This is a genomic window from Mangrovicoccus sp. HB161399 (assembly GCF_013184745.1).
GTDB lineage: Bacteria > Pseudomonadota > Alphaproteobacteria > Rhodobacterales > Rhodobacteraceae > Mangrovicoccus.
Window position 1 is genome coordinate 153,859 of record NZ_JAATVU010000002.1, and the last position, 49,435, is coordinate 203,293.

Here is a 49,435-nt window from a genome sequence, read left to right on the forward strand (position 1 = left end):
GCTGGACGAGGGCAGCCTCTGGGACCTGCGCCCGCTGCCGCCGCGCGCCGAGGCCGACCGCCACGGCTTTGCCTGGCTCGACGATCTGGCCGCCTTCGGCACGAAGCGCGCGCGCGAACAGGCCCGGCACTGGCTGGCCGAGTGGCTCTCCCGCTACGAGACCGGGCGCGGTCCCGGCTGGCGCCCCGACATCGCGGCGCGGCGGCTGGTGCGCTGGATCAACCATGCCGGGCTGCTGTCCGAACACGCGGATCCGGCCCTGTCGCGGCAGTTCCGCCGCGCGATCGCCCGCCACGCGGTGTACCTGTCGCAGACCTGGCGCGGCGCGCCGCCCGGCCTGCCCACCTTCGAGGCGGTCTGCGGGCTGATCCAGGCCGGGCTTGCGCTGAAGGACATGGAATCGCGGGTCCGCCCGGCAGTGAAGGTGCTGGAAAACCTCTGCCGCGGGGAAATCGGCGCCGGGGGCGGCCTTCCCGGGCGCAATCCCGAGGAGCTGCTCGACCTCTTCGCCCTGCTGGTCTGGTGCGAGAGCGCGCTGGAAGATGCCGGGCTGATGGCGCAGCCGCAGCATCAGGGGGCCATCGCGCGGATCGCGCCGGTGCTGCGCGCGCTGCGCCATGCCGATGGCGGGCTCGCCCGCTTCCATGGCGGCGGCCGCGGCGTGGAAGGGCGGCTCGACGCCGCGCTGTCCGCCTCGCGGGTGCGCACCCCGCCCCAGCCCGGCCTCGCCATGGGCTTCGCCCGGCTCGCCCGCGGCCGCGCCACGGTGATCCTCGATGCCGACCGCCCGCCACAGGGACCCGAGGCCGCCGCAACCGGCCATGCCTCCACCCTGGCCTTCGAATTTACCGTCGGGCGGCGGCCGCTGGTGGTCAATTGCGGCTCGGGGCTGAGCTTCGGCCGCGACTGGGAAAAGGCGGCCCGCGCGACGCCCGCGCATTCGGCGCTGACCCCGGACGGCGAGGGATCGGCGGTTCTCCGCCAGCTGCGCGGCGGCCGGGTCATGCTCGCCGAGGGACCGCAGCGGGTGGAATGCGCCCCCGCCCCGGAGCGCGGCCCGGCCGCGCTCTCGGCCTGGCATGACGGCTTTGCCGCGCGGGACGGGCTGATCCACCACCGCAGGCTGGATCTGGGCGAGGACGGCCTGTCCCTGCATGGCGAGGACATTCTCGTGCCGCTGGACGCCAGCGGCGGCGGGCTGCGCGCACTGCAGGGGCTGGGCTTCACCATCCGCTTCCACCTGCACCCGGATGTCTCCATCCAGCCGGGCGAAGACGGGCTTTCCGCGGCGCTCCTGCTCAAGTCCGGCGAGATCTGGCAGTTCCGCCATGCCAGCCCGGCGCGGATGAGCCTTGACCCCAGCGTCTATCTGGAGAAAACCCGGCCCCAACCGACACCGACCCGCCAGATCGTGCTGGATGCCAGCGCGTCGGGCTCCGCGACCACCATCCGCTGGAGCCTGTCGCGCGTCACCCAAGGCGCCGCCGGCACGCGCGACCTGTACCGGGACGACATGTCGATTACCTGACCTGCCAGCAGGCCCGAGAGCCGAAGGAGCCACTATGACCGCCGCCCAGCCGATCCGCACCGCCCTGATCTCGGTGTCCGACAAATCCGGCCTGACCGACCTGGCCGCGGGCCTTGCCCGCCACGGCGTCCGCTTCCTGTCCACCGGCGGCACCGCCAAGGCGCTGCGCGAGGCGGGCTACGAGGTGACCGACGTCTCCGACGTGACCGGTTTCCCGGAGATGATGGACGGCCGCGTGAAGACGCTGCACCCGAAGGTCCATGGCGGCCTGCTGGCGCTGCGCGACAATGCCGACCACCGGGCGGCGATGGAGACCCACGGCATCGGCGCGATCGACCTGCTGGTGGTGAACCTCTACCCGTTCGAGGCGACCGTCGCCAAGAACGCGCCCTATGACGAATGCGTCGAGAACATCGACATCGGCGGCCCGGCGATGATCCGCGCAGCCGCCAAGAACCATGCCGGCGTGGCCGTCGTGGTCGATACCGAGGATTACGCGCCGCTGCTGGCCGAGATGGACGCGAATGCCGGAGCAACCTCCTTCGGCTTCCGCAAGCGCCTGGCGCTGACCGCCTATGGCCGCACCGCCGCCTATGACGCCGCCGTGTCGAACTGGTTCGCCCAGGCACTGGAAGAGCCCGCGCCGCGCCGCCGCGCCGTGGCCGGCTACCTCGCGCAGACCCTGCGCTACGGCGAGAACCCGCACCAGGAGGCCGCCTTCTACGTCGACGGCACCAACCGCCCGGGCGTCGCGACGGCATACCAGCTTCAGGGCAAGGCGCTGAGCTACAACAACATCAACGACACCGACGCCGCCTTCGAGCTGGTCTCGGAATTCTCCCCCGAGGCGGGGCCGGCCTGCGCGATCATCAAGCACGCCAACCCCTGCGGCGTCGCCACCGGCGCGACCCTGGCCGAGGCCTACGAGCGGGCCTTCGACTGCGACCGCACCTCGGCCTTCGGCGGCATCATCGCGCTGAACCAGGCGCTGGACGGCGCAACCGCCGCCAAGATCGCCGAGATCTTCACCGAGGTGGTCATCGCGCCGGAGGCCGATGAAGAAGCCCGCGCCGTCTTCGCCGCCAAGAAGAACCTGCGCCTGCTGGTCACCGGCGGCCTGCCCGACCCGAAAGCGGCCTCGATGACCGTCCGGCAGGTGTCGAGCGGCCTGCTGTTCCAGGGCAAGGACAACGGCCATGTCGCGCTGGGGGACCTCAAGGTCGTCACCAAGCGCGCGCCGACCGAGGAAGAGCTGCGCGACATGCTCTTCGCCTGGCGCGTCGCCAAGCACGTGAAGTCCAACGCGGTCATCTACGCCAAGGACAGCGCGACGGTCGGCGTCGGCGCCGGCCAGATGAGCCGCGTCGACAGCACCCGCATTGCCGCGCGCAAGTCGATGGACATGGCCGAGGCGCTGGGGCTGTCCGAGCCGACCACCAAGGGCTCGGTCGTCGCCTCCGATGCGTTCTTCCCCTTTGCCGACGGGCTGATCACCGCGGCCGAGGCCGGCGCCACCGCGATCATCCAGCCGGGCGGCTCGATCCGCGACGACGAGGTGATCGCCGCCGCCGACGAGCGCGGCCTGGCCATGGTCCTGACCGGCATGCGCCACTTCCGGCACTGAGCCCGCTCCCGGCCCCCTCTACAGCCCCGCCCGCGCGGCGGGGCCAACCATTTTCCGGATACCGCCCGCAATGCGCCTTCTCGCACTCACCGCGATCCTGACGCTCGCCATCGACCAGGCCAGCAAATATGCCGTTGTCTGGGGCATGGGCCTGATCGAGACCGGCACCATCCCGGTGCTGCCGCCCTACCTGGTCTTCCACATGGGCTGGAACACCGGCATCAATTTCGGCCTCGGCTCCTCGGCGGATGCGCGCTGGATCCTGATCGGGCTGGCGCTGGCGATCTGCGCCTGGGCGGTGACCTGGGCGCGGCGCGACCCGCGGCCGCTGGTGATGGTCTCCACCGGACTTCTGATCGGCGGCGCGCTCGGCAACGTCATCGACCGGGTCATCCATGGCGCAGTGGCCGATTTCCTCAACATGTCCTGCTGCGGCATCGTCAATCCCTACACGTTCAACCTCGCCGATGTGGGCGTCTTCCTCGGTGCGGTCGGGCTGGTTCTGTCGCCGCCCAACCAGAAGAAGCGCGGCGCCTGACACGCGTGGCACGGAACGGAAAAAGGCGCCGGGGGACATCCCGGCGCCTTTTCCATGTCCGCGTTCCGCGGCGCGGCTCAGCTTTCGCGGAAAGCCTTGTTGAAGTAGTCCGTGAAGGGCTTCAGCAGGTAGGCCAGCGGCGTGCGGTCGTTGGTGCGCATGTAGGTTTCCACCGGCATCCCCGGCAGCAGGGCGACATGGCCCGGCAGGCGCTCCGCCTCGCCCTCCTCCAAAACGACCTCGGCGCGGTAGTAGCTGGCGCCGCTCTTCTCGTCCTGGAAGGCATCGGCCGAAACCACGGTGATCTCGCCCCTCAGCTCGGGCGTGGTGCGCGAGGCGAAGGCCGGGAAGCGGACCATGACCTCCTGGCCGGGATAGACCTCGTCGATATGGATGGTCTCGACCTTGGTCGCGATCACCAGCGGCCGGTCCTGCGGCACGATGTAGAGCACCGGATCGGCGGCGCGGATCACCGAGCGTTCCGCATAGACCGTCAGCCCGTAGACGATGCCCGAGACCGGCGCCTTGATGTCGAGCCGCGACAGCTGCTCGTGCAGCGACTGGCGCTGCTCGAACAGCTCCAGCTCGCGGTAGCGCAGGTCGCGCAAGGTGGTGGTGGCCTCCTCGCGGCGGGTGGTGTCGAGCTTCATGATCTCGATGTCGATCTCGGTGATGCGCCCTTCGCTCTCCGCCTCGGAGGCGACCAGCTCGCCGAGCTGGCCCGAAAGCGACGCCTCCTCGCGCTGCAGCGCCAGCACGCGGGTGCGCTGCGCCAGGCCCTTGTTCAGCAGGTCGGTCTGGTCGGACAGCTCGTCGCGGATCAGCCCCAGCTGGGTGCCGAGCGCCTCCTGCTGGGCGACGATCCCGTCGATCTGGTTGGCGATCTGCGACCGCCGCTTGCCCAGTTGCTCGGCTTCCTGGTCCTGCGAGGTGTTGCGCGCCGCAAAGAGCCGGTTCTGGCCGTCGACCAGTTCGGCGATCTCCGGGTTGCCCTCTGCCGCGGCCAGCAGGTCGGGATCGTAGGTGATCTCGTGCAGGCCTTCCTCTTCGGCCTCGAGACGGCCGCGGCGGGCGAGGATCTCGAAATACTGGTTCTCGACGATGTTCAGCTGCGACTGCAGCAGCGTGCCGTCGAGGCGGATCAGCACCTGGTCGGCCTTCACCGTGTCGCCCTCGTCGACCAGGATCTCGGACACGACGCCGCCGTCGGGATGCTGCACGACCTGGCGGTTTCGGTCGACCTCGATCTGGCCGGAGGCGACGATCGCCCCGGCAATGTCGGTGAAGACCGCCCAGCCGCCCAGTCCGCCGATCAGCAGCACCAGCACCAGCACGCCGACGGTGATGTAGGGGCGCGCCGAGAAATTCCCCGGCGCCTCGGGCGCGGTGGAGGCGATCGGCCCTTGCGCCGCGGACGGGCCGGGCTTCGGTCCGGCCGGACGCTGCGGCGCGCCGGGGAGGGCCTTGCCGCCCGCTTGCGCGGCGGGCGGGGCGGAGGCCGTTCCCGGCGCCGGCACGCCGACGGGCTTCCGCGGTTGCGGCGGGTTGCTCTCTTCGGTCATGCCACGCCTCCCGGGGTCTGGGCCGCCCTGATTTCGTTCGCGTTCTTGACCATCTTGCCCAGCACCTCGTCGCGCGGGCCGAAGGCCTTGACGCTGCCGCCGTCGAGCACCAGCAGCATGTCGCATTCCTGGATCGCCGCCGGGCGGTGGGCCATGATCAGCACCGACTTGCCCTCTTCCTTCATCGAGCGGATCGCCTGGTTCAGCGCCTGGCTGCCCTCGTTGTCGAGGTTGGAGTTGGGCTCGTCCAGAACCAGGATCACCGGGTCGCCGTAGAGCGCGCGCGCCAGGCCCACCCGCTGGATCTGGCCGCCGGAGAGCTGTGCCCCGGCCGCGCTGACGCGGGTGTTGTAGCCGTCGGGCAGCCGCAGGATCATGTCATGCGCGGCCGCCCTCTTGGCCGCCTTGATGATGTCCTCGTCCTTGGCGCCGGGCTCCAGCCGGGCGATGTTCTCGGCCAGCGTGCCGTCGAACAGCGTCACCTGCTGCGGCAGGTAGCCGACGTAATGGCCGAGCGCGTCGGCCTCGTACTGGTCGATCGTCGCCCCGTCGAGCCGGATCTTGCCGCCCGCGGCGCGCCAGACCCCGGTCAGGGCGCGGGCCAGCGTGGATTTCCCCGCCCCCGAGGGGCCGATCACGCCGAGCGCCTTGCCCGGCTCCAGCCGGAAGGTGACGAGGCGCAGCGCCGCCTGCTGCTGGCCCGGCGGGATCACCGTGGCCTGCTGCACGTCGAGCAGCGCGCGCGGCCGCGGCAGCTGGGTGCGCGGCTGCGGCGGCGGCACCCGGCCGAGCAGGTCCGACAGGTTGTCCCAGCTCTTCATCGCCGACTGCACCAGCGCCCATTGGCCGACCGCCATCTCGATCGGCGCCAGCGCCCGGCCCAGCAGGATCGAACCCGCGATCATCGCGCCGGCCGTCATTTCCATCTGCAGCACCAGATAGGCGCCGAGCCCCAGCATCGCCGACTGCAGGAACAGACGGAAGGTCTTGGTCGCGGCGGTGAAGCTGCCCGCGGCATCGGCGGCGCGCAGCGACAGGCCCAGCGACTTGCCGCGGATCTGCTGCCAGCGGGTGAAGGCCGCCCCGCGCATCCCCAGCGCCTGGACCATGCCGGCATCGCTTTTCAGCCTTTCCGACATCATGTCGGCGGTCGCGGCGGCCTGGCTTGCGGCCAGCTGCGGCGCCTTGGTGGTGCGCTGGTTGAGGAAGGTCAGGAAGACCAGCACCGCCCCGCCGCCGAGCGCCATCATGCCCAGCCAGGGGTGGAAGAAGAAGATGCCGGCCAGGAACACCGGCGTGAAGGGAAGGTCGAAGAGCGAGCCGAGGATCGGCGAGGCGAGGAAGCGCTGCACGGTCTCGAGGTCGCGCACCCCGGCCGCGGCGGCGCCGCGGTCCCTGGTCGACGCATCCTCCAGCGCCGCGGAGAACACCCGGCGGTCGAGCTTGGCCTGGAACCGCGCGCCGATCCGTGCCAGCACCCGGCCGCGCACATAGTCGAGGATCCCCATCATCAGGTAGAGGAAGGCCACCAGCGCGGCCAGCGCGACCAGCGTCGCCTCGGAACGGCTGCCCAGCACGCGGTCATAGACCTGCAGCATGAAGAGCGGCCCGGTCAGCATCAGGAGGTTCACGAAGACGCTGAATATGCCGACGAAGGCGAATAGCCCGCTGCTTTCGGCCCGGGCAGCGCGAAGCTCCTTCAGGCCCTCCTCCTTGCTTCGTTCCATTGCGTTTCCTCGTAATCCCTGCGCAAGCCGCGAAATCCGGACCGGGCCAGGCCATGTTTGTCGTTCGGCGCGATGGCTTTCATGCCGGTCCTATACTATGTGTTCCGAAGTGCGAAGAACAGATTGAGGTGCAACGTGCAGCCCAGCCACGATGGAGCCATCCGGCCTTCGATTGCGCGGAAATTTACGAGTATGCTTCCGGTCACCGCCCTCGCGGCACTGGGAATTGCAGGCTGCACGACCGGCCAGCCGGCCGGCCCGGGGGAGTTCAACGACCCCTACGAGCAGACCAACCGCCGCGTCCACGAGTTCAACAAGGCCGTGGACCGCGCCATCTACAGGCCGGTTTCGACGGCCTATGGCACGGTCCTGCCGCAGCCGGTGCGCCGCGGGGTCGACAATTTCTCGGAATTCACCGACCTGCCGCGGCGCATCGTCAACGACGTGCTGCAGGGCAAGGTCGAGGACGCGCTGCACAACAGCTTCCGCTTCGCGACCAACGCGACCTTCGGGCTGCTTGGCATTCTCGATCCTGCGACCTCTCTGGGCATCGAGGAGCGCGACGCCGATTTCGGCCAGACGCTGCATGTCTGGGGCGTCGGCGAGGGCGCGTACCTGTCGGTGCCGTTCTTCGGCCCCTCGACCCAGCGGGATCTTGCCGGCGACATCGTGGATCTGGTCACGAATCCGCTCGGATACGTGCTCGGCCCACCGGAAAGTTACTACGCGCCGGGCTCGACGGTGGGTGAATATACGAATTACCGATATACATACCGGGAAACGCTGAACGACGTGCTGGACAACAGCGCCGACAGCTATGCCACCTCGCGGGTCGTCTATCTCGACGCCCGGCGGTTCGAACTAGGAATGTCCCCGGACGGGGGCGCAGAGGATGGGGGCGTAATCGACCCCTACGAGGAGCTTTACGGTGAATGATCTTTCCCGCCGCGCGGTCCTGGCAGGCCTGGCCGGAACGGCTGCAATGGCCGCCCTCCCGGCACTGTCCCTGACCCAGGACCAGGCCGTCGCCTTCGTGCAGGGCATGGCTGCGGATATCGAGAAGACCATCAACTCGGGCAAGTCCGACGCCCAGATGTACCAGGCGTTCGAGCAGCTGATGAACAAGTATGCCGACATGGACGTCATCGCGCGCTTCGCGCTCGGTCCGGCGGCACGCACTGCCTCGTCGAGCGAGATGTCGGGCTACACGGCCGCCTTCCGCACCTACCTGTCGAAGAAATACGGCGCCCGCTTCCGCGAGTTCATCGGCGGCGACATCCAGGTCCAGGGCTCCCGCACCGACAAGCGCGCGGTGATCGTCTCGGCCAAGGCCAAGCCCAAGGGCCAGGCCGCGGTGGCCGTCGACTTCCACGTCTCGGACCGTTCCGGCAAGGTGTTCAACGTCATCCTCGAGGGCGTCAACCTGCTGACCACGGAGCGCACCGAGATCACCTCCCTGCTCGACCAGCAGGGCGGCAGCATCCCCAAGCTGACGGCAGAGCTGAAGAAGCGCAGCTGACGCGGGCGGCCCGGGGACACGCCCGGGCCGCCATCGCCGGGAACGGGTTGTTAACCAGTTTCCGGCGAAATCCGTCCAACGGGACGGAGCAACATCCATCATGGCACGGGCGGGACTGGCGGGACTGGCACTTCTGGGCCTTGCGGCCTGTTCGCCGCATTCGCTGCCGCTGCATGGCGGCAAGTCCGCGAGGGTGGAGGTCGGCGGCTCGGTCTTCCTGGTCAGCTACACCGGCACCCGCGCCGAGGCGACGCGCATTTCCACGGAAACCCGGCCGGAACGCATGGTCATGCTCTACCGGGCACTGCAGGCGATCGAGGCAGCCTCGGGCTGCGCGGTGCTGCCCGGCACGCTCTACGGCGACTGGTCGCTGGCCGAGGCCTATCTCGACTGTCCCGGCACGCCGCCGCAGACCATCCAGCCGGTTCTGACCCACCGTCCGCGGGTCGCGGCGCGCCCGCGATAGCGCGCCGGGGCGGCCCGGTCAGGCCGCCGCGCCGAAGCGGCGCGACATGAACAGGCTGTGCGACAGCACCGGATAGCCGCCGAAGGGCTGGCAGTCGGCATAGCCGGACCGGCGGTAGAACCGCTCCGCCGCCTTCAGGTCGGTGCTGCTTTCCAGCCGGACCTCGCCCAGCCCGATATCGGCGGCGTAGGATTCCAGTTCCGCCATCAGCGCCTCGGCTATGCCGTGGCCGCGCGCGCCGGGCCGCACGAAGAGCCGCTTGATCTCGCCGTAGCTGCCCATGTCGACCAGCGCGACGCAGCCCGCCGCCATGCCGTTCAGCCGCGCCACGAAGAAGGCGATATTCGGCGCCGCCAGTTCCTCGGGATCGAGCGAGAAGATTTCGTCCTCCGCCGAATGCTCGAGAAGCGCCGCCTGGCTTTCGTGCACCAGCGCTAGGCCGTCGGCCGATAGCGGGGAGTCCACGCGGATCGCCAGCCCGGTGGTTGCCGGGCCATGGGCCATTTCCACGCCGCGCGGCGCGGACGGAGAAGTCGTTTCGGTCGCAGTCATATCCATCAACCTCGATACATGCCCCGCGGCGCGCCTCCTCCGTTCCGCGCCCGGGCTTCCTTGCCGCACAGGGCTAGATCCAAATTTGCACAAAATCAAGGCAGATTGAAAACATGCCCGACCAAGGTCGAAATCCCTGTCAAGATGTCGACTTCAGCGCCATATCTGGTAAGAGATCCTTCCGGACAGCCAACATATTCGCAGAACCGTTGACTTGCGGGGGCGAAGTCCCGATCATTTCGGGACGGAATCTTGGAAAGGGACCAGGGTGCAGTTCACGCGACTCCGACTCAACGGGTTCAAGAGCTTCGTGGATCCGACGGATCTGGTGATCGCGCCCGGCCTGACCGGCGTGGTCGGTCCCAATGGCTGCGGCAAGTCCAACCTGCTGGAAGCGCTGCGCTGGGTGATGGGCGAGACCCGGCCCTCGGCGGTGCGCGGCGGCGGCATGGAGGACGTGATCTTCGCCGGCGCAGCCACGCGGAATGCCCGCAACTTCGCCGAAGTCACGCTGCATATCGACAACTCGGACCGGCTGGCGCCGCCCTCGCTGAACGACCGCGACCTGGTGGAGGTTGTCCGCCGGATCACCCGCGACGCCGGCTCGGCCTACAAGGCCAACGGCAAGGAAGTCCGCGCCCGCGACGTGCAGATGCTGTTTGCCGATGCCTCGACCGGGGCGACCTCGCCCGCGCTGGTGCGGCAGGGCCAGATCAGCGAGCTGATCAACGCCAAGCCGAAGAACCGCCGCCGGGTGCTTGAGGAAGCCGCCGGGATTTCCGGCCTCTACCAGCGGCGCCACGAGGCAGAGCTGAAGCTGAAATCGACCGAAGCGAACCTGGAGCGCGTCGATGACGTGATCGACCAGCTCGCCTCGCAGTTGGGCCAGCTCAACCGCCAGGCCAAGCAGGCAGCGCGCTACCGCGAGATCGGCGAACAGCTGCGCGCGGCCGAGGGGCTGCTGCTGTTCCGCCGCTGGCAGGATGCCGACCGCGCGCTGATGGCCGCGCGCCAGGCGCTGACCGACCGGGTGACCACCGCGTCCCGCGCCGAGGCCCAGGCACGCGCCGCCGAGGCCGCCCGCAGCGAGGCCGAAGAGATGCTGCCGGCCCTGCGCGAGGAAGAGGCGATCGCCGCCGCCGTGCTGCAGCGCGCGCTGGTCGAGCGGGATTCCCTGGCCGAGCGCCGCCGCGCCGCCGAGGCCGAGATCGCGCGGCTGGATGCCCGCCTGGCCGATTACGCCAGCGAGGCCGAGCGCGAGGCCGGGCTCTCCGAAGATGCCGAGGCGATGCAGGCGCGGCTGGCCGGAGAGGCCGAGGCGCTGGACGAGGCCGCCGAGGGCCATGACGAGAAGCTGGAACTCGCCGCCGAGCAGGCCGAGGGCGCCGCCGAGGCACTGGCCGAGCGCGAAGAGGCGATGCAGACGCTGAACGAGGCAGTGGCGACGCTGGCCGCGCGCCATCAGGCGGTGGCGCGGCTGGTCTCCGACAGCCGAAAGGTGCTGGAGCGCGAAACCGCCGAGGCCGCCCGCGCCGAATCCGCCGTGGAAGAGGCCCGCGCCCGCGCCGAAGCCGGGGCGGAAGCCTGCGAAGCTGCCGCAGAAGCCGCCGATCTGGCGCAGGAGGCACTGGCGCTGGCCGAAGAGGACGCCCAGGCCGCCGAGGAACAGCGCAGCGAGGCGCAGGGCGCCGAGGCCGCCGCGCGCGGCGCGTCCTCCGAAGCGGTCGGCGAGGCCAAGGCGCTGCGCGCCGAAGTGAGCGGGCTGGAGCGTCTCGTGGCGCGCGACAGCGGCAAGGGCGGGCAGATACTCGACGAGCTGTCGGCCGCGCCGGGCTACGAACGCGCGCTCGGCGCCGCGCTCGCCGACGACCTGAAGGCGCCGCGGCTGGGCGGCGGACGCGCCTCCGGCTGGGCAGCGCTCGACGATTACGACAGCCCGCAGCCCCTGCCCGGCGGCGCCGCGCCGCTGGCGGCCCATGTCTCGGGCTGCGATCTGCTGGCCCGCCGGCTCGCGCAGGTCGGCGTGGTCGAGGCCGCCGATGGCGCGAAGCTGCAGCCCGCGCTGCTGCCCGGCCAGCGGCTGGTGTCGCGCGAGGGAGATCTCTGGCGCTGGGACGGGCTGGTGGCCGCCGCCGCCGATGCGCCCTCTGCCGCCGCGCTGCGGCTGGAGCAGCAGAACCGGCTGGCTGCGCTGTCGGAGGATCTGGAAGAGGCCGAGGCCCGCGCCGAGGAGGCCGGGGCCGGGCACGAGGCAACCCGCGAGGGGCTGCGCGCCGCAACCGCCCGCGAGGCAGAGGCCCGCGAGGCCCGCAAGCGCGCCGAAGCGCAGCTCAGCGAGGCGACCCGCGCGCTGACCCGTGCCGAGGCCGACCGCAATCTGGCCGGCTCCAAGGTCGAGGCGCTGGGACTGGCCGCCAGCCGCCACCGCGAGGCCGCCGCCGCCGCCGAGGCGGAGCTGGTCCGCGCCGAGGAACAGCTGGACTCGCTGGAAGATCTCGACGCCGCCCGCGCCCGCGCCGAGGCGCAGAAGACCGTGGTCGAGGCCGCGCGGCTGGCCATGCTTGCCCGCCGCACCGCTCATGACGAGATCCGCCGCGACGGCGAGGCCCGCCGCAAGCGCGCCGATCAGGTGGCCCGCGAACGGTCCGACTGGGAGGCCCGCGTCGCCTCCGCCGCCTCGCGCCGGGGCGACCTGGAACGCCGCCGCGCCGAGACGGCCGAGAAGCTGGAAGAGGCGATGGACGTGCCGGCCGCGCTGGAAGAGGAGCGCGAGCGCATCGCCGAAGCGCTGCAGGCTGCCGAGGCGCGCAAGGCGAAGGCCAGCGACGCGGTCGCCGCCGCCGAGACGGCGCTGCGTGCAGCCGCCGAGGCGGAGCGCGGCGCCGAGCGCGCCGCATCCGAGGCGCGCGAGACCCGTGCCCGTGCCGAAGCTGTGGTCGCCTCCGCCGGGGAAAGCCTGGCCGAGGCCGCCGCGCGGATCGACGAGGCGCTGGAGCTGACGCCCGAGAAGCTGCTGGAAGAGCTCGACATCGACCCGGCTCAGCTGCCCGATGCCGAGCAGGTCGAGGCGACGGTCATCCGCCTGCGCCGGTCGCGCGATGCGCTCGGCGCGGTGAACCTGCGCGCCGAGGAAGATGCCCGCGCGGTGCAGGAGGAGCATGACACGCTCAAGCGCGAGAAGATCGACCTGGAAGCGGCGATCTCCAAGCTGCGCTCGGGCATCCAGAGCCTCAACCGCGAGGGGCGCGAACGGCTGCTGACCGCCTTCGAGGAGGTCAATTCCAACTTCCGCACGCTTTTCACCCACCTGTTCCGCGGTGGCGAGGCCAACTTGGTGCTGGTCGAAAGCGACGATCCTCTGGAGGCCGGGCTGGAAATCATGTGCCAGCCGCCGGGGAAGAAGCTGTCGACCCTGTCGCTCCTGTCGGGGGGCGAGCAGACACTGACCGCGCTGGCGCTGATCTTCGCGGTCTTCCTGGCCAATCCGGCACCGATCTGCGTGCTCGACGAGGTCGATGCACCGCTCGACGACGCCAACGTCACCCGGTTCTGCGACATGATGGACGAGATGACCCGGCGCACGCAGACGCGGTTCCTCGTCATCACCCATCACGCGGTGACCATGGCGCGGATGGACCGGCTGTTCGGCGTGACCATGCAGGAACAGGGCGTGTCGCAGCTGGTCTCGGTCGATCTCAAGCGCGCCGCCGCGATGGTTGCCTGACCGCAAAGGGCGTCCGCCCCGGATGCGGCTCCGCGCGGCTGCGCCGTCCAGCCGCATGCCGCCCGCAATAGCTAAAATTCGGCGAAAATGCGAGGGTTTCCCTTTGCGATTGGCCAAGGTTTCTCGGGTAGAAGCCGCGGCCGGGGGCTCCGTCAGAGGGGTAATATCATGATCAAGGCATTGTTCGCAGCACTGGCAACCATCGCCGGCCTGTCAGCGGCGCAGGCAGGAGATCCGTTCTTCCCTGGGATGAAATCCTGGGATTCCTACTATACCGAGGACGGCCTCAAGCTGAGGATCGTCAACCACAAGGTGATGTATCCGGACGGGACGCAGGCGACCTACCGGCGCGACGGCACCTACCTGTTCCAGACCTCGGATGCCGATCCCGGCGTGACCGGGCGCTACACGATCCGGCCCTACGGCATGATCTGCGTGAAATTCGACAAGGGCGGCGCGCGCTGCGACACCTATGTGCGCGCCATGCAGGACACCGTGTTCCTTACCGGCGGCGGCGAGAGAATGAAGGTCAAGGCGCTGGTCGATCTCACCCAGAGCTCGAGCTGAGCATCAGCGCCCGGGCACGGTAGCCGGCGCGGCGCGGATCGCCGGCCGGACACCGGCTCCGCGCCCAGGCGGCAGAGGCCTGCGCCCGCAGCATGACGAAGAGCGGCAGCTGGGCCAGCGCGGCGTCCGAGGCCGGGCCGCCGCCCGCGCGGTAGCCGTCAAGCAGCGCCTCCGCGGCCGCATCGTAGCCGTCCTGCCCGGCCAGCCCGATCAGTGCCGTGGCCAAGTCGTAGACCCGGAACCCGGGGCCGCAATCGTCGAAGTCGATCAGCACCAGCCCGGTCTCGGCCAGCAGCATGTTGTCGGCCAGCGGATCGCCGTGGATCACGCCCAGATCGCCGCCGTCCAGCAGGGCCAGCCGCTCCGCCGCCGCGCTGCGCGCCGCGGCGAGGCAGGCGCGCTCCGCCGCGGACAGCTCCGGGTCCGCCAGCGGATCGCCCCAGATGCCGGTGCCGGTCAGCGCCTCCAGGCTCCAGTCCGGCCGTTCCGCCAGCTCGGGGCCCACCGCATCCGCGGTCAGGTGGAAATCCGCCAGAAGCTCGCCCACCGCCTGCCAGCGGTCGCGGGCCGGCATGTCCTCCTCCGGCACTGCCGCAAGCGGCACGCCCGCCACCCATTGCACCACGCTGGCGCATCCGCCGCCGGACAAGGGCTGGACGAAACCGCCCGCGTCCGTCCGCCAGGGCCAGGGGCAGGCAAAACCGGTATCGGCCAGCCGCTCGCAGAGCAGGAGCTCCGAGGCGATGGCCGCCGCGCTGTTGTAGCCGGCGCGGTGCAGGCGCAGCGCGACCTCCTGGCCGGCAGCCAGCCGGGCGCGGAACACCACGTTTTCGCGGGCCTGGATCAGCTCGGGCATGCCGTCGAGCCCGCCCCAGGCCTGCGCCGCCGCCAGAGCCTGCGCGGTCAGGTCATCCGTCATGGGGCAGCTCCGCCAGGACCTCGCCGAGAACGTTGGCCGCGATGTCGGCATGCTCGGCCGTGAAGGGCATGGGCGGACGCATCTTCAGGATGTTCATCTCCCGCCCGATCCGGTTCAGCAGGACCCCGCGGTGCCGCATCTGCTCGGCCACCGCCGCGGCGAACCGCGTCGCCGGCGCGCCGTCCGGCAGCACCAGCTCCAGCCCGAAGAACAGCCCGGTACCGCGCGCTTCTGCGATCAGCGGGTGGGAAATTTCCTCCAGCCGGTCCAGCGCATGCGCCCCGGCCGCCGCCGCATTGGCCATCAGGCCCTCCTCCTCGATCACGTCCAGCACCGCCATCCCGGCCGCGCAGGCGACCGGGTTGCCGCCGAAGGTGTTGAAATAGCCGAAGGCGCCGCGGAATGCCGCCATCACGTCCGGCCGCGCCGCGACCCCCGCCAGCGGGTAGCCGTTGCCCATAGGCTTGCCCAGCGTGACGACGTCGGGGGCGAAGCCCATCCGGTCATGGCCCCAGAAATGGCTGCCGAGTCGGCCGAAGCCCGGCTGCACCTCGTCGCACAGGATCACCCCGCCGGCCCTGCGTATCACCTCCGCCGCCGGGTCGAAGAAGCCGGAAGCCAGCGCGGGCAGCCCCTCGTTGGCGAAGGCCGGGCAGAGCATCATGCCGGAGAAGCCGGAGCCCTCGGCCTCCAGCTCGGCGATGGCCCGGGCGATCCCGTCGGCGAAGGCCTGCGGCTGCGCCTCGGCGGAGCCGCCCAGCGGATCGGTCGAGGACGGCGCGGGGACCAGCCGGACATGGCCGGGATAGCCGCCGATCGGCGGGCGGCGGGTCGAAAGCTGCGACGTGGCCAGCGTGTTGCCGTGATAGGTGTTGTCGGTGGCGATGATGCCCCGCTTGCCGGTCACCGCCTGCGCCATGCGCAGCGCGACGTCATTCGCCTCGGACCCGGTGCAGGTCAGGATCATCTGGCTGAGACCGTGGCCCATCGTGGCGGTCAGCCGCTCTATATAGTCGAGGATCAGCGTGTGGTGATACCGGGTATGGGTGTTCAGCCGCGCCGACTGCCTGCAGACCGCCTCCACCACCTTCGGATGGCAGTGCCCGACATGGGGAACGTTGTTGTAGCAGTCGAGATACCGGCGGCCGTGATTGTCCCAGAGCCAGACGCCTTCGCCGCGGACGATGTGGACGGGGTCGTCGTAGAAGGTGGGCACGTTCGGCCCCATCAGCCGCGCGCGACGCTCCGCCAGGGTTTCAGTCATCGTCGGCCACCTTTCCCCGAAGGCTCTTCACCTGGCCGCGCGCCGTCTTGGCATCCATCCGCCGCCGCTGGCTGCCCTTTGTGGGCTTGGTCGGGATCCGCCGCTTCGGCACATGCGTGGCCTTCTCGATCAGCTCGGCAAGCCGTTCCTTGGCGATCTCGCGGTTGCGCGCCTGGCTGCGGGTGTCCTCCACCCGGATGATCACCGCCCCGTCCAGCGTCCAGCGCCGGCCGGCGAGCCGCTTCAGCCGCGCTTTCACAGGCTGCGGCAGCGACGGGCTGCGCGCCGCCTCGAAGCGCAGCTCCACCGCGGTCGAGACCTTGTTGACGTTCTGCCCGCCAGGACCCGAGGAGCGGGTGAAGACCTCGGTCATCTCCCAGTCCTGGATCGCGATCTTGTCGGTCACATGCAGCATGCGGCGGTTCCTGCCCTTCTCGCCCCCCTTCCTAAAGCGTTTCGGGGCAAATCTGAAACAGCTTTCGCCGCCCGGAACCGGCGGATTCCAAAGAGGTAGCCGCCCGCCGGAGCCGCGGGCGGCAGGCGGAGCGCCGCCCGCCTCATTCGACCACGCGGAACTCCGCGATTTCGGTCTTCTGGAAGACGTTCTGGTTGTCGTCCGAAATCAGCGTCAGCCGGATCGCGCCCGAGGGTTCCTGCCAGACGGCGATGCCCTCCAGGTTGTCATGCTGGAACGGGAAGGAGGAATAGAGCGTCTCCTCCTTGGCCACCCGGTCGCCGTCGAGGCTCAGCCGGCGCACCCGGCTCTGGAAGGCGAAGCCGGTGAAATGGCGCTCAAGGATGTAGAGCTTGCCATCCGGTCCGAAATCCGCGCCGACCGGCAGGTAGGGCGGATCGCGGCGCAGGGCGAAGGGCACGCTCCAGGCGCCGTTTTCCAGCCGGTAGACTGGGAAGGGCCGGTCGAGCTCGCCCGAGCGCTCGGGGATCGCCACCAGGCGCCCCTGCGGATCGAGAGCCAGCGCCTCCAGCCCGGAATTCCGCTGCAGGTCGCGGAACGCCTGCGGACGCGGCCAGTTCTTCGCCGCAGCGTCGGGGCCGGAGAAGAACACCACGCGGTGGATCGCCTCGAAGGACACGCTGCAGGCGGCGCCCAGTTCGACCGCGCGGCAGGCGAGGCCCTCGGAATCCATGGCGTCGTCGGAAACCGGCTTGCCGTTGCGCTTCCGCAGCGGGGTTGCCGGACGCGCCTGCACCGCCACGATCCGTCCGTCTTCGCGGCGGAAGCGGCCGTCGATGCGGCTGCCCCGGTCGGAGATCGTGATGAAGGTGCCGCCGTCATCGGACACCTCGATCCCCGAGAGCCCGGTGGCCTCGGGGTGCTTCCAGACGAAGGATCCCATGGATTCGAGATGCGGCTCGGTGGCGGCAGGACCGCTCCCGAATGCCGTCGCGGCCGCCGCGAGGGCGGCCTTGAGAAACGATGTCATGGAGCGGAAAGCACGCCCCGGCACTGTGCCGGAAGTTCCGCCAGCACGTAGTCGCGGGCCCCGCGCTTCCGCGGCGCGGGCTTGGCCGGCTCGGCCGAAGGCTTCGGCGGCGCCAGCGCGTCGGTCACCCACCAGGTCAGCGAGTCGTCGCAGCCGTTGCCGCCATTCGACAGCTGCGCCACGGTCGGCGTCTGGGTGACGCAGCCGGGCGAACCGGCCGGGCATTTCAGCCGCACGTGGAAATGGTAGTCATGGCTCCAGTAGGGCCGGATCTTCTGCAGCCAGGCGGTGTCCGACGGCGTCGCGTTCTGGCACATGGCGATCTTGGCCGGGGCGGTGACGAAGATGCGGTCGACCCGCGGGTCGCGCGCGGCCGCCTCCAGGATCGCGGCATGCTGCGGCGTCCAGTTGCCGCTGACATGGCGCTGGTCCGCGCTCTTGACCGAGATCGAGCTGATCCCCTCCCGCTCGGAGCGGCTGAGGTTCAGACGTTTCGGCGGCAACATCCAGATATCGACATCCAGGCCCATCTGATGGCTGGCATGGCCGGATTTCATCGGGCCGCCGCGCGGCTGGCCGATATCCCCGACATAGAGCCCCGACCAGCCCGGCTGGCGCGCGGCCTGGACCGAGAGGTCCTCGATGAAGGACACGGTCTGCGGATGGCCCCAGTTGCGGTTGCGCGACAGGCGCATCGCCTGCCAGGTCGGGCCGGTTTCCGGCAGTTCGACCAGCCCGCCCGCACAGCCCTTGGCATAGCTGCCCCAGGACTGGGCCGTCCCGGCGCTCGGCCGGGGCTCGGCGCCGAACAGCGCCCAGGCCTTCGGACCGGACAGCTCCGCCGCGCTCAGCATGGTGACCGACACGCCCTCGTCCTCGGAAGAGGCGCTTCCGCTTCCCGAGGGGCTTCCGCCGCAGGCACCCAGCGCCATGGACATGAGAATCGCAACCGGCCAAAGCCGGGTCTTCGGGCTCTTCATGGCGGGCCTCCTGCTCAGATATCGCCGTCCCTTTTGACCCAAATTAGCAGAAAAAGGCCCAGAAGAAAAAGGAATATCAGGGGAGACACCCCCATTCTCTGGTCGCCGGTCGCCATCGTCGCCTGTCCGATCAGGAAAGGCGCGAGAAACGCGGTTGCCTTTCCGGTCAGCGCGTAGAGCCCGAAGGCCTCGGTCGGATGCTCGGGATCGGCGTGGCGGACCATCATCGAGCGCGAGGCCGATTGCAGCACGCCGCCCGCCGCGCCGATCAGCGCGCCGCAGATGTAGAAGATCACGTCGGGCAGCGCCGAGCCCGGCGCCAGGGACATGCCGAACAGGCTGTCACGCGTCAGCCCGACCAGGGTGCTGCTGACCAGGACCAGCACGGCGATGGCGAAGCCGATCACGACCTTGGGGCCGCCGCGCTTCTGCTCGCCGAGTCCGCCGGCCCAGCAGGCCAGCATCGCCATGGCCACGCCGAGAATGCCGAAGATGCCGATCTGCTTGACCGACCAGCCGAGCACGCCCTTGGCATAGAGCCCGCCGAAACCGTAGAGCCCGACCAGCGCGTCGCGGTAGAACATCGAGGAGAACAGGAAGGCGACGAGGCTCTTCCGCTTCAGCGCGCGCCGCCACATCTGGCGGATGTCGTGCACTGCGCGGCGCGCGGCCTCGGCGAAGCTCAGGTCCGGCGCGTCCCGCACCGGGTCGCGGACCCAGGCGAAGAACGGCACCATCGAGATCAGGAACCAGGCGGCACAGAACGGCCCGACGAAGCGCGTGCCCTCGAATTTCGCCGCGTCGAGCCCGAAGATCGGCGGAATGCCCAGCAGCGTCTTGCCGCCCGCGCCCTCGGCGAAGAACAGCAGCATCAGGATCAGCGCGATCAGCCCGCCGGCATAGCCGATGGCATAGCCGATGCCCGACAGCTTGCCGGTCTCCTCGCGGGTGGCGAGCGTGGGCAGGAAGGCATTGGTGACGACGATGGCCAGCTCGGTGGCGACGAGCCCGGCGCCGAAGGCGGAGAGCAGAGCCGGCACATGTTCGGAGCCCGGCACCGCGAACCACAGCGCCAGCGAGGCGGCGACATAGACCGCCGAGAGCCAGCCCACCCAGCGCACGAGATGCCCCGACTGGTCGCCGAGCGCGCCGATGATCGGCGCAAGCACAGCCGTGGCGATGCCCGTGACGGTCAGCGCATGGGCCCAGAGGGTCTGGGCCTCGACCGGGTCGCCCACGACATTCACGAAGTAGGGCCCGAATATGAAGGTGAGGATCAGGGTGTGGTACGGCTGGCTCGCCCAATCGAAGGCGTACCAGCCCCAGATCCTCTGGCGCGCGGTCGGCATGACGTCATTCCCCAACGTCCTGCGACCTATAAGCCCCCGGGATCCGGTGTCCATACGGAAACCTGAATTTCGGCCTCCCCATGGAAGGACCTGCGTCACCCGGCCGCGGGACGTTCCCGGGCCGGGTGCCGTCTCAGTTCAGCGCCTCCTTGGGCTGGCCGACCACGACGAAGCTCAGCTTGTCCGGGTCGAGCAGCTCGGCGGCCACGCGGTTCACGTCCTCCAGCGTCACCGCCTCCACCTTGTCGTTGCGGGTGGCGATGTAGTCCGGGCTCATTCCGTCCATCTGCATGCCCACGAGGATGTTGGCGATGGTGCCGTTGCCGTCGAAGCGCAGCGGATAGGCGCCGGTCAGGTAGGTCTTGGCGCGGTCGAGCTCGTCCTGGGTGACGCCGCTCTCCTTCATCTTCGCCCATTCCTGCCGGATCAGGTCGATGCTCTCGCCGACGGTCGCGTTCGCCGTCGCCATGCCCCCGGCCAGCAGATCCGCCTGGTCCTTCGAGGACAGGTAGGCCGCGACGCCGTAGGTCAGGCCGCGCTTCTCGCGGATCTCGTCCATCAGGCGCGACTCGAAGCTGCCCGCGCCCAGAACCTGGTTCATCACGTAGGCCGCGAAGAAGTCGGGATCGTCGCGGGCGATGCCCGGCTGGACGAAGCGGATCACCGCCTGAGGCGTCGGGTAGTCGATGACATGCACCCCGCCGCCGAACTGCAGGTCAGTCGGGCCGGGCAGCGGCGCGCCGGTCTCGGGCAGCCCGCCAAGCACCTTGTCCAGCAGGGTCTCCAGCTGCTCCGGCGTGATGTCGCCCACCGCCGAGACATAGACCCGGTCCTTGGCCATCGCGCCCTTCCAGGCGGCGACGATGTCCTCGCGGGTCAGCGCGGCCACGGTCTCCTCGGTGCCGTCGCCGGGACGGGCATAGGGGTGGTCGCCATAGAGTTCCTTCGCCATGTACTCGCCGGCGATGGACTGCGGATCCTCCCCGTCGGAGCGGATCGAGGCCAGCACCTGGGCGCGCACCCGCTCGATCGCCTCGCCGGAAAAGGACGGGTCGTTGATCACCGTGCGCAGCAGGTCGCCGGCCGGGTCGAGCGTGTCGGTCAGGAAGCGGGTGGAGACGCTGACCCCGTCGTCCCAGTTGTCGAAATTGACCGACATGGCCAGGTCGTCGCGCGCCTTGGCAAAGCCCTGCGCGTCCCAGCCGCCCGAACCTTCCTCGAGAAGGCCGGTCATCAAGTTGGTCGCGCCCTGCTTGTCGGCCGGATCGAGCGCGGTGCCGCCCTTGAAGGCGATCTCCAGCGCGACGAAGGGGATGGAGTGCTCCTCGACCAGCCAGGCATCGATCCCGCCGGGGCTGCGGAGCTGCTGCACGTCGACCTCGGCAAAGGCGGGAAAGGCCAGCGCGATGGCGGCGGCGGTGACGGCGGCGCGGATCATTGGGACACCTCGCTTGCGGCTTCTGGCTGGGACGGCGGACGCAGGTAGCCGGTCACGGAGGCCTTCGGGTCGAAGACCTTCTCCGCAGCGGCCTTGATGTCCGCGGCGGTCACGTCCTGGACGATCTGCGGCCATTCGGCGACATCCTCGACCGTCAGGCCGGAGGTCAGCGCCTGGCCGTATTCCCGCGCCACGGCATCGGCCGAGTCGCGCTTGTAGATTTCCGAGGCGCGGTACTGCCGCTTCAGCGTCGCCAGCTTGCCTTCGTCGATCGGCGCGGCGAGGAAATCGGCCAGCGCCGCGTCGAGCGCAGCCTCGGCGTCGGCCAGCGTCACGTCCGGGTTCGGCACCACGGTCAGGCCGAAGGTGGAGTCGTCCAGCGAGGTCGCATCGTAATACGCGGCAGTGTAGATCGCCACCTTGCGGTCGAATTGCAGCGCCCGTCCCAGCACCGAGCTGTTGGGATCGTCGCCGAGCAGATCCGCCAGCAGCACCAGCGCCGCGGCCTCCTTCTGGTCACCGGGATCGCGCTCGGGCGCGAGATAGGTGCGCACGACATAGGGCTGGGCGACGCGCGGATCCTCGTAGGTCAGCTGGCGCGCAGCCAGCTGCGGCGGCTCCTGCACGCGTTGGCGCTCCGCAATCTCCGGATTGGCCGGGATGGCACCGTAATTCTCCTCGGCAAGCTGGCGCACCTCGCCGGGCGTCACATCCCCGGCAACGACCAGGACCGCGTTGTTGGGCGCGTAGTGGTCGTGGTAGAACGACACCGCATCATCCAGCGTCAGCGTGCTCATTTCCCCGGGCCAGCCGATGATCGGGTTGCCGTAGGGATGGCGCAGGAACTGGGCGGCGCGGCGCTGTTCGCCGAAAAGGGCGCCGGGATTGCTGTCGGTGCGCTGGTTGCGCTCCTCTATGATCACCCCGAGCTCGGGCTTCACCACGTCCTCGGTCAGTTTCAGCCCGGTCATCCGGCTGGCTTCCATCTTCATCATCAGGCCGAGCCGGCTGGCGGCGACATGCTGGAAATAGGCGGTCTGGTCATAGGAGGTGAAGGCGTTGTCGTTGCCGCCATTCGCCGAGACCACGCGCGAGAACTCGCCCGGCTCCAGGATGTCGGTGCCCTTGAACATCAGGTGCTCGAGGTAGTGGGCGATGCCGTTCTTGCCCACCGGTTCGTCGGCCGACCCGACCTTGTACCACATCATGTGGGTGACGGCGGGCGCGCGGTGATCCTCAATCACCACCACGTCCAGCCCGTTGTCGAGGGTGAAGCTCGTGACGTCCTGCGCCGCGGCCGGCAGAGCGGCGGCCAGAACGAAGGTCAGGGGCCAGAAGGCCCGGAAGGGGGACAGCTGTGTCATGCGCCCAACCTACGGTGGTGGCGGGCGGGATCAAGCGGCGCCGCTTCCTCCCGCGAAAAAGTGACGGGAGGCGGGCGCCCTCATTCGGGCTTCAGCACCGCCGGCGGCGCGGACGGCACGATGACGCCGCGGGCGCGCAGCCGCTCCAGCTCGGCCTGCTGGTCGAGCTGCATCTGCCGGTAGGCATCGTAATAGCCGTTGGTGTTGGCGATCCGCTCCAGCGGGCGCATGTTGTTGCGGCGGCGCCAGGCGAGGTCTTCCTCGGCCAGCGTGTCGCGGATCCCCGGATCGGTGCCGTCGCGGCCGGCATAGGCCAGCAGGGCCGAATCCGAGGCCGGGATGCCGCTGCGGTTCAGCGCGGAGGGCGAGCCGCCGAGCGCCGCGACCGCATCCGCCACCGGCGTCTGGTCGGCGCGGTTCGACGATCCCGGCGTCGGCACCGGAAGAACCGCGGTATTGTCGGGCGTCTGCAGCGGCTTGGTCGGCACGACGACGAATTCGTCCGGCGCCGAGGTGTTGTTGCGGAACCGCATGAGATCCGGCGCCTCGTCCGAAGAGGAACAGGCCGCCAGCGCGGCAAGCGCCGCAAGCAGCGGCAGGGAAACGGAACGGAAGGCAGATCCACGGGTCATGTCCCGCTCTTAGCGCAAAGCATCCGGGAGGTCTAACGCAATCCCGCCGCAGCACCGCGCGCGCCTGTCGGGAATCCTCCCCGCCGGAGCGACATTGGCGGCCTTCCGCCAAGCGGCGGAAAGCTGCGGCGCGCGGCCCGCCGGCCGGGCCCATCCCGGCCGCGCCACCCTGGGCAATGGCTGGCAACACGGAGCTTCCGGCCCCGCCGAAACATGCTGGTGCTGACGGGCCGGCACGCGCCGGCCCGACCGGCCCCGGAGCTCCGCCACGCAGGCAGCCAGCCCGGCATTGCAAGCGCTCGCAGCGCTTCCGGCAGCACCGCGGCTGCCGTGCCGCCATGGTTTCGGCCGCACGCCGTCACGGCGCTGCCGGCACGGGAGGATGACCGGGAAGACTTGCGGGCTTTCAATGGGATGTCCTGCAGGACCGTCGGCCCGCGCCCCAAGGGAACCGGAGCGCGTCCAGGCCCGCTCCCGTCCGTTCCTCGGGGACCTTGTCCGTCCAGAAAAAAGCCCGGGCAAAAAGCCCGGGCAGTCCAACAGGGAGGTGCACCATAACCCCGGTGCGCGGGAACTTCCGTGGTGAACCCGCCAAGTCTGGCATGGTTCCCCGCTTGCGTCCAACTTTCTGCGGCGCGGCGTTCAGGCCACCAGACGGTAGCCGCCGCTTTCCGTCACCAGCAGCCGGGCGTTGGAGGGATCCGGCTCGATCTTCTGGCGCAGGCGGTAGATATGCGTCTCCAATGTATGCGTGGTGACGCCCGCATTGTAGCCCCATACCTCATGGAGAAGCACGTCGCGTGCCACCACGCCGTCCGCCGCGCGGTAGAGGAACTTCAGGATGTTGGTTTCCTTCTCGGTCAGCCGGATCTTGCGCTCCGCGTCGTCGACCAGCATCTTCATCGCCGGCTTGAACGTGTACGGGCCAAGCTGGAACACTGCGTCCTCGGACTGTTCGTGCTGGCGCAGCTGCGCGCGGATCCGCGCCAGCAGCACCGGCAGCTTGAACGGCTTGGTCACGTAGTCGTTGGCGCCGGCGTCGAGGCCAAGGATCGTGTCGCTGTCTGTGTCGTGGCCGGTCAGCATCAGGATCGGGCACTTGATGCCCTGCTTGCGCATCACGCGGCAGAGTTCGCGCCCGTCGGTATCGGGAAGGCCGACATCGAGGATCACCAGATCGTAGAGCCCCTCGCGCACCTTGGCGAGGCCCTCCTGGCCGGTGGCGGCCTCGAACACGTCGAACTCCTCGGTCATCACCAGCTGCTCGGACAGCGCCTCGCGCAGGTCGTCCTCGTCGTCCACCAGCAGAATCTTCTTGAGTGCGGCCATCATTCATCTCCGTCTTTCTTTCTGGCAGATGCGCGCGCTCACGGTCGATGCAAGTTTTGCTGCAATCTTCTCACGGAGGCGTGTCTCCGGGCACCTCCATGTTTCAATTTCCCGTGGCAGCGGCTATGTGCGTGAAACATTCCGCGGAGCCTGCCATGTCCCTGATCCTGACCCTCGACGAAGAGATCGCCCGCGCCCGGACCGATCTGCGCATGGGGGTCGGCATCGTGGTCACGCATGAGGGGCGCGCCTGGCTGGCCCTTGCCGCCGAGACGCTGTCGGCCGCGCGGCTTGCCTCGATGGCCGCGCTGGGGCGGCCGGTCGTGGCGCTGACCGCGCGCCGGGCGGAGACGCTGAAGGCCGTGCCCTACGATGCCGATCTGGCGCGCATCGTCCTGCCGCGCGATGCCGGCCCGTCCTGGGTCAAGGCCGTGGCCGATCCCGCCGACGACCTGCGCGTGCCGATGAAGGGCCCGCTGAAATCCGAGCGCGAGGGTCCGTCCCTGCCCCACCGCGCGGCGATCCACCTGTGCAAGGCCGCGCGCATCCTGCCCGCCGCGCTGCTGGTCGAGATTGCCGATGCGGATGTGCCGGCGATGCTGACCCGGCTCGACGCCACCGCCGCGCTCGCGCGGATCGCCCGCGCCCCGGTCTTCGGGCCGGTGATCTCCGCGCGGGTGCCGCTGGCGGTTTCGGAGGCCGGCCGCGTCCATGTCTTCCGTCCCGAAGACGGCGGCGAGGAGCATTACGCGGTGGAGATCGGCCGCCCGGACCGCAGCCAGCCGGTGCTGGCGCGCCTGCATTCGGCCTGCTTCACCGGCGACCTGCTGGGCTCGCTGAAATGCGATTGCGGCCCGCAGCTGCGCGGCGCGCTGGAACAGATGGGCAAGGAGGGCGAAGGCGTCCTGCTCTATCTCAACCAGGAGGGACGCGGCATCGGGCTGGCGAACAAGATGCGCGCCTACTCGCTGCAGGACCAGGGCTTCGACACGGTGGAGGCGAACCACCGGCTGGGCTTCGAGGATGACGAGCGCGACTTCCGGCTCGGCGCGCAGCTGCTGCGGACGCTGGGATTCTCCAAGGCGCGGCTGATGACCAACAACCCCAACAAGATGAAGATGCTGGCCTCGAACGGCATCGAGGTCACCGAAAGGGTGCCGCTGAAGGTCGGGCGCAACCCGCTGAACTCGGCCTATCTCGACACCAAGGCGGCGAAATCCGGGCACCTGCTGTGAGCGCGGCCGATATCGTCGTCACCCGCTGGGGCGTGCGCGCCTTCGGCCGCAGGCTTCCCGCGGCGATCGGCAGGGGCGGCATCACCGGCACCAAGCGGGAGGGCGACGGCGGCACGCCGCTGGGCATCCACAGGATCGAGGGCATGCTCTACCGCCCCGACCGGATCGCGCGCCCCGCACCCTGGGCCGAACCGATCCTGCTCGGCGACCTGTGGTCCGACGCATCGGGCCAGCCGGACTACAACCACGCGGTCCGCGCGCCCTATCCGTTCAGCCACGAGAAGCTGCGCCGCGCGGATCCGCTCTATGACGCGGTGCTAGTCACCGACTGGAACTGGCCGGAGGCCGAACCCGGTCGGGGCTCGGCGATCTTCCTGCATCTGTGGCGCCGGCCGCGCCATCCGACCGAGGGATGCGTCGCCTTCCGCAGGGCCGATTTCCTGTGGCTGCTGCGGAAGGCCGAACCGGGCACCCGGCTGGTGGTGAAGGGCTGAGCGCTCAGTGCGCCGCGGCGGGCACGCGCTCGCCGAAGATCGCCGACCCGACGCGGACATGGGTCGCGCCCATCGCCACCGCCTTCTCGAAATCCGCGCTCATCCCCATCGACAGCCCGGCCAGGCCGTTGCGCTCGGCCATCTTCCTGAGCAGCGCGAAATGCAGCGACGGCTCCTCGTCGACCGGCGGAATGCACATCAGTCCCGCCATCGGCAGGTCGAGGCTGCGGCAGAGCCCGACGAAGGCATCGACCGCCTCGGGCAGGACCCCCGCCTTCTGCGGCTCTTCGCCGGTATTGACCTGGATGAACAGCTCGGGACAGCGGCCCTCGGACTGCGCGAGCTCGGCGAACTTGCGCGCCAGCTTCTCGCGGTCGATCGAATGGATCGCGTCGAACATGTCGAAGGCGGGCTTCACCTTGTTGGTCTGGAGCGGCCCCAGGAGGTGCAGCTCGATCCCGTCATAGCGCTCGCGGAACTCCGGCCATTTGCCCTGGGCTTCCTGGACGCGGTTCTCGCCGAACAGCCGGTGGCCTTCCTGCAGGACCGCCTCGACCCGTTCCAGCGGCTGCACCTTCGACACCGCGATCAGCTTCACCGCGCCTTCGGGGCGGTTCGCGCGGCGCTCCGCGGCGCGGATGCGGTCAAGGATCTCTGCGAGTGCCATGGTACGAACCCTCCGTCTGACGCGGCGGTTTGACCATGCATGGGCACAAAAGAAAAGAGCGGACCCGAGGGTCCGCTCTCCGAAAAGTCCAATCCGAGAAGGATCAGAATTCCATTGCGACGCCGAACGAGTAGGTCGACAGGTCGCCGTCGATGTCGCCATCGTCGGTCTTGGCTTCGCCGTAGCCGTAGCCGGCCTGCAGCTCGAGGCCGCCGCCCAGGTCGTAGGCTGCAACGATGCCTGCGCCCCACAGATCATCGACGCCGTCGATGTCGTAGGTGCCGCCGTTGACGCCAACGGTGATCGCGTCAAAGGTGTAGGCCAGCGAGCCGCCGACGTAGGAGATGTCGGTCAGGTCGTCGGAGTCGATCAGCTCGTTGGCGGCGTCCAGCTCGAGGTTGGTCCCGTCGTCGTTCTGGGTCAGCATCAGACCTGCAACTTCACCTGCGTAGTAGGACAGGCCGGCCGAGAAGCCGCCGAAGGTACCGGCTGCGGAGATACCTGCGATGTACAGGTCGTCAACGCCCTGGTAGGCTGCGCCGAAGCCGATCGAGCCTGCTGCCAGGTCGAGGGTGTACTTGGCACCGATGCCGAGCATCGGATCGTCGTACTCGCCGGAGTCGGTGTCTGCGTCGTCGTCGAGCTCGGCGGACACGCCGATTGCGAAGGCGTCGAACGCGTAGTCGTAGCGAGCGATCTGGCCGTCATAGAACCCGTCCAGCAGGTTCATGCCGTCGTAGCCCAGGTGCTCTTCGTTGTCGGTCAGGGTGCCGGACAGGCCGAAGTTGGTGTCCTGCATCGCCCAGTCGAACGCACCGTCGGTGTCGCCCATGGTGATGGTGCCGAAGTCACCCGACACGAACACGGCGTAGTCGCCGTCCGAGGTGTTGCGGATGCCGCCGTCGGACAGCAGGTCGGACAGGTCGGCGCTTGCACCGAAGGTCACGCCGCCGTCGGTTTCGCCCGACAGGTCGAAGGTGACGTCGAAGTCGTTCCAGAACTGCATGTCATCGTCGTAGGACTCGTCGGTGACATTGTTGTTGTACTCGCCGCCCCAGAAGCCCATTGCAGCGGAGCCGGTCAGTTTCACTTCTGCGAAGGCCGTGCCGCCAACCAGGACCAGCGCGCTCGAAGCAAGGAGGATCTTTTTCATGATATCCCTCGTAGGTTACAGGTGGTCCTCAAGCGGGAGGACCCGATTGAGTTGCCCCTATCTCACGCCCCGGCGAGCGGATTACAACAATCGCTGAGCCGCGGTTGAAAACTCGGCCGACGATTGGTGCAGCGATGCCACAGTCGCTCCGGAGCCCGCCTCGGAGCGCCCGGACCGCCCGCGGGACGCCGCGCTTGTCCGCCGGGACGTCATCCGGTAGACACGCCGCACCGGACGGGGACGGGTTCCCCTTTCCAATCGTGGAGGTCCCATGGGCTGGGCAGCTAAGAGTTTCGCCGCCGCGCTTTGCGCGATCGTTCTGGCCGGGTGTTCCGGCAACAAGACGGGTCCGCACAACACGGATGTCCGGACCGGCGAGCCGCTCGCCGACCAGGACACGATCTTCTCGCTGTTCAGCAATTACGACGACCCGAACGTCACCCTCGAGGTGAACCGCTACATCTGGAACGCCTCGCTGGAAGTCCTCTCCTTCATGCCGATCAAGGCGGCCGACCCGTTCTCCGGCCTGATCGTCTTCGACTACGGCACGCCCCCGGGCGGCGGCACCTCCTACCGCGCGACCGTGCATGTCAAGGAACCGGCGCTGGATGCGCGCTCGCTGAACCTGTCGCTGGCCACCCGCTCGGGCCCGGCTGCGCCCGACACCGTGCGCAAGGTCGAGGATGCCATCCTGACCCGCGCGCGCCAGCTGCGCATCGAAGACAACAAGCTCTGAGTCCCGCGGCGCCCCGGCAGGGCGCGCGCAGGTCTGGACCGCGCCGCCGTCCCGCTCTATCAGGCGCGCCAAGTCCAGAGACAGACATCCAGCCGGAGGCCCTCCCATGTCCCGCTACGATCACACCCAGGTCGAACCGAAATGGCAGGCCGCCTGGGCCGAGGCAGAGGTCTTCGCCGCCCGCCACGACCCGGAGCGCCAGAAATACTACGTGCTCGAGATGTTCCCCTACCCGTCGGGGCGCATCCACATGGGACATGTGCGGAACTACACGATGGGCGACGTGATCGCCCGCTACAAGTCGTCTGCCGGCTTCTCCGTGCTGCACCCGATGGGCTGGGACGCCTTCGGCATGCCCGCCGAGAACGCCGCCATGGCCACCGGCGGCCATCCCAAGACCTGGACCTACAACAACATCGCGGTGATGCGCGACCAGATGAAGCCGCTCGGCCTGTCGATCGACTGGTCGCGCGAATTCGCCACCTGCGACCCGGAATATTACGGCCAGCAGCAGTCGATGTTCCTCGACTTCCTCGAAAAGGGCCTGGTCTACCGCAAGAACGCGGTGGTGAACTGGGACCCCGTCGACATGACCGTGCTCGCGAACGAGCAGGTGATCGACGGCTGCGGCTGGCGCTCGGGCGCGCCGGTCGAGCGCCGCGAACTGACCCAGTGGTTCTTCCGCATCTCCGACTATTCCGACGAGCTGCTCTCCGCGCTCGACGGGCTGGAGAAGTGGCCCGAGAAGGTCCGCACCATGCAGGCCAACTGGATCGGCAAGAGCCGCGGCCTGCAATTCGCCTTCACCCTGACCGCCCCGGTCGCCGACTTCACCGGCATCGAGGTCTACACGACCCGCCCCGACACGCTGATGGGCGCCAGCTTCGTCGGCATCTCGCCCGACCACCCGCTGGCCCGGCAGCTCGAGGCCGAGCGCGAGGACATCGCCGAATTCTGCAACGAATGCCGGCAGATGGGCACTTCCGAGGCGGACATGGAGAAGGCCGAGAAGCGCGGCTTCGACACCGGGCTGACCGTCCGCCACCCGCTCGACGAGAGCTGGGAACTGCCGGTCTGGATCGCCAACTTCATCCTGATGGATTACGGCACCGGCGCGATCTTCGCCTGCCCGGCCCATGACCAGCGCGACCTCGACTTCGCCCGCAAGTACGGCCTGCCGGTGAAGAACGCCTTCTTCTCCCTCGGCGACGACACGCCGGTCGGCAACGAGGCGCTGGTGCCGATGAAGTCCGAGAAGGTCCGCTTCACGGACCATTTCGCCGGCATCGAAGACGTCACCGGCGAGGACGCCGTCGAGGCCACCATCCGCTTCGCCGAAGGGCAGGGCTGGGGCAAGGGCGTCGAAAACTTCCGCCTGCGCGACTGGGGCCTGTCGCGCCAGCGCTACTGGGGCTGCCCGATTCCGGTGGTCCATTGCGCGGATTGCGGCGTGGTGCCGGAGAGGAAGGAGAAACTGCCGGTCCTTCTGCCCGATGACGTGTCCTTCGACGTGCCCGGCAACCCGCTCGACCGGCATCCGACCTGGCGCGACTGCGCCTGCCCGTCCTGCGGCAAGCCGGCCCGGCGCGAGACCGACACGATGGACACCTTCGTGGACTCGTCGTGGTACTACGCGCGCTTCACCGCGCCGCGCGCCGCCACGCCGACCGATCCGGCCGAGGCCGCCTACTGGATGAATGTCGACCAGTATATCGGCGGCATCGAGCACGCGATCCTGCACCTGCTCTACTCGCGCTTCTTCGCGCGGGCGATGAACATCTGCGGCCACCTGCCCGACTCGGCGCGCGAGCCCTTCGACGCGCTCTTCACCCAGGGCATGGTCACCCACGCGATCTACCTGACGCGCAATGCCGAAGGCCGGCCGGTCTACCACTATCCCGAGGATGTGGAGCAGAAGGACGGCAAGACCGTGCTGAAGGAGTCCGGCGCCGAGGTGGAGGTCATCCCCTCCGCCAAGATGTCGAAGTCCAAGAACAACGTCGTCGATCCGCTGAACATCATCCGCGATTTCGGCGCCGACACGGCACGCTGGTTCATCCTCTCCGACAGCCCGCCCGAGCGCGACGTCGAATGGACCGCTTCCGGCGCCGAGGCCGCCTTCAAGCACCTGCAGCGGGTCTGGCGCCTGGCGGACGACGTCCGCCAGCGGGCCGAGGAGGCGGGGGCCGCAGGCCCCTCCGACGAGGCCCGCCCCGAGGATGACAAGGCCCTGGAGAAGGCGACCCACCGCGCGATCGCGGACGTGACCGCCGGGATCGAGGGCTTCGCCTTCAACACCTCGGTCGCCAAGCTCTACGCCTTCACCAACACGGTGGCCAAGTCCAGGGCCTCCGCCGCGGTCAAGGCGCAGGCCCTGCGCGCCATGTCCCAGCTGATGTCGCCGATGACCCCGCACCTGGCCGAGGAAGTCTGGACCATGCTCGGCGGCGAGGGCCTGGTCGCGACCGCTGCCTGGCCCGCGGCCGATCCGGCCATGCTGGTCGAGGACACGGTGACCCTGCCGATCCAGATCAACGGCAAGAAGCGCTCCGAGCTGCAGGTGCCCGCGGACATGGACAAGGCCGGGATCGAATCCCTCGCCATGGCCGATGCCGCCGTCCAGAAGGCGCTCGCCGGCGGCCAGCCGAAGAAGCTGATCGTCGTGCCGGGCCGGATCGTCAACGTCGTGGTGTGACCATGGCGCGGGCGCATCCCCCCAGCCGCGCCCGCCTGCCCCGCCGGGCGCTGCTTGCCGGCGCGGCGGCCGCGCTGGCCGGCTGCGGCTTCACGCCGGTCTACGGCCCGGGCGGCTCGGGCAGCGCGCTCGACCGCGCGGTCATCCTCGACACCCCAGCCACCTCGAACGGCTTCACCCTGCGCCAGCGGCTGCAGGACCGGCTCGGCCCGCCCGACCAGCCGCGCTACCGGCTGGGCGTGACCGTCCAGACCGCGTCCAAGCGCGTCGCCGTCACCCGCAACCAGGACACGCGGCGCTACAACCTGATCGGCCAGGCGCAGTACGTGCTCACCTCGCTCGACGGCACGGTGGTGGCAAAGGGCGGCTTCGACAGCTTCAACAGCTATTCCGCCACCGGCACCACCGTCGCCACCCAGGCCGCCGAGCGCGATGCCTACCGCCGGCTGATGGTGATCCTCGCCGACGGCATCCTCGACCGGCTGTTCCTGGCGGTCCCGGCCGAAGGCGGTCCACAAGGATGAAGCTGTCGTCCCGCGACGCGGCCGGCTACATCGCAAGGCCCGACCGCAGCCATGCCGGCATGCTGATCTACGGTGCCGATCCGATGCGGGTCGCGCTGAAGCGGCGGGAGCTTGTCGCCGCGCTGCTGGGCCAGGACAACGATCTCGGCCTGACCCGGATCGCAGCGGCGGATCTGCGCCGCGAGCCGTCTCTGGCCAATGACGCGCTGAAGGAACGCTCGATGTTCGCTTCCGGCCAGCGCGTCGTGCTGGTCGAGGATGCCACCGACGGCCTGCAGGCTCCGATCGTCGCCGCGCTGCAGGACCATGGGCCCGGCGATGCCTATCTGGTGGTGATCGCCGGCGCGCTGAAGGCCGGCTCCAAGCTGCGCAAGGCCTTCGAAACCCACAGGAGCGCCTATGCGCTGGGAATCTACGACGATCCGCCCTCGCGCGCGGAAATCGAGGCGCAGCTCGGCCGCGAGGGCCTGCGCGACCTGCCCCGCGACGCGATGGAGGCGCTCTCCGCCCTGTCGCGCTCGCTCGATCCCGGCGATTTCGGCCAGGTGATCTCCAAGCTCGGCCTCTACAAGCGCGGCGACGCCGGCCCGGTCACTCCCGCCGACATCGAGGCGGTCGCGCCGCTGGCGCAGGAGGCCGATCTCGACGACCTGCTGCATGTCGTGGCCGAGGCGCGCACGCAGGAGATCGGCCCGCTGCTGCGGCGGCTGGAAACCCAGGGCATCCAGCCGGTCGCCATCGCGATCTCCGCCACCCGCCATTTCCGCACGCTGCACGCCGCCGCGGCCGATCCCGGCGGGGTCCAGTCGGGCCTGTCGCGGATGCGCCCGCCGGTCTTCGGCCCGCGCCGCGACCGCATGGCCCGCCAGGCCCAGGGCTGGGGCGTCAAGCGGCTGGAACAGGCGCTGACCGTTCTGATTGACACCGATCTCTCCTTGCGTTCCGCCGCCGCCGCCCCCCCTATGGCAGTCATGGAGCGGGCGCTGATACGACTCGCGATGATGGGGAGGCGCTGATGTACGAGGTGATCGGTTCGCTCAGGACCCGGACCTTCCGGGTGCTCTGGCTTCTGGAGGAACTCGGGCAGCCCTACCGCTTCATCGAGGAGACCCCGCGCAGCGAGGGGATCATCGCGCTGAACCCGCTGGGCAAGGTGCCGGCGCTGCGGATCGACGGCGACGTGCTGACCGACTCGGTGGCGATCATGACCTATCTCGCCGACCGCCACGGCGCCTTCTCGGCCCCGGCCGGCTCGATCGCGCGGGCGCGCCAGGACGCGCTGACCTTCTACATCATCGACGAGATGGACGCGGTCCTGTGGTCCTCGGCCAAGCACAGCTTCGTGCTGCCCGAGGAAAAGCGGGTCGCCAACCTGAAGCCGACGCTGGGCTGGGAATACGAGCGGGCCGCGCGCCACCTGTGCCGGCGGCTCGAAAAGTCGCCTTTCCTCTGCGGCCCGGACCTGACCCTGCCCGACATCCTCGCCACGCATTGCGCCGAATGGGCGAAGGCGGCGAAGATCATGCCGCGGCTTCCGGTCTTTGACGCCTATCTGGAGCGGATGATGGCGCGTCCGGCCTACAAGGCCGCCCAGACGCCGCGCACCTGACAAGGCATCATTGCTGGAATCCCGCGGCCATGGCAGGCTTTCCCGGTCAATTCCAGGAAAGCCATTTGCCATGACCCGTTCCTTCCGCCCCGGCGCAGCGCTGCTCTGCGCGCTCCTCCTGCCCCTGCCCGCCGCCGCGCTCGACGTGCCGATCTACGAAGATCAAAGCGACGGCCAGGCCGCGAATTGCAGCGTCGGCACGGTCATGGGGCTGAAGGCCGGCGGCGACGGTTTCCTGGCGGTGCGCAGCGGGCCCGGCTCGGAGCATGCCAAGATCGGCGAGCTGCACAACGGCGACAAGGTGACGATCTTCGGCCGAGAGGACGGCTGGTACGCGATCCTCGTGCCCGGCGGCCAGATCGACCAGGCGGATGCCTGCGGCCGCGCCGGCCCCCGTCGGCAGGTGACCGGAGGGGGGCTCGGCTGGGCGCATGGCAACTGGATCGGGAACATCATTCCCTGATCTATTCCGCCGCCGCGCGCTCCGGCTCCGGCTTCGGCGCGGAGGTCAGCTCCCGCATCGCCGCGAATTGCGACAGGAACACCTTGCCGGTGATCTCCTCCAGGAAGTGGCTCTTCTTCAGCCGGTCCATGACGGGACCCTTGATCTCGCTCATGTGCAGCGTGATGCCCATCTCGTGCAGGCGGTGGTTGATCGCTTCCAGGCTTTCCAGCGCCGACATGTCGATGTCGTTCACCGCCGGGCACATCAGCACGACATGGCGGATCGCCTTGTCCTTCACCACGCGGTCGTAGACGTAATCCTCGAGGAAGCGGGCATTGGCGAAATACAGGCTCTCGTCCACCCGGATCGTCACGATGGACGGATCGGTCGACACGTCATGGCGGCGGATGTTGCGGAAATGCTCGGTACCCGGCACGCAGCCGACCTCGGCCACATGCGGCCTCGCAGTCTTGTAGAGATGCAGCGCGATCGAAATGCCGACGCCCGCGGAGACCCCGGCCTCGACCCCCATGACCAGCGTCACGGCGATGGTCGCGGCCACCGAGGCGAAATCGGCGAAGCTGTAGCCCCAGGTCTTCTTCAGGATGGAGAAATCCACCAGGCTCAGCACCGCGACGATGATCGTCGCCGCCAGCGTGGCCTTGGGCAGGAAGTAGAGCAGCGGCGTCAGGAACATCACGGCCAGCCCGATGCCGACCGCGGTGAAGGCGCCGGCCGCGGGCGTCTCTGCCCCCGCGTCGAAATTCACCACCGAGCGGGAGAAGCCGCCCGTCACCGGTAGGCCGCCCGACAGCGAGGAGCCGAAATTGGACATGCCGAGCGCGATCAGCTCCTGGTCCGGATTGATCCGCTGGCGGCGGCGGGCGGCGAAGGTCTGCGCCACCGAAACCGACTCGACGAAGCCGATGATCGACAGCATCAGTGCCGGCACCGCCATCTGCGCCCATTGGCCAAGGTCGAAGCCCGGCAGCTTCAGCCCCGGAAAGCCGCGCGGGATGTCGCCGACGATCGGCACGTCCGCCCCGTCGAGGCGGAAGAGCGCGACGAAGCCGGTGGTGGCGATCACCGCGGCGACCGGGCCGGCCTTGGCGGCGATCCCCGCCATCTTGGGCCGCAGCCCGGCCTTCTCCAGGAGCGGCTTCAGCCCCTTGCGGCCCCAGAACAGGAAGGCAAGCGCGGCAAGCCCGATGCCGAGCGTCCAGAAATTGGTGGCGGGCAGCGCGTGCCACAGCGCCTCCAGCATCTCCGGCAGGGTGTCGCCGCCAGCCTTGACGCCGAGGATGTGCTTCATCTGGCTGACCGCGATCAGGATGCCCGAGGCGGTGATGAAGCCCGCGATCACCGGATGGCTGAGGAAGTTCGCGAGGAAGCCCAGCCGGAACACGCCGAGCGCCAGCAGCATCGCGCCCGACAGGAAGGCCATGGTCACCGCCGCGCCGACCATCAGCGCCGGGTCGGTGATGCCGAGCTTGCCGATCGCCGCGCCGGTCATCAGCGAGACCACCGCCACCGGCCCGACCGCCAGCGCGCGGGAGGTGCCGAAGACCGCGTAGAGCACCAGCGGCGCCACCGAGGCATAGAGGCCGATCTCGGGCGGCAGTCCCGCGAGCAGCGAATAGGCCAGCGATTGCGGGATCAGCATGATCGTCACGATCACCGCGGCGACGAGGTCGTTGGTCAGGGTCTCGCCCGTGTAGCGGCGGCCCCAGTCGAGAATCGGGAAGTAGCGTTTGAGATCGAGGCGCACGGGTCAGGTCCTTCGAGACTGGCAGCGGGTGCCCCGGACGCATCCGGGACACCCTTTGGGAGGGGCCGGGGAGGGTGCCCCGGCCGGAGGGTCACTCGGCGGAAACCGGTTCCGGCTTCGCCATCCATTCCTTGCCGCGCAGCATCGCCTGCCAGTAGATCGGCGGCAGCGCGCGTTCCTTCAGCCACCAGGCGGCGCGGGTCGGCTTGGTGCCGTCGACCAGCCAGGAGGGGAAGCTGGGCTTCAGCGTGCCGCCATAGCCGAACTCGGCCAGCACGATCTTGCCGCGCTCCACCGTCAGCGGGCAGGAGCCGTAGCCGTCATAGCCGCCGGCCGGCGACCGGCCCTCGATATCGGCCGCGACATTCGCCGCCACGACCGGCGCCTGCTTGCGCGCCGCGGCTGCCGTCTTGGCATTGGGCGCGTTCATCGCGTCGCCCAGCGACCAGATGTTGTCGTAGCTCTTGTGGCGCAGGGTGATCTGGTCGACATCGACCCAACCGGCAGCATCTGCCAGCGGCGAGACACGGATGAAATCCGGCGCCGTCTGCGGCGGGCAGACATGCATCATGTCGAACTCCACCGTCACTTCGGAAGGCGCCTCATCGGGCTTGGCCACCTTGAAGGTCGCGGTCTTTCCCGGGCCGTCGACGCGGATCAGGTCATGGAAGAAGTTCAGCTTGGCGTCGTATTTCTGGACATATTCCATCAGCGCCGGGACATAGTCCTTCACCCCGAAGAGCACGCCGCCCGCGTTCATGAACTGGATGTCGATGTTGCGCAGCGCGCCGGTGCGGAACCAGTGGTCGCCGGACAGGTACATCGCCTTCTGCGGCGCGCCCGCGCATTTGATCGGCATCGGCGGCTGGGTGAAGATCGCCCGTCCCCGCTTCAGCCGCTGCACCAGCTCCCAGGTGTAGGGGGCGAGGTCGTAGCGGTAGTTCGAGGTGACGCCGTTCTTGCCCAGCGTCTCGACCAGGCCTTCGACCTTGCCCCAGTCGAGCTTCAGCCCCGGGCAGACGATCAGCCGCTTGTACTTCACCACCCGGCAGCCATCGAGGATGACGGCATTGTCGCCCGGCTCGAAGGCGGCGGCGAAGGACTTGATCCAGTGGACGCCTTTGGGGATCAGGCTGCCCATGGTCCGCGCGGTCTGGTCGGGCTCGAAGACGCCGCCGCCGACCAGGGTCCAGCCGGGCTGGTAGTAATGGATGTCCGCCGGGTCGATCACCGCGATGCCGAGCTGCGGCATGCGGGATTTCAGCGAGGCCGCGACCGAGATGCCAGCCGCGCCGCCGCCGACGATGACGACCTCGTAGGAGGCATCGCCGGTATCCGTGGGCGTCTTGCCGCCATTGGCGATCCGCCGCACGACGCCCGCCATGTCGTAGCCCGCTGCCTTGGTGGCCGACAGGATGTCCGGCAGCGCGCGCGACTTGGCCTCGGAAAGCGACCACAGGATGGTGCTGCGCGTGCCGGTCCGGCAATAGCCGAGCGCGGGCTTCGGCGCGCGAGCGAGGATCCGGCCGAATTCGGCGGCATCCGCGTCGCTGACCTTGCCGGACACGACGGGCTGGTGGATCGCCTCGAGCCCGAGCGACTTGGCGGCGGCCGCGATCTCGGCGAAGGTGGGCTCGCCCGCGCTTTCGCCGTCGGGGCGGTTGCAGATCACGCTGCGGAAGCCCTGGCGCGCGATCTCCTCCAGATCCCCGGGCTGGATCTGCGGGGACACCGAAAATTCCGGCGTGATGGAGCGGATGTCCATGGAATGCGTCTCCTCGGAAGTCAGGTCACGGGCGGGGGCCGTTGTCGTCCGGCCCTCCGCGCCAGGGGATCAGAGCTGGTTGATCGGCAGCTTCAGCATCGGGCGCCCGTCATTGTCGGTCGGGATCTCGCCGGCGCGCATGTTGACCTGCAGCGAGGGCAGGATCAGCCGCGGCACGTCCAGCGTGGCATCGCGCTCGGTGCGGAACTTGATGAAGTCCTCGCGGGTCTTGCCTTCGCCGACATGGATGTTGTGCGTCTTCTCCTCGCCGACCGATGTCAGGTACTCGATGTCCCGGCCGTTGGGGCCGTAGTCATGGCACATGAAGACGCGCATTTCGTCCGGCAGACTCAGAACCTTCTGGATCGAGTCGTAGAGCGTGCCGGCATCGCCGCCGGGGAAGTCGGCGCGGGCCGAGCCGCCGTCGGGCATGAACAGCGTGTCGCCGACGAAGGCCGCGTTGCCGATCACATGGGTCATGCAGGCCGGCGTATGGCCCGGCGTGTGCATGGCAAAGCCCTGCATCGTGCCGATCATGAAGGTGTCGCCGTCCTTGAACAGCGCGTCGAACTGGCTGCCGTCGCGCTGGAACTCGGTGCCTTCGTTGAAAATCTTGCCGAACGTGTCCTGCACGACGGTTATCTTCTCGCCGATCCCGATCTTGCCGCCGAGCGCCTGCTGGATGTAGGGCGCGGCCGACAGGTGGTCGGCATGGACATGGGTTTCCAGAAGCCATTCCAGCTTCAGGCCCTTCTCCTTGATGTAGGCAATCACCTTGTCGGCGTTGTCATAGGTGATCCGGCCGGCGGAGTAGTCGATGTCCATCACGGAATCGACCACGGCGCAGGACTTCGAGTTCGGATCCTTCACGACGTGGGTGAAGGTCCAGGTGGCCGGGTCGAAGAAGGTCTCGACCTCGGGGGTCACGGTCATGTCCACGGGATAGGTGGTCATAAGGGTCTCCTCAGGGGTCAGGTCGGCGGGGCTCAGATCTTGCATGTGTTCACCCCCGCAAGGCGGTAGAGCAGGCAGAACCGCGTCCCGGCCGTTGCCAGCAGGACGATTCCGGCGACGATGGCGGCGATCTGCACACCGCCGGTTAATCCGAGCGCGCCGAAAAGCACCAGGATTGCACCAAGTATCAGTCGAATGATGCGGTCGACATTTCCGATATTCGCGGTCATCACGGACTCCCGTTCCAGTTGGGACCCAGATAACGCGAACACTATTCCGCCGTCTGTGAGTTTGTCACCGAGGCAGATCAGAAACGCCGAATATTTTCAGCAGCCGGGGATCACTCCTCCGAGAGCGCCTCGAGCGCGCCGCGGTCGAGCAGCGTGACGCTGCCGCGGTTCTGCTCGATCCAGCCACGGCGCTGGAATTCGCGCAGCTGGCGGCTGACCACCTCGCGCGCGGTGCCCAGTTCGGTGGCAAGCTTCTGGTGGGTGGTTTCCAGCGTGTCCGCCTCGCCCGCGAGCTTCAGCAGCCGCTGCGCCAGGCGGATGTCGACCCGCTGGAAGGCCAGCGCCTCGATCACGCCGAAAAGGTCGGTGATGCGCCGGGCATAGGACGAGAAGACGAACTGCCGGAAGGCGTCGGATTTCGCGGCGAGGTCATCGAACACCTTGCGCGGGATGGCGACCGCGCGGCAGGCGGTCTCGGTGATGCCCTCGGCGGCGTAATCCTCGTGGGCGATCAGGCAGGCGGTGGTCATCACGCAGCTTTCGCCGGCCTCGACGCGGTAGAGCACGATCTCGCGGCCCGATTCCGAGACCTGCTGCACGCGCACCGTGCCCGAAAGCAGCAGCAGCAGGTTGTCGGCATGCATGCCCGGCGCGAAGACCGTGGTGCCCTCGGGCACGTCCATCACCTGGCTGCGGGATTCCAGCTCGTCGCGGATGTCCTTCGGCAGGCTGGCCAGCCCCTCGAATTTCTCGCTCCAGCCCATCGCCCGCTCTCCCGTCTTGCGCAACCGCCTGTCCCTGCTACGACATCCCGGCGCGGGCGGAAAGCCCGCCGGAGAAGGAGTCCCCCGATGATGCCCGTCCGCCTCGATGCCGGCAGCCCCGCGATCCCCGCGATGCTGGCGCTGATCCGGGAAAGCTTCGCCTACATGGAGGCGCGGATCGACCCGCCCTCCTCGATGCACCGGCTGACGGAACGCAGCCTGCGCGAAAGCTGCGCGGCCTGCGAACTCTGGGTCATCGGCGGTCCGCCGCAGGCCTGCGTGGTGCTGACCCCGAAGCAGGACGCGCTCTATGTCGGCAAGCTCGCGGTGGCGGAAAGCGCCCGCGGAAAGGGATTCGCGCGGATGCTGCTGGAGCTGGCCGCGGAGCGCGCGGCCCTGCTCGGCCTCGGCTGGCTGGAACTGCAGGTGCGCATCGAGCTGACGGAGAACCACGCCGCCTTCGCCAGGATGGGCTTCGCGAAGACCGGCGAGACCGCGCATCCGGGCTATGGCCGCCCGACCTCGATCACCATGCGCCGCTGCCTGCGCCCCTGATCTCCCCGCGCGCGGCCCCGGAGCCCGCGATGGCCCGACCCGGCTGCCCTCCGGCCCTTCTTCCCGAGGGCAGCCGAGTCGGGCCTTCCCCGGTTTTCCGACGCTGCGCCATTTGGGAGTCGGGATCAGGCCCGGCCCGGCAGCGGGCGCCTGCGCCGGACCGAGCCGGGCCGGCCCGGCAGGGCCAGCGCCGCATCGGCCCGGGGCGTGCGCGAGACGACCTTGCCCTTGGCCACCACGGCGAGCCGCGCGGGCCGGAGCCGCAGCGCATCGACCGGATCGGCGGCATCCAGCACGACCAGGGACGCGGCACAGCCCGGCGCCAGCCCGTAGCCCTCGGCGCCGATCACCTTGGCGCTTTCCTCGGTGACCATGCCGAAACAGGCGCGCATCTCGTCGGGATGGGTCATCTGCGCGACATGCAGCCCCATGAAGGCGACATCCAGCATGTCCGCGGTCCCCAGCGAGTACCACGGGTCGAGCACGCAATCCTGGCCGAAGGCGACCGGAATGCCCATCGCCCGCATCTCCTTCACCCGCGTCATGCCGCGCCGCTTGGGATAGGTGTCGTGCCGCCCCTGCAGCACGATGTTGATCAGCGGGTTGGGAATGGCGGCCAGCCCGGCCTCGGCGATCAGCGGCAGGAGCTTCGAGACGTAATAATTGTCCATCGAATGCATCGAAGTCAGGTGCGAGCCGACCACGCGGCCCTGAAGCCCCAGCCGCTGCGCCTCCATCGCCAGCGTCTCGACATGGCGGCTCATCGGGTCGTCGGTCTCGTCGCAATGCATATCGACCGGCAGGCCCCGTTCCGCCGCCAGCTCGCAGAGCGCCGTGACGCTGCGCGCGCCCTCCGCCATGGTCCGCTCGAAATGCGGGATGCCGCCGACGACATCGACGCCCATGTCGAGCGCGCGGACCGTGTTGTCCCAGGCCGTCGGGTCGCGGAACACGCCGTCCTGCGGGAAGGCGACGAGCTGCAGGTCGAGGTAGGGCTTCACCGCCTCGCGCACCTCGATCATCGCCTGCACGCCCAAGAGCCGGTCGTCGCAGGTATCGACATGAGTGCGGATATGCAGGAGCCCCATCGAGACCGCCCAGTCGCAATAGGCCAGCGCCCGTTCCTTCAGGCCTTCGAGGGTCATGATCTCCTTCAGCTCGCCCCAGAGGCCGATGCCCTCCAGCAGCGTGCCGGAAGCATTCACCCGCGGCAGCCCGTAGCTCAGCGTCGCGTCCATGTGGAAATGCGGATCGACGAAGGGCGGGCTGACGAGGTCGCCGGTAGCGTCGATCACCTCGCCCGCGTCGGCCTGCAGCCGCGACTCGACGGCGGCGATCCGGCCGCCCCGGATGCCGATATCGGCAACTGTTCCATCGGGCAGCGTGCCGCCCTTGACGATCAGGTCGAACATCAGCGTTCCCCCTTGTTGTAGGGTGTCATCAGCGCGGCGGGCACTTCGGCGCGGCGCGACATCAGGATCAGGGCGAGGATCGACAAGAGGTAGGGCATCGCCAGGAACAGCTGGTAGGGCAGCCCAGCGCCGATGGCGGTCTGCTGCAGCCGCACCTGGAAGGCGTCGAATCCGGCGAAGAGCAGCGCGCCAAGAAGCGCGCGCCCCGGCATCCATGCCCCGAAGACCACCAGCGCGATGCAGATCCAGCCGCGCCCGTTGACCATGTCGAAGAAGAAGGAGTTGAAGGCCGAAAGCGTCAGGAAGCTGCCGCCCACCGCCATCAGCCCCGATCCCACCGCGACCGCGCCCATGCGCAGCCCGTGAACCGGCAGTCCTTGCGCCTCCACCGCCGCCGGGTTCTCGCCCACGGCGCGCAGCGCCAGGCCCAGCGGCGTGCGGAAGAGCACCCAGGCGGTGATCGCCACCGTGGCCAGCGCCGCCCAGGTCAGCACCGTCTGGCTTCCCAATATGGGCCAGCCGGTCGGCTGGAACGCCTCGATCCGCGGCGGCGAGGAGACCTCGGGCAGCGCCACGCGATAGGCGAAGTACGTCGCCGAGGTCGCCAGGAGGGTCAGTCCGATGCCGACCACATGCTGCGACAGGCCGAAAGGCACGGTCAGCGTGCCATGGATCAGCCCGAACATCACGCCGGTCAGGAAGGCGCAGCCGACCCCGGCCCAGAGCGGCAGCCCGGCATAGACCGCGATCCAGCCGGCGAAGGCGCCCGCGACCATGATCCCCTCGATGCCGAGGTTCAGCACGCCCGCCCGCTCGCAGATCAGTTCGCCCATCGTGGCGAAGATCAAGGGCGAGGCGATGCGCAGGACGGCCGCCCAGAAGGTGGCGGACAGAAGGATGTCGATCAGTTCCATCTCAGCCCCTCACCACCCGGAACCGGGAGAGCATCAGCGCCAGCACCATGAAGAGGAGCGCGGTCGCCAGCAGGATGTCGGCAATGTAGGAAGGCACGCCCGCCGAGCGGCTCATGCTGTCGGCGCCGACGAAGATGCCCGCCACGAACAGCGCTGAGACCACGACGCCCAGCGGATTGAGCAGCGCCAGCATCGCCACGACGATGCCCGTGTAGCCGAAGCCCGGCGAGATGTCGGCCGTCAGGTTGCCCTTCAGCCCCGCGACCTCCGAAAAGCCCGCCAGCGCCGCCAGCCCGCCCGAGATCAGCGCGGTCTTCGCCAGCACGGCATTGACCGGCATGCCCGCAAATCGCGCAGCACGGGCATTGAGCCCGACGGCGCGCATCTCGAAGCCGAGGGTGGTCTTCGCCTGGACCAGCCAGACGCCCAGGGCGCAGATCAGCGCGAGGCCGAAGCCCCAGTGCAGCCGCAGCCCCTCGACGATGCGCGGCAGGCGGGCTTCCTTCGGCAGCGACGGCGATTTCGGCCAGCCCATGCCCATCGGGTCCTTCATCGGCCCCTCCAGCAGGTAGCCGACGAAAAGCAGCACGACGAAGTTCAGGAGCAGCGTCGTCACCACCTCGTCGACGCCGAGCTTGGTCTTCAGCAGCGTCGGGCCGAGCAGCATCGCCGCGCCGGCGATCACCGCGCCAGCGGCCATGGCCGGGATCACCAGCGGACCGGGCAGACCGGATTGCGTGCCGATCAGCACGGTGGCGACCGCACCGAGATAGAGCTGCGCCTCCGCCCCGATGTTCCACAGCTTGGCACGGAACGCGACGGCCACGGCGAGCCCGGTGAAGATCAGCGGCGTGGCGCGGTTCAGCGTCTCCAGCCGCGCGAATTTCGTGCCGACCGCACCATCGACGATCTGGCCAAGCACCGCCGCCGGATTGCCGCCCGCGACGGCGGCAAGCAGCGCGGCAACCACGACGGTCGCGGCCAGCGCCGCCGCCGGATAGCCGAGACGGCGCGCCAGCGTCGGCGCCTCGACAGGTTCAAGCCGCATGCCGGCCTCCTTGCCCGGCCATCCACAGGCCAAGCTCCTTCACCGTGATCTCCCCGCGCGCGAAGGCCGGGGACAGCTCGCCGTCATGGATCGCGTGGATCACGTCCGACAGCGCGCGGAGTTCATCCAGGTCCTCTGAGATTAGCAGCACCGCCGCGCCGCGTTCCCGCGCCGCCAACAGCTGGCGGTGGACATAGGTGACAGCGCCGATATCGAGACCGCGGGTCGGCTGGTTGGCGAGGATGATCGCCGGGCCGGCCTCCAGCACGCGGCCGAGGATCAGCTTCTGCATGTTGCCGCCGGACAGCAGCCGGATCGGCACCGAGGGCCCCGGACAGCGCACGTCATAGCCTTCGATGATCGCCTCGGCGCGCTTGCGCGCCCTGCCCCAGTCGAGCCAGCCCTTCCGCGACATCGGCGGGCGGGCGTAATCCTCGAGCATGGCGTTCTCGGTCAGGTCGAAATCGGCGATCGTGCCGGTGGCGTGGCGGTCCTCGGGGATGCGGGCGATGCCCTGCGCCACGGCCTGCCGCGGCGACCAGTCCGCCAGAGCTGACCCTTTCAACTCCACCGCACCGCTTTCGGGAAACGCCAAGCCCGAAAGCAGGTCGGCAAGCGCCCGCTGGCCGTTGCCAGAGACTCCTGCGATGCCGGTGATCGTGCCGGCCCTGAGCGCCAGCGATGCGTCACGCAGACCCGGGCTGCCTGCCACGGAAACCTGATCGAGCCGGAACAGCACCTCTCCCGGAGTAGCCGGCGGCACTTCCGGGGGGACGATCTCGGCACCGACCATCGCCTCGGCCAGACGGTGGCGGTCGGTCTCGGCGGTCCGCATCTCGGCGACCTTGGCGCCGCGGCGCAGGATCACCACGCGGTCGGCCACGGCCATGACCTCGCCCAGCTTGTGGCTGATGAACACGACCGCCAGCCCCTTCGCCACCGCCTTGCGGATCGTGGCGAAAAGCGCATCGACCTCCTGCGGCGTCAGCACTGCGGTCGGCTCGTCGAGGATCAGCACGCGGGCGTCGCGGTAGAGCGCCTTGAGGATCTCCACGCGCTGGCGTTCGCCCACCGACAGGTCGGCGACCCGCGCGGAGGGATCGACCGCCAGGCCGAAATCCTCGGACAGCTGCCTCAGCCGCGCGCGTGCCGCGCGCCGGCCCGACGACAGCGAGAACAGCGGCCGCGTGCCGAGCGCCACGTTGTCGAGCACGGTCAGGTTCTCGGCCAGGGTGAAATGCTGGTGCACCATGCCGACGCCCGCGGCGAGCGCTGCCCCGGGCTGGCCGGGGGGCAGTTCCTGCCCGGCGACATGGACGGTGCCTTCGTCGGCGACGTAATGGCCGAAGAGGATGTTCATCAGGGTCGTCTTGCCAGCGCCGTTCTCGCCCAGAAGCGCGAGGACCTCGCCCTCGGCGAGGGCAAAGCCGATGCCGTCATTGGCAAGGACGGGACCGAACCGCTTGGTGATCCCGTCGAGCCGCAGGATCGCAGTGCTTTCCCCCCGCAGGATCGCAGCACTCTCCTGCCGCAGGATTTCGGCCATCAGGCGGAGGGTTCGCTGTCGACGATCTCGACCTCGAATTCGCCCGAGAGGATCTGGGCGGAGCGGGTCTGCACCAGCTCCATCGCCTCGGTCGGCACCTTGCCCTCGAAGGTGCCGAGCGGCGAGAGCGAGCAGCCGCCGTTCTTCATGAAGCTGTAGACGCCGTAATCGGCCGCGGTGAACTCGCCCGCCTGGGCTGCATTGATGGCGGCGTCCATGGTCGGCTCGAAATGCCACAGCGCCGAGGCGACCTCGGTGTCCGGATAGTCGCCCTGGGTGTTGATCACGTTGCCGATCGACAGGATGCCCCGCTCCATGGCGGCGTCGGCCACGCCGAACCGTTCGGCATAGAGCAGGTCGGCGCCGTTCTCGATCATCGCGAAGGCGGTTTCCTTGGCCTTGGGCGGGTCGAACCAGGAGCCGATGAAGGCAATCTGGAAGGTGATGTCGGGATTGACCTCGCGCGCGCCGGCCATGAAGGCGTTCATCAGACGGTTGACCTCGGGGATCGGGAAGCCGCCGACCATGCCGATATTGCCGGACTTGGTCATCGCGCCGGCGATGATGCCGGTCAGGTAGCTCGCGTCCTGGATGTAGTTGTCGAACACCGCGAAATTCGGCAGCGCCTCGTCCGGCTTGAAGGACGACCCCATCAGGAAGGCGATGTCCGGATAGTCGGCGGCGACCTCGCGGGCCTCCTGCTCGACCGCGAAGGCCTCGCCGATGATCAGCTTCGCGCCGCCCTCGGCATATTCGCGCAGAACGCGGGTATAGTCGGTGTTGGAGACGTTTTCCGAGAACTGGTAGGTGATGTCGCCGCGCGCCTTGGCGGCCTCGGCGGCGATATGGATGCGGCCGACCCATTTCTGCTCCACCGGCACGGTGTAGGCGGCGGCAACCGGGATCACGGTTCCCTGGGCGCGCAGCAGGCCCGGGGCGACCCCGGCAAGGGCCGCTGCGCCTGCGGTGCGGGACAGCAGCTGGCGGCGGCTGAGAAAATGGTTCGCCATGGTGAAGCTCCCTCTAGCAACTCTGGACCCAAACCTAGCCGCAACCGCCCGACAAGGAAGCGAAATGCGCGGACCGGGCGGCAGGCCGCAGGCGCCTGCACAGAGTTTGGGCAGTCCGCCGCGGCGCCCCGCCGCCAATCCCCTTGCCCGCAGGCGGCCCGCCGGGCGAAGCTGCCGCGGGAAGAGGAGGACGGGGATGGAGACAGGCGGAGACACCGGCACCGGGACGGCCCGGGCAACGCCGCGGGTGGACCGCGCGGCGGCCCGGCGCGAGGGCATGGTACCCAAGGTCACGATGCGCAGCATGCTCTCGGGGCTCGGGATGGCGCCGGACGCGGTGCTGGACATCGGCGTGGCGCGCGGCACGCCGCAGCTCTACGACGCCTTTCCCGATGCGGCCTTCCTGCTGGTCGATCCGCGGCCGGGCTTCGCCGAACGGCTGGCCTTCCGGCCGGAACGCTTCGCCGCGCTGACCGCCGCTGTGGGAGCGGAGGCGGGACGCATGCGGCTGGAGGACCGCGGCGGGCACAGCAGCCTGAACCGGCGCATCGACCGCGGCGATGCCCCGCCCGTGGCCAGCTATGACGTGGACGTGGTGACGCTCGACGGGATGATCGCCTCGCTCGGCCTGGCGCCGGAGGCGACGGTCGGGATCAAGCTAGACACCGAAGGGCACGAGCTGGACGCGATCCGGGGACTGACGCGGGATCTGGAGCGGATCGCCTTCATCGCCTGCGAGGTGTCGGTGCTCGACCGTTTCGTCGGCGGCTATACCTTCGCCGAGCTGGTCGCGCTGCTCGATCAAAAAGGGTTCCGCTTCTACGCCGTGATGAGCACGCCGCGGCCAAGGCGGCCGCTGCGCTTCCTCGACTGCCTGTTCCTGCGCCATGACGACCCGCGCTTCGCCTGAGGCGCGGCGCCGGCCGGTTCAGACCAGGACCTTGCGCGCCTTCTGCTCGCCCACGCCGAAGACCCGCTTGTAGCGCGCCACCTCGTCTGCCGGGCCCATCGCCTTGTTCGGATTGTCCGACAGCTTGACGGTGGGATGCCCGTTGGCCGAGACCGCCTTGCACACCAGCGAGAAGGGCGAGAGCCCGTCATCTTTCACCAGCCCGCGGAAATCGTTGGTCAGCAGCGTTCCCCAGCCGAAGCTGACCCGGACCCGCCCGGCAAAATGGGCATGCAGGCGCTGGATCTCCGCCACGTCGAGTCCGTCGGAGAAGATCATCAGCTTGTCGCGCGGATCCTCGCCCTTGGCCTTCCACCAGGCGATCGCCGCCTCGCCGTTGCCGACCGGATCGCCGCTGTCGATGCGGATGCCGGTCCAGCGGGACAGCCAGTCCGGCGCGCGGTCGAGGAATTCCTGCGTCCCGTAGGTGTCGGGCAGGATGATCAGCAGGTTGCCCTCGTGCTCTTCCTGCCAGTCCTGCAGCACCTTGAAGGGCGCGGCGGCCAGTTCCTCGTCATTCTCCGCCAGCGCGGAATAGACCATCGGCAGCTCATGCGCGTTGGTGCCGATAGCCTCCACCTCGCGGCGCATGGCGATCAGGCAGTTGGAGGTGCCGATGAAATTCGGCCCCAGCCCTTCCAGCATCGCCTGCACGCACCAGTCCTGCCACAGGAAGCTGTGCCGCCGCCGCGTGCCGAAATCGGCGATCTTGACGTCCGGCAGGGTCCTGAGATGTTCCACCTTCTCCCAGAGCTTGGTCATGGCGCGGGCATAGAGCACCTCCAGCTCGAACCGGCCCATCCGCTCCAGCACCGCGCGGCCGCGCAGCTCCATCAGCACGGCCAGCGCCGGGATCTCCCACAGCATCACCTCGGGCCAGCTGCCTTCGAAGGTCAGCTCGTACTGCCCGTCGCGCTTTTCCAGGTGGTAGGGCGGCAGGCGCAGGTTCTCGAACCACTCCATGAAGTCGGGGCGGAACATCTGGCGCTTGCCGTAGAAAGTGTTGCCGCGCAGCCAGGTGCTTTCGCCGCGGCTGAGGCTGAGGCTGCGGATATGGTCCAGCTGCTCGCGCAGCTCGCCCTCGTCGATCAGCTCGGCGAGGCGCAGCGACTTGGTGCGGTTGATCAGGCTAAAGGTGACCTGCGTGTCCGGTCCGTTGCCGAAGACCGTCTGGCACATCAGGAGCTTGTAGAAATCGGTATCGATCAGCGAGCGGACGATCGGGTCGATCTTCCACTTGTGGTTATAGACGCGGGTGGCGATATCGACCATGTACTGCACTCCGGGTGGCCCGAGGCTCCTTAGAGCAAATCCGGTCACCTTCTGGCAAGGGAGCCCGGCTGCAACGCGCGGCAAGGTTGCGTTCATGTCCCTGCGCCATTCTCGGCCCGGCCCCCTGGCGGAAGGAAACCCGATGCGCGCCTGCCTGATCCTTCTCGTCCTCGCCGCTCCCGCCCTTGCGCAGGACCGGAGCGAATGGACCTATGGCGACTGGTCCGCCACGTTCGAGGCCCATGACAGCACGGAGGATGACTGGCTGACCTGTTCCGCCCGAACCGGCGGCGACGGCTGGCCGGTCCTGGCGGTCTCGGTCTTCGAGGGCGATGCCGGCCCGCCCGGCGCCTATCCCGACATCAAGCTGCAGGAATGGGCGCCGCGGCACTATCCGACATCGATGCAGGACGGCGTCCCGGCGCACTTCTCCTTCGACACCGGGCTGGAGGCCGAGGTCATGCCCGATGTGATGATCACGGACGAGGGCCTGCAGGAGGCGCATGCCAACATCTTCTCGCCCGGCAGCCTGGAGCCCTTGCGGGCCATGGCGGCCGGATCGCGGCTGGAGGTCAGCACGGGCGGCAAGCCGGTCGCCAGCTTCTCGCTGAAGGGATTCACCGCAGCCTATCTGAAGATGATGGAGCTCTGCGGCTTCGGCGCCAGCGCCAGCCTGACCCCTGGCCTAGGTGTTTGATCCCACGGTTTGATGGTGCGATCCATTCGTCGGCATGGAAGGAAGCACTATGGGACAAGTTCGTCACGGCTGCGCCACGATCCTCTGACCGGAAGGCGAATGTGCGCATTCGCCGAGACGGGCGCACGCCATCCGAGCTGCAATACAGCGATCGCAAGCTTCGGCCGCGGCGCTGAGCCGGAAACTCGGGAGCGAGGAGGATCGGAAAGCGATCCAGTGAATCGCTTTCCCGGCGAGCCCGAAGACCGTCGCGAAGTGGCGCAAGCGCGAGACGGTCGAGGATCGCAAGACCGGTCCGAAGGAACCGCGCTCGTCCGTTCTCAGCGAAGCCGAGGAGGCGATGGTGGTGGCATTCCGCCGCCACACGCTCCTACCGCTGGATGACTGCCTGTACGCCTTGCAACCATCGATCCCGCACCTGACCCGATCAGCGCTGCACCGCTGCCTTCGGCGGCATGGGGTCTCG

General features: G+C 69.0%; 45 protein-coding genes and 1 pseudogene (1 of these 46 cut by a window edge). 20 read left to right on the forward strand and 26 right to left on the reverse strand.

The annotated features are described in order from the left end of the window. The 3 genes from HCC78_RS34690 to lspA form a co-directional block, all read left to right on the forward strand. A protein-coding gene (locus HCC78_RS34690; protein ID WP_172327071.1) for a heparinase II/III family protein crosses the window boundary here: on the forward strand, positions 1 to 1,528 show its 3' portion. Its footprint begins 188 nt before the window's first position; the window shows 1,528 of its 1,716 coding nt (coding positions 189-1,716); the start codon falls outside the window, past its left edge; the stop codon is at positions 1,526 to 1,528. A 34-nt stretch (positions 1,529 to 1,562) separates the two neighbouring features. Further along, positions 1,563 to 3,152, forward strand: a complete 1,590-nt coding sequence (gene purH / locus HCC78_RS02105) for a bifunctional phosphoribosylaminoimidazolecarboxamide formyltransferase/IMP cyclohydrolase (protein ID WP_172327072.1) — start codon at positions 1,563 to 1,565, stop codon at positions 3,150 to 3,152. A 70-nt stretch (positions 3,153 to 3,222) separates the two neighbouring features. Beyond that, on the forward strand, positions 3,223 to 3,690 hold the full coding sequence (gene lspA / locus HCC78_RS02110; RefSeq protein ID WP_172327073.1) for a signal peptidase II: 468 nt from the start codon (positions 3,223 to 3,225) through the stop codon (positions 3,688 to 3,690). A 77-nt stretch (positions 3,691 to 3,767) separates the two neighbouring features. Here the strand turns inward: lspA and HCC78_RS02115 are convergent, their stop codons facing one another. Both HCC78_RS02115 and HCC78_RS02120 read right to left on the reverse strand, forming a co-directional pair. Further along, positions 3,768 to 5,252, reverse strand: a complete 1,485-nt coding sequence (locus HCC78_RS02115; RefSeq protein ID WP_172327074.1) for an HlyD family type I secretion periplasmic adaptor subunit — start codon at positions 5,250 to 5,252, stop codon at positions 3,768 to 3,770. Next, positions 5,249 to 6,979: a type I secretion system permease/ATPase gene (locus HCC78_RS02120; protein ID WP_172327075.1), complete on the reverse strand. Its 1,731-nt coding sequence runs from the start codon at positions 6,977 to 6,979 to the stop codon at positions 5,249 to 5,251. Before HCC78_RS02120 ends, HCC78_RS02115 begins: the two co-directional genes overlap by 4 nt. Before the next feature lie 192 nt (positions 6,980 to 7,171). Between HCC78_RS02120 and HCC78_RS02125 the strand changes: the two genes are divergently transcribed. The 3 genes from HCC78_RS02125 (at position 7,172) to HCC78_RS02135 (ending at position 8,964) form a co-directional block, all read left to right on the forward strand. Beyond that, positions 7,172 to 7,915: a VacJ family lipoprotein gene (locus HCC78_RS02125; protein WP_172327076.1), complete on the forward strand. Its 744-nt coding sequence runs from the start codon at positions 7,172 to 7,174 to the stop codon at positions 7,913 to 7,915. After that, positions 7,908 to 8,498, forward strand: a complete 591-nt coding sequence (locus HCC78_RS02130) for a phospholipid-binding protein MlaC (protein WP_371743761.1) — start codon at positions 7,908 to 7,910, stop codon at positions 8,496 to 8,498. Before HCC78_RS02125 ends, HCC78_RS02130 begins: the two co-directional genes overlap by 8 nt. A gap of 100 nt (positions 8,499 to 8,598) precedes the next feature. Further along, positions 8,599 to 8,964 carry a hypothetical protein gene (locus tag HCC78_RS02135; RefSeq protein ID WP_172327077.1) on the forward strand — a complete coding sequence of 122 codons (366 nt, stop codon included), beginning with the start codon at positions 8,599 to 8,601 and terminating at the stop codon, positions 8,962 to 8,964. Positions 8,965 to 8,982: 18 nt separating this feature from the next. Here the strand turns inward: HCC78_RS02135 and HCC78_RS02140 are convergent, their stop codons facing one another. Next, positions 8,983 to 9,516: a GNAT family N-acetyltransferase gene (locus HCC78_RS02140; protein ID WP_172327078.1), complete on the reverse strand. Its 534-nt coding sequence runs from the start codon at positions 9,514 to 9,516 to the stop codon at positions 8,983 to 8,985. A gap of 268 nt (positions 9,517 to 9,784) precedes the next feature. Between HCC78_RS02140 and HCC78_RS02145 the strand changes: the two genes are divergently transcribed. Next, on the forward strand, positions 9,785 to 13,240 hold the full coding sequence (locus HCC78_RS02145) for an AAA family ATPase (RefSeq protein ID WP_172327079.1): 3,456 nt from the start codon (positions 9,785 to 9,787) through the stop codon (positions 13,238 to 13,240). Positions 13,241 to 13,408: 168 nt separating this feature from the next. Beyond that, positions 13,409 to 13,807, forward strand: a complete 399-nt coding sequence (locus HCC78_RS02150) for a hypothetical protein (RefSeq protein ID WP_172327080.1) — start codon at positions 13,409 to 13,411, stop codon at positions 13,805 to 13,807. On the opposite strand, the gene HCC78_RS02155 is transcribed toward HCC78_RS02150, so the two are convergent. From HCC78_RS02155 to HCC78_RS02200, 10 genes are all read right to left on the reverse strand, one after another. Further along, entirely contained in the window at positions 13,788 to 14,726 is a 939-nt protein-coding gene (locus HCC78_RS02155; protein WP_172327081.1) for a phosphotransferase enzyme family protein, read from the reverse strand. The two genes, HCC78_RS02150 and HCC78_RS02155, sit on opposite strands and share 20 nt — an antisense overlap. Further along, positions 14,716 to 15,990 carry an aspartate aminotransferase family protein gene (locus tag HCC78_RS02160; RefSeq protein ID WP_172327082.1) on the reverse strand — a complete coding sequence of 425 codons (1,275 nt, stop codon included), beginning with the start codon at positions 15,988 to 15,990 and terminating at the stop codon, positions 14,716 to 14,718. Before HCC78_RS02160 ends, HCC78_RS02155 begins: the two co-directional genes overlap by 11 nt. Next, complete coding sequence (gene arfB / locus HCC78_RS02165) at positions 15,983 to 16,405, reverse strand: alternative ribosome rescue aminoacyl-tRNA hydrolase ArfB (RefSeq protein ID WP_172327083.1); 423 nt, start codon at positions 16,403 to 16,405, stop codon at positions 15,983 to 15,985. The genes HCC78_RS02160 and arfB overlap by 8 nt, the downstream gene beginning before the upstream one ends. Positions 16,406 to 16,547: 142 nt before the next feature. After that, positions 16,548 to 17,435, reverse strand: a complete 888-nt coding sequence (locus HCC78_RS02170) for an esterase-like activity of phytase family protein (protein ID WP_172327084.1) — start codon at positions 17,433 to 17,435, stop codon at positions 16,548 to 16,550. After that, on the reverse strand, positions 17,432 to 18,415 hold the full coding sequence (mepA, locus tag HCC78_RS02175; RefSeq protein WP_371743762.1) for a penicillin-insensitive murein endopeptidase: 984 nt from the start codon (positions 18,413 to 18,415) through the stop codon (positions 17,432 to 17,434). The genes HCC78_RS02170 and mepA overlap by 4 nt, the downstream gene beginning before the upstream one ends. A gap of 14 nt (positions 18,416 to 18,429) precedes the next feature. Continuing rightward, the gene (locus HCC78_RS02180) at positions 18,430 to 19,764 is read right to left on the reverse strand and encodes an MFS transporter (RefSeq protein WP_172327085.1); all 1,335 of its coding nucleotides are present in this window, start codon (positions 19,762 to 19,764) and stop codon (positions 18,430 to 18,432) included. 133 nt (positions 19,765 to 19,897) lie between these two features. Continuing rightward, complete coding sequence (locus HCC78_RS02185) at positions 19,898 to 21,202, reverse strand: pitrilysin family protein (RefSeq protein WP_172327086.1); 1,305 nt, start codon at positions 21,200 to 21,202, stop codon at positions 19,898 to 19,900. Then, complete coding sequence (locus HCC78_RS02190; RefSeq protein ID WP_172327087.1) at positions 21,199 to 22,566, reverse strand: pitrilysin family protein; 1,368 nt, start codon at positions 22,564 to 22,566, stop codon at positions 21,199 to 21,201. Before HCC78_RS02190 ends, HCC78_RS02185 begins: the two co-directional genes overlap by 4 nt. An 80-nt stretch (positions 22,567 to 22,646) precedes the next feature. Further along, a complete protein-coding gene (locus tag HCC78_RS02195) occupies positions 22,647 to 23,198 on the reverse strand; it encodes a DUF3035 domain-containing protein (RefSeq protein ID WP_172327088.1) in 552 nt (183 codons plus the stop codon). Positions 23,199 to 23,840: 642 nt separating this feature from the next. Then, positions 23,841 to 24,527: a response regulator transcription factor gene (locus tag HCC78_RS02200; RefSeq protein WP_172327089.1), complete on the reverse strand. Its 687-nt coding sequence runs from the start codon at positions 24,525 to 24,527 to the stop codon at positions 23,841 to 23,843. Positions 24,528 to 24,682: 155 nt separating this feature from the next. On the opposite strand from HCC78_RS02200, the gene ribA reads away from it, so the two are divergent. Both ribA and HCC78_RS02210 read left to right on the forward strand, forming a co-directional pair. Beyond that, positions 24,683 to 25,762: a GTP cyclohydrolase II gene (ribA, locus tag HCC78_RS02205; protein ID WP_172327090.1), complete on the forward strand. Its 1,080-nt coding sequence runs from the start codon at positions 24,683 to 24,685 to the stop codon at positions 25,760 to 25,762. Beyond that, a complete protein-coding gene (locus HCC78_RS02210) occupies positions 25,759 to 26,256 on the forward strand; it encodes a L,D-transpeptidase family protein (protein WP_172327091.1) in 498 nt (165 codons plus the stop codon). Before ribA ends, HCC78_RS02210 begins: the two co-directional genes overlap by 4 nt. Before the next feature lie 4 nt (positions 26,257 to 26,260). Here the strand turns inward: HCC78_RS02210 and HCC78_RS02215 are convergent, their stop codons facing one another. Both HCC78_RS02215 and HCC78_RS02220 read right to left on the reverse strand, forming a co-directional pair. Further along, a complete protein-coding gene (locus HCC78_RS02215) occupies positions 26,261 to 26,923 on the reverse strand; it encodes a YggS family pyridoxal phosphate-dependent enzyme (protein ID WP_172327092.1) in 663 nt (220 codons plus the stop codon). A 103-nt stretch (positions 26,924 to 27,026) separates the two neighbouring features. Next, positions 27,027 to 28,076, reverse strand: a complete 1,050-nt coding sequence (locus HCC78_RS02220; RefSeq protein WP_172327093.1) for a porin — start codon at positions 28,074 to 28,076, stop codon at positions 27,027 to 27,029. 271 nt (positions 28,077 to 28,347) lie between these two features. Between HCC78_RS02220 and HCC78_RS02225 the strand changes: the two genes are divergently transcribed. The 6 genes from HCC78_RS02225 to HCC78_RS02250 all read left to right on the forward strand — a co-directional run bounded on the left by HCC78_RS02225 (position 28,348) and on the right by HCC78_RS02250 (position 34,103). Then, positions 28,348 to 28,812, forward strand: coding sequence for a DUF3576 domain-containing protein (locus tag HCC78_RS02225; RefSeq protein ID WP_172327094.1), 465 nt, complete (start codon positions 28,348 to 28,350; stop codon positions 28,810 to 28,812). Positions 28,813 to 28,918: 106 nt separating this feature from the next. Next, positions 28,919 to 31,507 (forward strand): leucine--tRNA ligase, encoded by a 2,589-nt coding sequence (gene leuS / locus HCC78_RS02230; RefSeq protein ID WP_172327095.1) that lies wholly within the window; start codon positions 28,919 to 28,921, stop codon positions 31,505 to 31,507. 2 nt (positions 31,508 to 31,509) lie between these two features. Continuing rightward, positions 31,510 to 32,031: an LPS assembly lipoprotein LptE gene (lptE, locus tag HCC78_RS02235; RefSeq protein WP_172327096.1), complete on the forward strand. Its 522-nt coding sequence runs from the start codon at positions 31,510 to 31,512 to the stop codon at positions 32,029 to 32,031. Then, entirely contained in the window at positions 32,028 to 33,047 is a 1,020-nt protein-coding gene (gene holA / locus HCC78_RS02240) for a DNA polymerase III subunit delta (RefSeq protein ID WP_172327097.1), read from the forward strand. The genes lptE and holA overlap by 4 nt, the downstream gene beginning before the upstream one ends. Next, a complete protein-coding gene (locus HCC78_RS02245) occupies positions 33,047 to 33,640 on the forward strand; it encodes a glutathione S-transferase family protein (protein ID WP_172327098.1) in 594 nt (197 codons plus the stop codon). The genes holA and HCC78_RS02245 overlap by 1 nt, the downstream gene beginning before the upstream one ends. A gap of 70 nt (positions 33,641 to 33,710) precedes the next feature. After that, a complete protein-coding gene (locus HCC78_RS02250) occupies positions 33,711 to 34,103 on the forward strand; it encodes an SH3 domain-containing protein (protein ID WP_172327099.1) in 393 nt (130 codons plus the stop codon). Between the two features lies 1 nt (position 34,104). Here the strand turns inward: HCC78_RS02250 and HCC78_RS02255 are convergent, their stop codons facing one another. The 5 genes from HCC78_RS02255 to HCC78_RS02275 all read right to left on the reverse strand — a co-directional run bounded on the left by HCC78_RS02255 (position 34,105) and on the right by HCC78_RS02275 (position 39,566). Continuing rightward, positions 34,105 to 35,853, reverse strand: a complete 1,749-nt coding sequence (locus tag HCC78_RS02255) for a sulfate permease (protein ID WP_172327100.1) — start codon at positions 35,851 to 35,853, stop codon at positions 34,105 to 34,107. A 91-nt stretch (positions 35,854 to 35,944) separates the two neighbouring features. After that, complete coding sequence (locus HCC78_RS02260) at positions 35,945 to 37,618, reverse strand: bifunctional protein tyrosine phosphatase family protein/NAD(P)/FAD-dependent oxidoreductase (RefSeq protein WP_172327101.1); 1,674 nt, start codon at positions 37,616 to 37,618, stop codon at positions 35,945 to 35,947. A gap of 69 nt (positions 37,619 to 37,687) precedes the next feature. Beyond that, on the reverse strand, positions 37,688 to 38,572 hold the full coding sequence (locus tag HCC78_RS02265) for an MBL fold metallo-hydrolase (protein WP_172327102.1): 885 nt from the start codon (positions 38,570 to 38,572) through the stop codon (positions 37,688 to 37,690). Between the two features lie 32 nt (positions 38,573 to 38,604). Next, positions 38,605 to 38,802, reverse strand: coding sequence for a DUF2892 domain-containing protein (locus HCC78_RS02270; protein WP_172327103.1), 198 nt, complete (start codon positions 38,800 to 38,802; stop codon positions 38,605 to 38,607). 110 nt (positions 38,803 to 38,912) lie between these two features. Continuing rightward, complete coding sequence (locus HCC78_RS02275) at positions 38,913 to 39,566, reverse strand: Crp/Fnr family transcriptional regulator (RefSeq protein WP_172327128.1); 654 nt, start codon at positions 39,564 to 39,566, stop codon at positions 38,913 to 38,915. 87 nt (positions 39,567 to 39,653) lie between these two features. On the opposite strand from HCC78_RS02275, the gene HCC78_RS02280 reads away from it, so the two are divergent. Then, positions 39,654 to 40,121 carry an N-acetyltransferase gene (locus HCC78_RS02280; RefSeq protein WP_172327104.1) on the forward strand — a complete coding sequence of 156 codons (468 nt, stop codon included), beginning with the start codon at positions 39,654 to 39,656 and terminating at the stop codon, positions 40,119 to 40,121. Between the two features lie 125 nt (positions 40,122 to 40,246). On the opposite strand, the gene HCC78_RS02285 is transcribed toward HCC78_RS02280, so the two are convergent. The 5 genes from HCC78_RS02285 to HCC78_RS02305 are packed head-to-tail and all read right to left on the reverse strand — an operon-like array spanning position 40,247 to position 46,051. Continuing rightward, positions 40,247 to 41,533 carry an amidohydrolase family protein gene (locus HCC78_RS02285; protein WP_172327105.1) on the reverse strand — a complete coding sequence of 429 codons (1,287 nt, stop codon included), beginning with the start codon at positions 41,531 to 41,533 and terminating at the stop codon, positions 40,247 to 40,249. Beyond that, on the reverse strand, positions 41,533 to 42,447 hold the full coding sequence (locus tag HCC78_RS02290) for an ABC transporter permease (protein ID WP_172327106.1): 915 nt from the start codon (positions 42,445 to 42,447) through the stop codon (positions 41,533 to 41,535). The genes HCC78_RS02285 and HCC78_RS02290 overlap by 1 nt, the downstream gene beginning before the upstream one ends. 1 nt (position 42,448) lies before the next feature. Beyond that, the gene (locus HCC78_RS02295; protein ID WP_172327107.1) at positions 42,449 to 43,495 is read right to left on the reverse strand and encodes an ABC transporter permease; all 1,047 of its coding nucleotides are present in this window, start codon (positions 43,493 to 43,495) and stop codon (positions 42,449 to 42,451) included. Next, a complete protein-coding gene (locus HCC78_RS02300; protein WP_172327108.1) occupies positions 43,485 to 45,041 on the reverse strand; it encodes an ABC transporter ATP-binding protein in 1,557 nt (518 codons plus the stop codon). The genes HCC78_RS02295 and HCC78_RS02300 overlap by 11 nt, the downstream gene beginning before the upstream one ends. Further along, entirely contained in the window at positions 45,041 to 46,051 is a 1,011-nt protein-coding gene (locus HCC78_RS02305) for a BMP family protein (protein WP_172327109.1), read from the reverse strand. Before HCC78_RS02305 ends, HCC78_RS02300 begins: the two co-directional genes overlap by 1 nt. A gap of 196 nt (positions 46,052 to 46,247) precedes the next feature. Here HCC78_RS02305 and HCC78_RS02310 point away from each other — a divergent pair, with 196 nt between their 5' ends. Beyond that, positions 46,248 to 46,961, forward strand: coding sequence for an FkbM family methyltransferase (locus tag HCC78_RS02310; protein WP_172327110.1), 714 nt, complete (start codon positions 46,248 to 46,250; stop codon positions 46,959 to 46,961). A gap of 18 nt (positions 46,962 to 46,979) precedes the next feature. On the opposite strand, the gene pncB is transcribed toward HCC78_RS02310, so the two are convergent. After that, entirely contained in the window at positions 46,980 to 48,272 is a 1,293-nt protein-coding gene (pncB, locus tag HCC78_RS02315) for a nicotinate phosphoribosyltransferase (protein ID WP_172327111.1), read from the reverse strand. A gap of 142 nt (positions 48,273 to 48,414) precedes the next feature. Between pncB and HCC78_RS02320 the strand changes: the two genes are divergently transcribed. Then, positions 48,415 to 48,969, forward strand: a complete 555-nt coding sequence (locus tag HCC78_RS02320; RefSeq protein ID WP_172327112.1) for a hypothetical protein — start codon at positions 48,415 to 48,417, stop codon at positions 48,967 to 48,969. Positions 48,970 to 49,180: 211 nt separating this feature from the next. Continuing rightward, positions 49,181 to 49,435 (forward strand): annotated as a pseudogene (locus HCC78_RS33505) (IS481 family transposase); the annotation flags it as partial.

What these genes read in the sequence shown, in the direction of transcription:
- purH (WP_172327072.1), top strand. Translation starts at nt 1,563, where the DNA reads ATGACCGCCGCCCAGCCGATCCGCACCGCCCTGATCTCGGTGTCCGAC.
- lspA (WP_172327073.1), top strand. Translation starts at nt 3,223, where the DNA reads ATGCGCCTTCTCGCACTCACCGCGATCCTGACGCTCGCCATCGACCAG.
- HCC78_RS02115 (WP_172327074.1), bottom strand. Translation starts at nt 5,252, where the DNA reads ATGACCGAAGAGAGCAACCCGCCGCAACCGCGGAAGCCCGTCGGCGTG.
- HCC78_RS02120 (WP_172327075.1), bottom strand. Translation starts at nt 6,979, where the DNA reads ATGGAACGAAGCAAGGAGGAGGGCCTGAAGGAGCTTCGCGCTGCCCGG.
- HCC78_RS02125 (WP_172327076.1), top strand. Translation starts at nt 7,172, where the DNA reads ATGCTTCCGGTCACCGCCCTCGCGGCACTGGGAATTGCAGGCTGCACG.
- HCC78_RS02135 (WP_172327077.1), top strand. Translation starts at nt 8,599, where the DNA reads ATGGCACGGGCGGGACTGGCGGGACTGGCACTTCTGGGCCTTGCGGCC.
- HCC78_RS02140 (WP_172327078.1), bottom strand. Translation starts at nt 9,516, where the DNA reads ATGACTGCGACCGAAACGACTTCTCCGTCCGCGCCGCGCGGCGTGGAA.
- HCC78_RS02150 (WP_172327080.1), top strand. Translation starts at nt 13,409, where the DNA reads ATGATCAAGGCATTGTTCGCAGCACTGGCAACCATCGCCGGCCTGTCA.
- HCC78_RS02155 (WP_172327081.1), bottom strand. Translation starts at nt 14,726, where the DNA reads ATGACGGATGACCTGACCGCGCAGGCTCTGGCGGCGGCGCAGGCCTGG.
- HCC78_RS02160 (WP_172327082.1), bottom strand. Translation starts at nt 15,990, where the DNA reads ATGACTGAAACCCTGGCGGAGCGTCGCGCGCGGCTGATGGGGCCGAAC.
- arfB (WP_172327083.1), bottom strand. Translation starts at nt 16,405, where the DNA reads ATGCTGCATGTGACCGACAAGATCGCGATCCAGGACTGGGAGATGACC.
- HCC78_RS02170 (WP_172327084.1), bottom strand. Translation starts at nt 17,435, where the DNA reads ATGACATCGTTTCTCAAGGCCGCCCTCGCGGCGGCCGCGACGGCATTC.
- mepA (WP_371743762.1), bottom strand. Translation starts at nt 18,415, where the DNA reads ATGAAGAGCCCGAAGACCCGGCTTTGGCCGGTTGCGATTCTCATGTCC.
- HCC78_RS02180 (WP_172327085.1), bottom strand. Translation starts at nt 19,764, where the DNA reads ATGCCGACCGCGCGCCAGAGGATCTGGGGCTGGTACGCCTTCGATTGG.
- HCC78_RS02185 (WP_172327086.1), bottom strand. Translation starts at nt 21,202, where the DNA reads ATGATCCGCGCCGCCGTCACCGCCGCCGCCATCGCGCTGGCCTTTCCC.
- HCC78_RS02190 (WP_172327087.1), bottom strand. Translation starts at nt 22,566, where the DNA reads ATGACACAGCTGTCCCCCTTCCGGGCCTTCTGGCCCCTGACCTTCGTT.
- HCC78_RS02195 (WP_172327088.1), bottom strand. Translation starts at nt 23,198, where the DNA reads ATGACCCGTGGATCTGCCTTCCGTTCCGTTTCCCTGCCGCTGCTTGCG.
- HCC78_RS02200 (WP_172327089.1), bottom strand. Translation starts at nt 24,527, where the DNA reads ATGGCCGCACTCAAGAAGATTCTGCTGGTGGACGACGAGGACGACCTG.
- ribA (WP_172327090.1), top strand. Translation starts at nt 24,683, where the DNA reads ATGTCCCTGATCCTGACCCTCGACGAAGAGATCGCCCGCGCCCGGACC.
- HCC78_RS02215 (WP_172327092.1), bottom strand. Translation starts at nt 26,923, where the DNA reads ATGGCACTCGCAGAGATCCTTGACCGCATCCGCGCCGCGGAGCGCCGC.
- HCC78_RS02220 (WP_172327093.1), bottom strand. Translation starts at nt 28,076, where the DNA reads ATGAAAAAGATCCTCCTTGCTTCGAGCGCGCTGGTCCTGGTTGGCGGC.
- HCC78_RS02225 (WP_172327094.1), top strand. Translation starts at nt 28,348, where the DNA reads ATGGGCTGGGCAGCTAAGAGTTTCGCCGCCGCGCTTTGCGCGATCGTT.
- leuS (WP_172327095.1), top strand. Translation starts at nt 28,919, where the DNA reads ATGTCCCGCTACGATCACACCCAGGTCGAACCGAAATGGCAGGCCGCC.
- lptE (WP_172327096.1), top strand. Translation starts at nt 31,510, where the DNA reads ATGGCGCGGGCGCATCCCCCCAGCCGCGCCCGCCTGCCCCGCCGGGCG.
- holA (WP_172327097.1), top strand. Translation starts at nt 32,028, where the DNA reads ATGAAGCTGTCGTCCCGCGACGCGGCCGGCTACATCGCAAGGCCCGAC.
- HCC78_RS02245 (WP_172327098.1), top strand. Translation starts at nt 33,047, where the DNA reads ATGTACGAGGTGATCGGTTCGCTCAGGACCCGGACCTTCCGGGTGCTC.
- HCC78_RS02250 (WP_172327099.1), top strand. Translation starts at nt 33,711, where the DNA reads ATGACCCGTTCCTTCCGCCCCGGCGCAGCGCTGCTCTGCGCGCTCCTC.
- HCC78_RS02260 (WP_172327101.1), bottom strand. Translation starts at nt 37,618, where the DNA reads ATGGACATCCGCTCCATCACGCCGGAATTTTCGGTGTCCCCGCAGATC.
- HCC78_RS02265 (WP_172327102.1), bottom strand. Translation starts at nt 38,572, where the DNA reads ATGACCACCTATCCCGTGGACATGACCGTGACCCCCGAGGTCGAGACC.
- HCC78_RS02270 (WP_172327103.1), bottom strand. Translation starts at nt 38,802, where the DNA reads ATGACCGCGAATATCGGAAATGTCGACCGCATCATTCGACTGATACTT.
- HCC78_RS02275 (WP_172327128.1), bottom strand. Translation starts at nt 39,566, where the DNA reads ATGGGCTGGAGCGAGAAATTCGAGGGGCTGGCCAGCCTGCCGAAGGAC.
- HCC78_RS02280 (WP_172327104.1), top strand. Translation starts at nt 39,654, where the DNA reads ATGATGCCCGTCCGCCTCGATGCCGGCAGCCCCGCGATCCCCGCGATG.
- HCC78_RS02285 (WP_172327105.1), bottom strand. Translation starts at nt 41,533, where the DNA reads ATGTTCGACCTGATCGTCAAGGGCGGCACGCTGCCCGATGGAACAGTT.
- HCC78_RS02290 (WP_172327106.1), bottom strand. Translation starts at nt 42,447, where the DNA reads ATGGAACTGATCGACATCCTTCTGTCCGCCACCTTCTGGGCGGCCGTC.
- HCC78_RS02295 (WP_172327107.1), bottom strand. Translation starts at nt 43,495, where the DNA reads ATGCGGCTTGAACCTGTCGAGGCGCCGACGCTGGCGCGCCGTCTCGGC.
- HCC78_RS02300 (WP_172327108.1), bottom strand. Translation starts at nt 45,041, where the DNA reads ATGGCCGAAATCCTGCGGCAGGAGAGTGCTGCGATCCTGCGGGGGGAA.
- HCC78_RS02305 (WP_172327109.1), bottom strand. Translation starts at nt 46,051, where the DNA reads ATGGCGAACCATTTTCTCAGCCGCCGCCAGCTGCTGTCCCGCACCGCA.
- HCC78_RS02310 (WP_172327110.1), top strand. Translation starts at nt 46,248, where the DNA reads ATGGAGACAGGCGGAGACACCGGCACCGGGACGGCCCGGGCAACGCCG.
- pncB (WP_172327111.1), bottom strand. Translation starts at nt 48,272, where the DNA reads ATGGTCGATATCGCCACCCGCGTCTATAACCACAAGTGGAAGATCGAC.
- HCC78_RS02320 (WP_172327112.1), top strand. Translation starts at nt 48,415, where the DNA reads ATGCGCGCCTGCCTGATCCTTCTCGTCCTCGCCGCTCCCGCCCTTGCG.